Genomic DNA, 57,671 nt, shown 5'->3' on the forward strand with positions numbered 1-57,671 from the left:
CGGCACGCTCTCCGTCGAGCAGGGCACCCACCGGCTCGTCCGTATCTCGCCGTTCGACAACCAGGGCCGCCGTCAGACCTCCTTCGCCGGGGTCGAGGTGCTTCCGGTCGTCGAGTCCAGCGACCATGTCGAGATCGACGAGTCCGAGCTGCGCGTGGATGTCTACCGCGCCTCGGGACCGGGCGGACAGGGCGTCAACACCACGGACTCCGCGGTCCGTATCACGCACATCCCCACCGGCATCGTCGTCTCCTGCCAGAACGAGCGCTCGCAGATCCAGAACAAGGCGAGCGCCATGAACGTCCTCCAGGCGAAGCTGCTCGAACGCCGCCGCCAGGAGGAGCAGGCGAGGATGGACGCGCTCAAGGGCGACGGGGGCAACTCCTGGGGCAACCAGATGCGTTCGTACGTGCTGCACCCCTACCAGATGGTCAAGGACCTGCGGACCGACTTCGAGGTGGGCAATCCGCAGAGCGTGCTCGACGGCGAGATCGACGGTTTCCTGGAAGCGGGAATTCGCTGGCGCAAGCAGCAGGAGAAGTAAACTCACGCTTTGTCGACAAGGGAACTGCCGCCCACGGGGCGGCAGTTCCCTTTTTCGTCACAGTTGCCTCTCCCGCGCGGGACAACTGACGCGATAACGGTCATCGCGCTCGCAACCACCTTGACGCGTATATGAAAAGTGGGAAAGCTGGCGCGCGGCATGCGTAATTCCGAGGCGCGTGAGACCGGGGGCGGAGTACGACCGGACCCCCGTGGCCGCTGCGCCGGGCGCTGCACCGATGACGAATGAGCTACTGGGGGTAGCAAGCAGATGACCAAGAAGACGCGGATCCGCGTGGCACGCGTGGCGGCCGGTGCGGTGATCGCCGCCGGCGCCTCGCTGACCATCGCGGGCGCCGCTCAGGCCGCGGGTATCGGAGTCGACGTCGCGGGTGTCTCCGTCGATGTCGGCCTCACCGGTATCGGCGACGACCCGACCGACACTCCGACGGTGCCGCCGACCGAGATCCCGGACCCTCCCACGGAGGAGCCGCCCACGGAGGAGCCCCCGACCGAGGAGCCCCCCACCGAGGAGCCCCCGACGGAGGAGCCCCCGACCGAGGAGCCGCCGACGGAGGAGCCTCCCACCGAGGAGCCGCCGACGGAGGAGCCCACCGGGGACCCGACCGAGGAGCCCACCGAGGACCCGACCAAGCCCGGTGAGGGCGGCGCTACCGGCGGTAACGGTGGCGGTTCGGGCGACGGCGAGGGCGCGGGCACCTGCACCGTCGACCTCGACGGCGCCGAGTGCGTCGACAACACCGACACCGACAGCGCCGGCTCCCAGCCGGTCCAGCAGGGTTCGGCCAAGGAGGAGCTGGCGGAGACCGGCGCCGCCGAGACCTCGTTCCTGCTGATCGGCGCCGCGACCATGATCGCGGGCGGTATCGGTTTCCGGATGCTGCCGCGTCTGGTGGGCGGTGGCCGTACGGTCGCGTAAGCGCGTACGGACGGCCGGGCCCCCATCAGCGGGGGACCGGCCGGCAGCCAGTACAGGCACGAGGGGCCCGGAACGCCTCCATCGGCGTTCCGGGCCCCTCTGCGTGCCCTGTGAGGTGTGGCCCCGGGCCGGTGTACGCACCGCTCAGCCGGTACGTACCCCTCGCCCCGGGCGGACCGGGTGTCAGGCGGGCTGATGCGCGGCGACCAGCGCCACCGCCGCCACCAGCAGGAGAAGCAGCGTCAGCAGAGCCACCGGGCTCAGGCCTCCCAGGGGGCCCCGCTGCTGAAGTCGCTCCCTGTTGGCACGGCAGACGGGGCATCTGCCCTCGCTGACCGGCCCCGCGCAGTTGGCGCACACCAATCGGTCGTAGGTCATGCGCATTCCTCCTCACCGCGCGGCGGAGCCGCAGCCAGTGTTCACTCCGCTCAACGCTCAGGGAAACCCGACCGTTCCCCACCCCACTGTGCCAGTTTCCGAAGCTTTCGGCGCGGCCGACCGCATTCCGGTGGGCCCATTAACGCTGGCGGCTGCCCGGCATCCGTGATAAAGCGCCCAAGTCGGGACGTACCGCCGCTGTTGGCCCCGTCTCATCCCGGGATGCGGACTGCGCGGCCCTGTCCCGTTCGCGTAAGGTCTCGCTCACCTGGTCCCGTACTCGTAGTCCCGTACTCGACTCGCAGTCCCGTACTCACGAATCCCCCGTAGCCCTGCTTCCCCGCTCATTCCGTAGCTCCGTAACTCCCGGCCGACCGTGCGTGGTGCATCCCGTGATCCGATTCGACAATGTCTCCAAGACCTACCCGAAGCAGAACCGCCCGGCCCTGCGTGATGTCTCCCTCGAAATCGAGAAGGGGGAGTTCGTCTTCCTGGTCGGCTCGTCCGGTTCCGGCAAGTCGACCTTCCTGAGACTGCTCCTGCGTGAGGAGCGCACCAGCCACGGCATGGTGCATGTCCTCGGCAAGGACCTCGCGCGCCTGTCGAACTGGAAGGTGCCGCAGATGCGCCGCCAGCTCGGCACCGTGTTCCAGGACTTCCGGCTGCTGCCGAACAAGACCGTCGCCGAGAACGTGGCCTTCGCGCAGGAGGTCATCGGCAAGTCCCGCGGCGAGATCCGCAAGTCCGTCCCCCAGGTCCTCGACCTCGTCGGTCTCGGCGGCAAGGAGGACCGGATGCCCGGCGAGCTGTCCGGTGGTGAGCAGCAGCGCGTCGCGATCGCACGGGCCTTCGTCAACCGCCCGCTGCTGCTGATCGCGGACGAGCCGACCGGAAACCTCGACCCGCAGACCTCCGTCGGCATCATGAAGCTGCTGGACCGTATCAACCGCACCGGCACCACCGTCGTGATGGCGACCCACGACCAGAACATCGTCGACCAGATGCGCAAGCGCGTCATCGAGCTGGAAAAGGGCCGGCTGGTGCGCGACCAGGCACGCGGCGTCTACGGCTACCAGCACTGAGCGCTTCCCGGCGCTGGGTGTCTGCCGGCACCGGGCGCCCGCCGCATCTGAGCACCGAAAGCTGAAACGAAAGCTGAAAGGACGCCATGCGCGCCCAGTTCGTCCTGTCGGAGATCGGCGTCGGTCTCCGCCGCAATCTCACGATGACCTTCGCCGTCATCGTCTCCGTAGCCCTGTCGCTCGCCCTGTTCGGTGGCGCGCTGCTGATGCGTGACCAGGTCAGCGTGATGAAGGACTACTGGTACGACAAGGTCAATGTCTCCATCTTCCTGTGCAACAAGAACGATGCCGCGACCGCGCCGAAGTGCGTCAAGGGCGCGGTGACGGGCGAGCAGAAGAAGCAGATCGAGACCGATCTGAAGAAGATGGACATCGTCGAGAAGGTCCACTACGAGACGGCCGACGAGGCGTACAAGCACTACAAGGAGAAGTACGGCGACTCCCCGATCGCCAGCTCCATCACCCCGGACCAGATGCCGGAGTCCTTCCGCGTCAAGCTCAAGGACCCGGAGAAGTACAAGGTGGTGGCGACGGCCTTCGCGGGCCGGGACGGGGTCGAGTCCGTCCAGGACCAGCGGGACATCCTGCAGAATCTCTTCGACCTGATGACCGGTATGAATGTGGCGGCGCTCTGTGTGATGGCGCTGATGCTGGTCATCGCGCTGATGCTGATCGTCAACACCGTACGGGTGTCGGCGTTCAGCCGCCGCAGGGAGACCGGGATCATGCGGCTGGTGGGCGCGTCCAGCTTCTACATCCAGATGCCGTTCATCATGGAGGCGGCGTTCGCCGGGCTGATCGGCGGCGCGGTCGCGTGCGTCATGCTGCTGGTGGGCCGTTACTTCCTGATCGACAACGGTCTCGCTCTCGCCGACAAGATGCAGCTCGTCAACTTCATCGGCTGGGACGCCGTGCTCGCCAAGCTTCCACTGGTGATCGCGATCGGTCTGCTGATGCCCGCGGTTGCCGCTTTCCTCGCGCTGCGCAAGTACCTCAGGGTGTGACAAGTGCCCCTGGCCGCGTCGGGGCAAGCGCCGTTCGGTCGTTCCGTGTTGTCCTAGACTCAACGCCATGTCGGGTTCCGAGTCGCACCATAGATCCTGCGCTGTCCGCCGCGGGGCGGCCCTGACATTGCTGTTCGCGAGTGTCCTCGCCACGGCCGCGGCCACGGACTCGCTGCCGCGCGCGGAGGAGGAGACGTCCCGCGTTCCGACCAGGAACGTGGCTGCGACGGCCGACCGCGACGAGGTCGCGCGGGCCGCCGCCGAGGCCATGGCGGACGGGAAGTCCGCGACGGAGGCGGCCGAGGAGGTCGTCAGCCGCAGCGGCGACCGCTGGGGCGCGGTGTACGACAAGAGCCAGTACGAGGAGTTCGAGCAGGCTCTCGACGGCGAGTACACCGGGGTCGGGCTCGGCGCGAGGCGTACGGGCGAGGGCCTGATCGAGGTGACCCGGGTCCAGCAGGGCGGCCCGGCGGCCCGGGCCGGGATCACACCCGGCGACACGATCAGGACCATCGACGGCGCGGCGGTCGCGCGGCGGCCCGTGACGGAGGTCATGGCGCTGCTGCGGGGCTCGGGATCCGGTTCGGGACCGGACTCCGGGGCGGAGGGTACGACCGTGGTACTGGGGCTGGAACGGGACGGGCGCACCTGGACGCGGAGTCTGCGCCGGGCGCGGCTGGCCACGGAGTCGGTGACGGTGGAGCGGATCGGGACCACGGACGGTACTGGCGGGACCGGGGGCAGCGGTGGCGGCCTGTCCGGTGATGAGACGGCCGCCGGGACCGCTGACGGGTCCGGTGCCGAGACGGGTGACGGGTCCGGCGCCGACGCCGATGCGCTGCGGATCACCGTCGAGGCGTTCACCAAGGGCTCGGGGCAGCGGGTACGGGACGCCGTCCTGGGCGCCCCCGAAGGTGTCGGCATCCTCCTCGACCTGCGAGGGAACGCGGGAGGGCTGGTCACCGAGGCCGTCACGGCCGCCTCCGCCTTCCTGGACGGCGGTCTCGTCGCCACGTACGACATACGGGGTGAACAGCGCGCCCTCTACGCGACACCCGGCGGCGACACAGCCCGGCCGGTGGTGGTGCTGGTCGACGGCGGCACGATGAGCGCCGCCGAACTGGTCACCGGAGCGCTCAAGGACCGGGGCCGGTCGGTCACGGTCGGTTCGCGCACCTTCGGCAAGGGCTCGGTCCAGATGCCCAGCCGGCTGCCCGACGGCTCGGTCGCCGAGCTGACCGTGGGCCACTACCGCACTCCGGCCGGCCATGGTGTGGACGGCCGGGGCGTGACTCCCGATCTGCTGGTGAGCGAGGACGCCCAGGAGCGGGCCACGACGGTACTGAGCGGACTCGGCGGCGGTGCCGCCGGTGGCGGTTCCGGCGGCGAGCGTAGCGGCGGGTCCGGCGGCACTCGGTAAAGAAGTTGCGCCGGGGTGCGAAAATGGCGGGACTATGGCTAAGGAAACAGGGCGCAAACTGATCGCGCAGAACAAGAAGGCGCGGCACGATTACCACATTCTCGACACCTATGAGTGCGGTCTCGTGCTGACCGGCACCGAGGTGAAGTCCCTGCGCCAGGGGCGGGCCTCGCTGGTGGACGGCTTCGTCCAGATCGACGGGCACGAGGCCTGGCTGCACAACGTGCATGTGCCCGAGTACAGCCAGGGAACGTGGACGAACCACAGCGCCCGGCGCAAGCGGAAGCTGCTGATGCACCGGGTCGAGATCGACAAGCTGGAGTCCAAGTCCCAGGAGACCGGGCACACGATCGTGCCGCTGGCCCTGTACTTCAAGGACGGGCGGGCGAAGGTCGAGATCGCGCTGGCGAAGGGCAAGAAGGAGTACGACAAGCGCCAGACGCTCCGGGAGAAGCAGGACCGCCGCGAGACGGACCGCGCGATCTCGGCGGTGAAGCGCCGCCAGCGGGCCTGAGCGCGCGGGGCCGGGACCCCTTCGGCGGAATAGGCTGGCACGGTCTGCCGTTGATCACGTACGATGGGTTGCGCACCTCGAAGCTGGTGCATGGTCGTGATTGCGTTGATCGTGATTGCGTTGATCGTAACGGCGACCGCGGTTGAAAAATAAACATGGGGATGATCGGTTTCGACAGCGGATGTCGAAGCAGGGGAAGCGAGCCGAGGAAGCGGCAATGATCTCGCTAACCATATGTCGCAAACAATAATCGCCACTTCTAAGCGCGATTCCTCCGCCTTCGCTCTTGCTGCCTAATTAGCAGCTAGCGAAGACTCCGCGGAGTGTCAGCCCGGGGCTGTTCCCGACCCGGATCCTGGCATCAGCTAGGGAACTAAACCGCTGAGCCCGGTCACGGGGAGCAGCGGGAAACCAAACAGTGACTGAGCCCGTCGGAGACTTGTCCGCGTGATCTCCGGGGCCGAGAAAAGCGAAGCGGACTGCGCTCGGAGAAGCCCTGATTCCGCACCGTTGGACGCGGGTTCGATTCCCGCCATCTCCACAATTCCCATGTAGCACCAACCTGAGGCCCCACTGCCCCGGCAGCGGGGCCTCAGTCATGCCGTGGGTGCGTACGGCTGATCCGGCGGATTTCCTCCAGCGGGTACGGAGTCTCCCTGCTCCGGTGCTGGAGTTCGCGAAAGAAGTCCGCCATCACCGCGGTGAGCGGCGCGTATCGGGTGAGGATGGCCGCGGCCTGCTCCGGGATTCCCGTGGGCCGCTCGCCTTGGGCGAATGCCCGCACCTGCGCCTCGCGGTCGTCTCTCCCGTACGCGTACAGGGCGGTGACCAGCCAGTTCACCAGGTATGTGACCGAGTAGCAACGGTCGTAGGTCTGATGCCGGTCGAAGAAACCGGCCTCCTCCTGCGACAGTTCGAACGCGGAGGAGAGCGCAAGCCCGTAGTCCGCGAAGAAAAGGCGCCGGCCGTCGGTCAGGATGTTCTCGAAGTGGGCGTCGAAGTGCAGGAGGCCGCGGCTGTTCATGAACGAGGTTCCGGCTTCCAGTTCCCTCTCCACCATGGCGCAGGCCCGGTCGGCGGCCTCGCCACCGGCGTCCATCCGCTCGCCCAGCCACTGGTGCAGGTTCTGCGGGATGTACTCCAGGAACAGCGCGACGCTCGCCGAGGACCGCTGAAGAGCCTCGATCCGGCGGCGCACCTGCGATCCGCCGCCCCAGTAGGCGACGGCCCGTTCGATGTCGGCCAGTTCCTTGGGCAGCGGGGTGGAGTCCGGCAGCACCCGCCAGTGGTACATCAGCGGGAAGCCCTCGTACTCCTCCGCGAGCACCCAGTTCGTCGTCATGGTGTGCACGGCGAGCTCTCTCCAGGCCCCGAAGCCCGGCCCGCCGATGCCGTACTGGCAGAAGACCGGCAGCCCGAACAGGTTCGCCGTGGACCGGACGTTCTCCGGTTCCCTCTCCAGACCGGTGAGGGGAACCCGCTTCACGAAGACCGGTGTTCCGGCGACGTCCAGCAGGGCCGACTTCCCGCCGATGCCGGAACCGAGCGGCGCGGCCGTGTCCACGAGCTCGCGCAGTGCGCGATCACTGCACAAGGCCAGGGATGTGGAGACGGCGCTATGAGCGGTGAGACGCGCACCGCGCGACATGTCAGGGCGCTTCACTGCCGCCTTCACCCGGGCACCGACCTCGATCCTGTGATGGCGCCGCGCACTCCTGCCGAGAGCGACCGCGCTCGATCGTAGCTCCGCGGTCCGCCCTCCGGAGCGGGCGCAGGACGTCCAGCGCGGCGATCAGGACCCCGGCGCTCAGGCTGAGCACGGTTGCCCAACCCCCGGTTCCGCGTCGCTTTCCGCCGGGGTGCGGGTCCGGGGGTTGGGTGTGGGCCAGGACCAGGGTGTGGCCCGTTACTGTCATCAGCGGGGGGTGCGGTGTGGGTGGCATGGGTTCAGCTTGGGGGGATTCGGGCCGGGGGGTCCAACACCTGGTCAGGGGGCATTCACGCATGTGTGTTGTGGATCGCCGCCCGGCCTCTGTTGAATGCAGGCGTGCCCCGAGACATCGAGCCGCGGCTCCTGCGTGCTTTTGTTGCCGCCGCTGAAGAGCTGCACTTCACTCGTGCCGCCGCCCGGCTCTATGTCGCGCAGCAGGCGCTCAGCCGGGATGTCCGGCGGCTGGAGCGGGAGTTGGGGGTTGAGCTGTTCGTACGGACCACTCGGCACGTGGTGTTGACGGGGGACGGGGAGCGGTTGCTGCCGTATGCGCGGCGGGTGCTGGACGCGCAGGACGAGCTGCTCGCCGCTCGTGCCGGTGAGGCGCGGCCGTTGCTTGTCGATCTCAACACCGCGGGCATGGTCTCCGGCCGTGTGCTGGAGCGGGCTCGGGAGCTGGCGCCCGGGTGGGAGCTGATGGCCCGGTTCGAGAGCGGGCTCACCCGGGCCGCGGGGGAGATCCTCGGCGGGCGGCTCGATGTGTCGTTCGGCCATGTCGGCGGGCTGGCGCCCGTGTTGCGGTCCGGGCTGGAGCACCAGCTCGTACGGTACGAGCCGTTGGCCGTGCTGCTGCCGTACGACCATCCCCTGGCCGGCCGCGCCGAAGTGACGCTCGACGCGCTCGCCGGGGAGAGCGTCTACGCCGGGGCGGGGAATCCGGGGACCGTGGAGTGGACCGAGTTGGCGCGGCAGCTCTTCGCGGGGCGGGACATCACGATCGCGCCGCCGGCGCCGATGGCCGTGGGGACCGAGGAGTTCCGGCGGGTGATGGCGAAGCGCCGTACGCCCGTGCTCGCCGTGGTGGACTTCCCCGAGATGCCGGGGGCGGTACTGCGGCCGCTGGTCGGATCCGTACCGGGGTCACCCCCCGTGGCGCCGCTCGCGATGGTGTGGCGCAAGGGGATCAAACACCCTGGAGTCGACGCGCTGCGTGCCGCCGCGACCGAACTCGCGCACGAGGGGGGTTGGCTGGATCTCGCCCCTGGGAGCTGGGTGCCCGGCACTGTCACCGGACTGATGCACGGCAACCCCCGAAGCTGAACTCCCGTGCCATCTCTGTGCGCTACATTCGTGGCTCGGGTGCGGTGTGGTAGGGGGGTACTCGGTTCGAGTGGGGACTCGGCCGCGTTGATATCCAGCCAGCCGCGTGGGACGCCCGTATACCTTCAGTGGTGGGGGATGTGCGCACCGTAGTGGACAAATGGCGTGAAGATGCCCGGACAGGGCATGTGCATGAGCCGAGTGACGTGACCGTCGAACTCGACGGAGTGGGCCGTCAGCTCTCCGAACTGCCCACGGGCAGCCATCCCGCGCAGGAGCCGGGCCCCGTGCCCGAAGCGGGTCCTGAGATGTCCGACCGTCCGGTGTTCGTGGACGAGACCGGCCGTCGCGGCAAGACCTTCCGCCGGGCGGGCTGGATCGTCGCCATCGGCTGCGCCTCCTACGCGGTGACCCTGGCGGTCTCCATGATCGGCGGCAACTCCACCGCGCCATGGCTCCAGATACCCGGGCTCGCCGACGACCGGCAGCCCGAAACCGTGGAGATACAGCCGGCCCCGACGGTCAGCGGGTCCGCCGGCGAATCGCCCGCCACTCCCGGTGCCGACCCCTCGCCGACCGGCTCGAACGGCGGGACCGTACCGCGGCCTTCGGGGACCGCCGGCACGGACGCCTCGGGCGAACCGGTGCCGACCATGTCGCTTTCGGCGAAGCCGCCGGCCGACCCCGCGGGCGGTACGGGCGACGACACCGAGCCGGACCCCGGGACCTCGCCCGGCACCGGCGGCAATCCGGGCGCCGGCACCGGCGGGACCGGCGCCGAGCCGGATCCCGGGACCTCGCCCGTCGACGAGAGTCCGCCGGCCACCGACCCCGCCTCGCCACCGCCCGTCGACCCCCCGCCGCCGGACGGCGGGCAGCCCGAGGGAAGCCGGCCCATGGCCGCGGGAGGCGCGTTCTAGATGACTTCCTCCGGCAGACAGCCCCGGCACACCGGTCACGACGGGCCGCGGCACACCCGTCACGACGAGCCGCAGCACACTGGTCACGGCGAGCCCCCGCACACCGGTCACACCGGGCCCCGGCACACTCGTCACGGCGAGTCCCGCCGTACCGGCGCCGGCGAACCGCGCCGTACGAGCCCCGGCGAGCCCGGTCGTACCGGCGGCATCGAGCCCCCGCGCACCGCTCGTCGTAGCAAGCAGGCCAGGAAGGCCAAGGACGCCCGGGCCAAGCGGCGCAGACTGCCCATGCGCTATCTGCTGCCCTCGCTCGTCCTCGTCGCGCTCTTCGCGATGCTGATGCTGCGCGGCTACGTGCACAGCGAGATCCTCGCCGACCACCGCGTCCGCGAATCCGTCGACGCCGAGCAGGTGCCCAAGCGGATCCTCAAGGGCGGCCCGGTCATCGACGCGCGCGGCGCCGCCTCCGCCCGGGCGCTGAACATCCCGGACCACAAGCTCGTCCTCACCTTCGACGACGGCCCCGACCCGGTGTGGACCCCCAAGGTCCTCGACCGGCTGAAGGAGTACGACGCCCACGGCGTGTTCTTCGTCACCGGCACCATGGCCTCGCGCTATCCGGCGCTGGTCAAGCGGATGGTGGACGAGGGCCACGAGGTCGGTCTGCACACCTTCAACCACCCCGATCTCTCCTTCCAGTCCAAGTCCCGCATCGACTGGGAGCTTTCGCAGAACCAGCTCGCGCTCGCGGGCGCGGCCGACATCCGTACCTCGCTCTTCCGTCCGCCGTACTCCTCGTTCTCGTCGGCCATGGACAACAAGTCCTGGCCGGTCGCCGAGTACATCGGCAGCCTCGGCTACATCACCGTGCTCGACACCACGGACAGCGAGGACTGGAAGCGCCCCGGCGCTGGGGTGATCAGCCGCAACGCCACCCCGAAGGACGGCAAGGGCGCGATCGTGCTGATGCACGACTCCGGCGGCGACCGCTCGCAGACCGTCGCCGCGCTGGGGCACTTCCTGCCGGAGATGCAGGAGAAGGGATACGAGTTCACCACCGTCACCGAGGCCCTCGGCGCCCCCAGCGCCCATACCCCGGTGACCGGCGCGGCCCTCTGGAAGGGCAAGGCCTGGGTCGGTGCCGTCGCCCTCTCGGAGAACATCACCGGCGTCCTGGTGGCCGGGCTCTCCGTGATCGGCGCGCTGGTCATCGCGCGGTTCGGGCTGATGCTGGTGCTGTCCTTCGCGCATACGCGCAGGGTGCGGCGGCGCGGCTTCGCCTGGGGCGCGCCCGTCACCGAACCGGTGACGGTGCTCGTACCCGCGTACAACGAACGCGAATGCATAGCCAATACGGTGCGTTCGCTGAGCGAGAGCGACCATCCCATCGAGGTCGTCGTCATCGACGACGGCTCGACCGACGGGACCGCCGACATCGTCGAGGCGCTCCGGCTGCCGAACGTCCGTGTCGTACGCCAGCTCAACTCCGGCAAGCCGGCCGCCCTCAACAACGGCATCGCGCACGCCCGTCACGATCTGATCGTGATGATGGACGGCGACACGGTCTTCGAGCCGTCCACGGTCCGCGAACTGGTGCAGCCCTTCGGCGATCCGCGCGTCGGCGCGGTCGCGGGCAACGCCAAGGTCGGCAACCGCGACAGTCTCATCGGCGCCTGGCAGCACATCGAGTACGTGATGGGCTTCAACCTGGACCGCCGGATGTACGACATGCTTCGCTGCATGCCCACCATCCCGGGCGCGGTCGGGGCCTTCCGGCGCGAGGCGCTGGAGCGCGTCGGCGGGATGAGCGAGGACACGCTCGCCGAGGACACCGACATCACCATGGCCATGCACCGGGACGGCTGGCGGGTCGTGTACGCCGAGCGCGCGCGGGCGTGGACCGAGGCGCCGGAATCGGTGCAGCAGCTCTGGTCGCAGCGGTACCGCTGGAGTTACGGCACGATGCAGGCGATCTGGAAGCACCGGCGGGCCCTGATCGAGCGCGGTCCCTCCGGCCGGTTCGGGCGGGTCGGGCTGCCGCTGGTCTCGCTCTTCATGGTGCTGGCGCCGCTGCTGGCCCCGCTGATCGATGTGTTCCTGCTGTACGGCCTGGTCTTCGGCCCCACCGAGAAGACCGTGGTGGCCTGGCTCGGCGTTCTGCTGATACAGGCGGTGTGCGCCGCGTACGCCTTCCGTCTCGACGGGGAGCGCATGACCCATCTGATCTCGCTGCCCCTCCAGCAGATCCTCTACCGGCAGCTCATGTACGTGGTGCTGCTCCAGTCCTGGATCACCGCGCTCACCGGTGGCCGGCTGCGGTGGCAGAAGCTGCGCCGTACCGGAGTGGTGGAGGCGCCGGGCTCGATTCCGAGTCCGCGCGGGCGCGAGGCCGATCGGAGGCCGGTGGCGTGACAGCTCAACCTGTGCGGCCTGTTCAGTCTGTTCCGGCGGATACGGGGGCCATGGGTACGGGAGCCATGGGCACGGGGGCCGTGGGTACGGGGTCGCCGCCCAAGCACAAGGCGACGTCTTCGGGGGACGGCACGGCCTCCTCGGGCGGGCGCGACCGCTATCTCGATCTGCTGCGGGCGGTCGCGCTGGTCAGGGTCGTCGTCTTCCATATCTTCGGCTGGGCCTGGCTGACGATCCTCTTCCCCTCCATGGGCGTGATGTTCGCGCTGGCAGGGTCGCTGATGGCCCGGTCCCTGTCCAAGCGGCCGCCGTGGAGCGTCATCCGCGGCCGGCTGAGGCGGCTGGTGCCGCCGATGTGGGCGTTCGCGCTGGTCGTCGTGCCCCTGATGTTCGTCCTGGGGTGGTGGGCGGACCGCGAGGAGGGGTTCTGGTGGTTCCTGCGGCTTGCCAACTACATCGTGCCGTTCGGGGCGCCTCCGTACCCGTACGAGAGCGGCTCCCCGAGCGGGCTGCTGGAGGAGACGTGGGCGGAGCAGGCGGCGGGGCCGCTCTGGTACATACGGGCCTACCTCTGGTTCGTGATCGCCTCGCCGCTGCTGCTGTGGGCGTTCCGCAGGGTGCCGTGGCTGACGCTGGTCTTCCCGGTCGCCCTCACCGCCGTCCTCGGCAGCGGGCTGGTGGAGATCCCGGGCGAGACCGGGGAGGCACTCACCGACTTCGCGGTGTACGGCGCGTGCTGGGTGCTCGGCTTCGCCCACAACGACGGCGTGTTCCGCAAGGTCCCGCGCTACATCACGGTCTCACTGGCCGCTTTCACCATGGCCTTCGCGCTGTGGTGGGCCTCGGGGCATCTCACCGAGGAGGGCTGGAACCTGGACGAGATCCCGCTCGCCCAGGCGATGTGGTCGCTGGGCTTCTGCGCGATCCTGCTTCAGTACGCGCCGTCGTGGCGCACTCTCCCGGGGAAGCTGGCCCAGTTCGACTCGACGATCACCCTTGCCAATAACCGCGCGGTGACGATCTATCTCTGGCACAACCTGGTCATCTTGGCGACGTTCCCGATCATCGACCAGCTCTGGCTGATCCCGGGCATCGACGCGTACTCCACCCAACTGGACGCGTCGTACGAGGCGTTGAGCCTGGTCCTGGTCTGGCCGCTGCTCGGCCTGCTGATCCTCGCGATCGGCTGGGTGGAGGACGTGGCGGCGAAACGCAGGCCACGCCTGTGGCCGAACGGCACACGGGAGGCGTGAGAGACGGGTACGTCCCGGGTCGGCGGTCCAGCCGACCCGGAGGTCAGCCGGGCAGCGGACGGGGGCCGGTCGGCAGCAGCGGGAACAGCCGGGCCACCGCGGCGACCGGCTTCGCCCCGGCGGGCGCTTTCCGCCGCTGCTGGTAGGGGGCCAGAAGGGCGTGGACCGACGCGGCCAGGTCGGTCATCTCGCCCGGAGTGAGCTGGACGACCGCGCTGAACGCCTCGTCGCGCTGCCACGCGGCCGGTGCCTCGGGCCAGTGGGACAGCCAGTGGCGGTAGCTCTCGTCCTCCAGCCCTCGCGCCAAGGCGTCGAACCGCTCCGGCGCCGTCTGCTCGTCCTCACCGGAGCCCTCCCAGCGCAGCCGCCAGGGGCGCACCCGGCCGCCACCGTGCGGGGCTTCTTCGATGAGGCCGTGCCGGGCGAGCTGGCGCAGATGGAACGAACAGAGCCCCGAGCTGTGCCCCAGACGCCGCGCGGCCTCGGTGGAGGTGACGGTGCCGACCTCGGCGAGCAGATCCAGCAGGGCGATACGGACCGGATGATCGGGCAGGGGCGTCGCCGGACGGCCGGGCGACACCCCTGCCGTCGGGCGGTCCGGCGATGCGGACGAGGCGGGCGGGCGGTTCGTGTGGCTCTGGCTTTCGGCGTTCTCACTGGTGGTCACTTTGCAAAGGATGCTACTTTGCAAAGCGCTTGGCAACCGTGATGGGTACTGGCAAACCGTGGTGAAGGGCGTTGATGGGCATGGCCGTGCGGTTCGGTGAACTCGGTGAGGAAGTGCCGCGGGACCTCCGGGTGCGGGTCCAAGGTCGGCCGGTCGACTCCTTTCCGCGTACCGTGCCGGAGGCCGAGCGGGGTTCGGTACGCCGTATCACCGTCATCGGCGAGGAGATTCTGAGCCGGCCGTGCCGCGAGGTCACGGAGTTCGGCACGCCGGAGCTGTCCCGGCTCGTCGACGACATGTTCGCCACCCTGCATGTCGCGGAGGGAGCGGGGCTCGCCGCCAATCAGATCGATGTCGGGCTGCGGCTCTTCGTATGGGACTGCACGGACGAGTGGGGCGTACGCCATGTCGGGCACATCGCCAATCCCGTCCTGGACGAGTCACCGGCCGCCGATCGCAGGCTCCTTGAGGAGGCGGAAGGCTGTCTCTCCGTCCCCGGCCCGTATCGGACCGTCCCCCGCCCCGGGCACGCCGTCGCGCGGGGATACGACAAGGACGGAAAGCCCCTGGTGATCGAGGGGGCCGGCTACTTCGCGCGGTGCCTGGAGCATGAGACCGATCACCTGCACGGGCGGTTGTACGTGGACCGCCTCGGCAAGCGGGAACGGAAGGCGGCCCTGCGGGAGATGGCCGGGGCCATGGACGGTGTCTTCGCGCGGAGAGCCGCTCGCGCCGTGGAACTGGGCAAGCAGGCGCAGGCGCGGGACACACGCCGGCCATAGGGCGGCGGGGCGGCGGGGCGCTCACAGGTGGGTGTCGCGGTGGGTGAGGGCAAGGTTGCGCGGTGGTCACCTTGGGGTACGGGGGTGAAACGCGGCGTCCGTACGGTCTGGGGTATTCAATCGGATCCCGCTCGTGGAGGCGTGATGACTGCCCCGACCACCACCACCGCCGTACGCAAGGGACGCCGCTGGATCGAGCGGTGGGATCCGGAGGACGAGGCCTTCTGGGCCGCCACGGGCGAGCGGATCGCGCGGCGCAATCTGCTCTGCTCGGTGTTCTGCGAGCACATCGGGTTCTCGGTCTGGACCCTGTGGTCGGTCATGGTGCTGTTCATGGGGCCGGAGTACGGGGTCGATCCCGCCGGGAAGTTCGCCCTGATCGCGGTGGCCACCCTGGTCGGCTCGGTCGTACGGGTGCCGTACACCTTCGCCGTCGCCCGCTTCGGCGGCCGGAACTGGACGGTTTTCAGCGCGCTGCTCCTGCTCCTGCCGGCCGGGGCCGCGTTCGCGGTGATGGAGCCCGGGACCTCGTACACCACGTTCCTGGCCGTGTCGGCGCTCACCGGGGTCGGCGGCGGGAACTTCGCCTCCTCGATGACGAACATCAACTCCTTCTTCCCGCTGCGCCGCAAGGGCTGGGCGCTCGGCCTCAACGCCGGGGGCGGGAACATCGGGGTGCCGGTCGTGCAGGTGGCCGGGCTGCTGGTGATCGCGGCGGCGGGCGCGGACCGGCCGCGGATCCTGCTCGGCATCTACATCCCGCTGATCCTGGCCGCCGCGCTCTGCGCCGCGCTGTTCATGGACAACCTCGCGCCCGTACGCAATGACACCGGCGCGGCACGGGAAGCCGTACGGGACCGGCACACCTGGATCATGTCCGCGCTGTACATAGGGACCTTCGGGTCGTTCATCGGATACAGCTTCGCCTTCGGTCTGGTGCTCCAGACCCAGTTCGGACGCACTCCGCTCCAGGCCGCCTCGCTGACCTTTGCCGGGCCGCTGCTCGGATCGCTGGCGCGGCCTGCCGGGGGCGCGCTCGCCGACCGGTACGGGGGCGCCCGCGTCACCCTCTGCAACTTCGTGGCGATGGCTCTCGCGACCGGAGTCGTCGTCCTCGCCTCGCTGATCGAGTCGCTGTCGCTCTTCCTCACCGGATTCGGTGCGCTCTTCCTGCTCACCGGGGTCGGCAACGGCTCCACATACACGATGATCCCCGGCATCTTCCGTGCGAAGGCGCTGGCCAAGGGGATGACGGGCGAGGCGGCCGCGGCGTACGGGCGCAGGCTGTCCGGGGCCTCGATGGGGCTGATCGGCGCGGTCGGGGCGCTCGGCGGGCTGGTGATCAACCTCGCTTTCCGGCAGTCGTTCCAGACCTCGGGCACCGGGACCTCGGCCTATGTCGCGTTCCTGGTCTGCTATGCGGCCTGCTCGGCCCTGACCTGGGCGGTATACCTTCGCCGGTCGGGCGCCCCGGCCGTACCGGCGGAGAAGGAGCCCATGGAGGCGGAGAAGGAGCCCATGGAGAAGGAGGCCGGGCTCCGCTACGCACGGATGTGAGAGATACGTCCCGGGGTGGTCGTTACAGGGGAGAAATGCCTGCGATCCGGGCCTGTCACGCACCGTTGGCAGGCTCGGTAGCTCCAGCGACGAGGTACGGGACGTGCGGGACGTGCGGGACGTGCGTGCGGGACGTACGGGATGTGTGCGCAACGGACGTGCGGGGCGTGTGAGAGCGGACGCGCGGGATGTGCGTGCGGGACGTACGACCACACCACCGCGACGCGAGGAGAGGCAGAGGAGAGCGATGGACAGCGAGCGGCACGGCCCCCTCGCGGGCTTCACCATCGGGGTCACGGCCGCCCGGCGCGCCGATGAGCTGGGCGCGCTGCTCCAGCGGCGCGGCGGCTCCGTCGTGCACGCCCCCGCGCTGCGGATCGTGCCGCTCGCCGACGACACCGAACTCCTCACCGCCACCAAGGAATTGATCGACACCGTGCCCGATGTGGTGGTGGCGACCACGGCCATCGGGTTCCGCGGCTGGATCGCGGCCGCCGACGGCTGGGGCCACGGCGAGGAACTGCTCGCCTGTCTGCGCGGGGTCGAACTCCTCGCCCGCGGCCCCAAGGTGCGGGGCGCCATCCGCGCCGCCGGGCTCGTCGAGGACTGGTCGCCCGGCTCCGAGTCCATGGCCGAGGTGCTCGACCGGCTTCTCGTCGAGGGCGTCGAGGGCCGCCGGGTCGCGCTGCAACTGCACGGCGAACCCCTGCCCGGATTCGTGGAGTCGCTGCGGGCCGGGGGCGCCGAGGTCGTCGTCGTACCGGTCTACCGCTGGATGCCCCCGGAGGACCTCGCGCCGGTGGACCGGCTCATCGACGCGGTCGTCTCGCGCGCCGTCGACGCCGTCACCTTCACCAGCGCGCCGGCCGCCGCCTCGCTGCTCGCGCGCGCCGAGGAACGCGGCCGGCTGCCCGCGCTGCTCGACGCCCTGCACCACGATGTGCTGGCGGCCTGCGTCGGGCCCGTCACCGCGCTGCCGCTCCAGGCGCGCGGGATCGATACGGTCCAGCCGGAGCGCTACCGGCTCGGGCCGCTCGTCCAGGTGCTCTGTACGGAACTGCCGGGCCGGGTCCGGGCGCTGCCGGTCGCCGGCCACCGCGTCGAGATCCGCGGCCACGCGGTGCTGGTCGACGGCGAGCTGCGGCCGGTGCCGCCCGCGGGGATGGCACTGCTGCACGCGCTGACCCGCAGGCCGGGATGGGTGGTCTCGCGGGCGGAGCTGCTGCGCGCGCTGCCGGGCTCGGGCCGCGACGAGCACGCCGTGGAGACCGCGATGGCCCGGCTGCGGACCGCGCTGGGCGCGCCCAGGCTGATCCACACCGTGGTCAAGCGAGGCTACCGGCTGGCGCTGGACCCGGCGGCGGACTCCAAGTACGCGGACGCGTAAGGACGTACGGGGAGGTACGACGAGGTACGGCGTACGAGCCCGCGTACGCGGGGGTGCTCGCGCTTCCTCCGGCGCGCCCGGACGCTTCCCGGTCCCCTTGAGGCCCTCTGGTGCTTCCCGGCCCCGTCGGTACCGTACGAGGAATGGCCAACGACTCCTCCGGCTCCTCCCTCCGCATCAGGCCCGCGACCCCGGACGACGCCACGAACGTCGCCGAGGCACTGGTCCGCAACCGCGACCACATGCGTCCCTGGGAGCCGTACCGCCCCGACGAGTTCTTCACCCCGCAGACCCAGGCCCGCTGGCTCGCCGATCCGTCCGTACGGCGCTGGTTCGCCGCCGACGGCACCCGGATCGTCGGCGAGGCGAATCTGTCGAGCGTCTCCCTCGGCGCCTTCCGCAGCGCCGTCCTCGGCTACTGGATCGACGCCGAGTACACCGGGCGCGGCCTGGCGACCCGCGCCGTCCAGGAGGTCTGCCGCGCGGCCCGCGACGAACTGGGCCTGCACCGTATAGAGGCGGGCACCATGCTCGCCAACACCGCCTCGCAACGGGTGCTGCGCAAATGCGGGTTCGAGCTGATCGGGACCGCGCCGCGCTATCTGCACATCGACGGCGAATGGCGGGACCACCACCTCTTCCAGCGCATCCTGCACAACAGCCCGCCGGGTGTCGCGCCGTAGTCGCGTGACAGGTGTCGTGACGGAGGCCGTGACAGGGGTTACGGGCGCGTCCGGGGGCAGGCACTCTGAGAGGGAATCCCCCGAGAGAAGCACGCGAGAAGCACGCGAAAAGTACGCGAGAAGCACCCAGCCGGTGAACCCGAGGCGGTGACAGGAACATGGCGGCGGGCATGGGCTCGTACGAGTGGCGGTTCGACTCCGGGCGTGTCTGCCTGGATCTGGTGGCCACGGCGGAGCCGGGCTCCAGAGGGCGCGAACAACTCGACGGCGCCGTGACGCTCCGCCACTGGCTGGTCGGCGCGGGTCTGGTGCCCGAGGGGACCCCGCTGCGCGCCGTGGACGCGGGCTGGGTACGGTCGTTCGCCGAACTCCGGGACGGCGTGGGCCAGTTGGTACGGGCCCAGATCGACGGCCGGGACGCGTCGCGCGCCCTGGACCGGGTCAACGCGCTGGCCGCGGGGGCGCCGCCGGGGATCAGGGCCGTACGGGACGAGGACGGCGCGCTCGTACGGGCGCTCAGTACCGAGCCCGAGTGCGACGCGCTGCTGGCGGCCGTGGCCAGGGACGCGGTCGACCTGCTCACCGACCCGGCGGCGCGGGCACGGCTGCGGCAGTGCGAGGGCGACACCTGCCGGCGGGTGTATCTGGACACCTCACGGGGGCGGCGGCGCCGCTGGTGTTCCAGCGAGGTCTGCGGCAATCGCGAGCGGGTGGCGAGGCACCGCCGCAGAGCGGCCCTGTCCCGCGCCTGACAAGCCCCCGCGCCTGACAAGCCCCCGCGCGTGACAAGCCCCCGCGCCTGACAAGCACTCGGGCCTGACTGGCGCCCGCGCCCGGCAAGCGGCGGAACCCGGCCGCGCCCGCCGGGCCCGACGAGCACGGACCATACGACGCGCTCGGACCGTACGACACGCCCGCCCCATGCGATGCGCCCGCGCCGTACGACTCGCCCGTGCCGTACGACTCGCCCGGACCGTACCGTCCGTACCTCTCGTGCCCCCTGCACCTCACCTGCACCGCGGCTGCGGCGACTTCCGGTCCCTCCCGCTATTTCCGGCCAACTCGCGCACGCTGTCTTCGCAGGTTGCATGCATTCCCCACACGATTTCTACGCGTGTTCTTCATCATTCCTGCCTGGATCCAGCCCGGGTCCCGTTCCGGGGCGAACCCGCCCCAGCCGCCCGCCCCACCCCGCAAACCTCCACCGAAAAGATCTTGAAACTTTTTCCGGCCGCGTTGAGTGACCTCCCCCGGCCGTCCGTAGTGATGAGGGAGAAGCAGCCATCGAGGTCTCGACCGGGAGGTTCAGGTGCGCAAGGATGCGGCCGTGGCCGAAGACCGACCTCACCGGGCCCGGCACCGGAACGAGGCACCGCGCACCAATGTCTCCGTCCCCGACGAGGAGTTGATGCGAGCCCTCTACCGGGAGCATGCCGGACCCCTGCTCGCCTATGTGCTCCGTCTCGTCGCGGGTGATCGCCAGCGCGCCGAGGACGTGGTGCAGGAGACGCTCATCCGTGCCTGGAAGAACGCCGGTCAGCTCAACCGGGCGACCGGCTCTGTCCGACCCTGGCTGGTGACGGTCGCCCGGCGCATCGTCATCGACGGTCACCGCAGCCGGCAGGCCCGGCCGCAGGAGGTCGACCCGTCGCCGCTGGAGGTCATGCCCGCGGAGGACGAGATCGACAAGGCGCTGTGGCTGATGACGCTCTCCGACGCGCTCGATGATTTGACGCCCGCTCACCGGGAAGTCCTGGTGGAGACGTATTTCAAGGGGCGTACGGTCAACGAGGCGGCCGAGACGCTCGGCATACCCAGCGGGACGGTGCGTTCACGGGTGTTCTACGCGCTGCGTTCCATGAAGCTCGCGCTGGAGGAGAGGGGGGTCTCGGCATGACCACGCACGAGCGGTACGGACACGGACCGGGCGACGAGAATTCTGTGCACGAGGCCGTCGGCGCGTATGTCCTCGGCATTCTGGACGACGCCGAGGCGACCGCTTTCGAGGAGCACCTGGCCGGCTGCCGCATCTGCGCCGTCAACCTGGAGGAGTTCTCCGGGATGGAGCCGATGCTGGCCATGCTGGCGGACGCTCCGGGACCCTTCGCGGCGGCGCCCGGCGCGCAGGCCCCGCCCGGCCCGCTCGCCTCCGTGACGCCGCTGGCGCCGGTGGCTCCCGTCGTACCGCTGGCGCAGCTCCCCACACCGTCCGTCTCCGTACAGCCGAGTCCGCAGCTCCTCGGCCGGCTGGTCGACGAGGTCGCGGCCAAGCGCGCCCAGCGCAGGCGGCGCGGGCTGTATCTGGTCGCGGCCGCCGCGGCGCTGATCATCGGCGGTCCCGTGGTGGCCGTCACGGCCGCGGGCGACGGCGGAACCAGCAACCAGGCCGGGGACCCGCACCCCACCAGCCCGGCCGAGGACGCGTTCTTCAACCACATGCCGGACAAGGTCTGGGCGACGGACGCCACCACCAAGGTCACCGCCACCATCGGCATGGAGCCCAAGGGCTGGGGTACGCACACGGTCCTGGAGCTGAAGAATGTCAAGGGCCCCCTCAAGTGCAGCCTGGTCGCGGTCTCCAAGACCGGCGAGGAGGAGACCGTCACCTCCTGGTCGGTGCCCAAGTGGGGGTACGGCATCGCCGACAGTCCGAACAAGATCTCCAAGAGCCCGCTGTACGTCCACGGCGGCACGGCCATGGACAGCAATGACATCGATCACTTCGAGGTCCGTACCTTCGGCGGCGAGCGACTGGTGGAGGTCGACGCCTGACATTCCGGCTCCCCTTCGCGTACGGTTGACGGCTGCCCGACGCACGTCATGAAGGGGGCCCCGGTGGCCGCGCAGGATGCCGCTGTTCAATCCGCTGGACCGGCCGTCGATCCCGTACGCGACACGGGGCAGGACTCCGTACGCGCGCGCGAGATCGACGGTGAGCAGCGCCATCTCGACCAGGTGTACCGCCGCCTGGAGGAGAAGATCCACGAGGCGGAGTTCCTGATGGACGACGCCGCCAAACGGGGACAGGTCGGTACGCCGGGGGCGCTCGCCGAGCGGGACGCCCAGGTCTTCCGGGCCGGGATCCACCTCAACCGGCTCAACAACGAGTTCGAGGACTTCCTCTTCGGGCGGATCGACCTGCTGCCCGGCAAGGACGGGCAGAAGGGTCCTGACGGCGCGTACACCTCGGTCGAGCCCGCCGACGACGCCATCAGGTCGGACCGTACGGCCGATATCGCCGAGACCCTGCACATCGGCCGGATCGGGGTCCTGGACTCCGACTACGCGCCGCTGGTGATCGACTGGCGCGCACCGGCCGCCGCTCCCTTCTACCGCTCGACCCCGGTCGATCCGGGCCGGGTGGTACGGCGCCGGGTCATCCGCTCCAAGGGCCGCAGGGTCCTCGGGGTCGAGGACGATCTGATGCGCCCGGAGCTGACCGCGTCGCTGGACGGCGCGGCGCTGCCGGTGATCGGGGACGGTGCGCTGATGGCCGCGCTCGGGCAGGCGCGCAGCCACACCATGCGCGACATCGTGTCGTCGATCCAGGCGGAGCAGGACCTTGTGATCCGGGCCCCGGCCGCCTCGGTGACCGAGGTGTCGGGCGGGCCGGGGACCGGCAAGACCGCGGTGGCGCTGCACCGGGCCGCGTATCTGCTGTACCAGGACCGGCGGCGGTACGCGGGCGGCATCCTGGTCGTCTCGCCGACGCCACTGCTCGTCGCGTACACGGAGGGCGTGCTGCCCTCGCTGGGCGAGGAGGGGCAGGTGGCGATCCGCGCCGTCGGGTCGCTGGTGGACGGCGCGGAGGCCACGGCGTACGACGAACCGGCCGTGGCCCGGGTCAAGGGCTCGGCGCGGATGCTGAAGGTGCTGCGCAAGGCGGCCAGGGGAGCGCTGGAGGGTGCCACGGCGGCTCCGGCGGTGCCTTCGGCCGCGACCCGGGCCGGGCAGCCCGCCTTCGGTGAAGCAGGTGAAGCAAGCGAGGCAGGTGAGGTGGGCGAGGCAGGTCAGGCCGGTGGCGCCGGCGGATACGGCGAGTCCGGTGACGACGTCCGTGCCGCTGCCCCGGCCCCCGCGCCCACCCGGCTGCGCGTCGTCGCCTTCGGGCGGCGGCTGGAGCTCGAAGCCGACGAGCTGCGCCGTATCCGCGAGTCCGTGCTCGGCGGGACCGCCCCGGTCAATCTGCTGCGCCCGCGCGCCCGCAGGCTGCTGCTCGACGCCCTCTGGACGAAGTCCGGCTCCGCGGGCCGCCACACCGACCCCGAGCTCGCCGCCGAACTGCGCGGATCCTTCGACGAGGACGTCACCTCGGAGGACAGTTTCATCGAGTTCCTGAACGGCTGGTGGCCCGAGCTGACCCCGCGCGCGGTGCTCACCGCGATGGCCGACGAGCGCCGGCTCGGCCGCTGGGCCCGCCGGATCCTCAACCCGGGCGAGGTCCGCCGGCTGGCGCGCTCGCTGAAGCGGCTGGGCGAGGACGGCAGGGGGCCGCTGTCGGTGCACGACGTGGCGCTGCTGGACGAGCTGGAGACGCTGCTCGGCTCGCCGCCGCGCCCCAGGAAGCGCCGCGAACTCGACCCGCTGGACCAGCTCACCGGTCTGGAGGAGCTGATGCCGCAGCGCGAGGAGTCGCAGCGGGAGCGGGCCGAGCGGCTGGCGGCGGAACGTACCGAGTACGCGCATGTCATCGTCGACGAGGCGCAGGACCTGACCCCCATGCAGTGGCGGATGGTCGGCCGCCGCGGCCGGCACGCCACCTGGACGGTCGTCGGCGACCCGGCCCAGTCGTCCTGGCCGGACGCGGACGAGGCGGCCGAGGCCCGTGACGAGGCGCTCGGCACCCGTCCGCGCCGCCGCTTCACCCTGACCGTGAACTACCGCAACCCGGCCGAGATCGCGGCGCTCGCGGCCAAGGTCCTGGCCCTGGCCATGCCCGGCATGCGCTCCCCGAGGGCGGTGCGCTCCACCGGCGTACGCCCCTGCTTCACGGTCGTACGCGACGGCGACCTCGCGGCCGCCGTACGGGCGGAGGCACGGCGGCTGCTGGACACCGTCGACGGCACGGTCGGCGTGGTCGTCGCCATGAACCGGCGCGAGCAGGCGGCCCGCTGGCTGGCCGGGCTCGGCGGGCGGGCGGTGGCGCTGGGCAGCCTGGAGGCCAAGGGCCTGGAGTACGACGCGACGGTCGTGGTCTCGCCCGCCGAGATCGCGGACGAGTCGCCCGCCGGACTGCGGGTGCTGTACGTGGCACTCACCCGGGCGACGCAGCGGCTCACGGTGGTCTCGATGTCCCGCGACGAGCCGGACGCGGCGGGAGTGCCTGACCTGCTGCGGGACTGACGCGCGTCGGGCCCCGGCCGGCTCCGGTACTGATTCACAGTCAACTCGCGATGAGGGAATCACTTACCGGGGTGGTTTGTTAGCCTGGGTACGGCACCGGTTCGATCCAAGCCCCCGGGCCCAACCTTCGTCGCTTCGAGCGACCACTTGCCGCGAGGCGAGCATGGCGGGCCGGTGCCACCTTTCTGTCAGCGGGCCTTCACCAGCCATTGGTGGGGGCCTGCTTTCCTTGGACAGGCCGCTGTTAGGGTCTCCCGCATCCCGGAAAACACATTCCGGAGGTGTCGGTCTTTACCTGCTACCCACTGGTAGGTGCGACCATCGGTAGGCGCCGCCGGGACATGGGTCGGGCGGGGTGGCACAGCGGCTAGGGAAAGCAGAGGAACTCGGTCATGGCAACGGCGCCCAGCGTCTCGTACTCGATGACGGTCAGGCTGGAGGTGCCCGCGAGCGGTACCGCGGTCTCCCAGCTCACCACAGCCGTGGAGTCCTCCGGTGGCTCCGTGACCGGCCTCGACGTGACCGCCTCGGGCCATGAGAAGCTGCGGATCGACGTCACGATCGCCGCCACCTCCACGGCGCACGCGGACCAGATCGTCGGACAGCTCCGCGGGATCGAGGGCGTCGTCCTCGGCAAGGTCTCCGACCGTACGTTCCTGATGCACCTCGGCGGCAAGATCGAGATGCAGTCGAAGCACCCCATCCGCAACCGAGATGATCTCTCGATGGTCTACACCCCGGGTGTGGCGAGGGTCTGCATGGCGATCGCGGAGAACCCCGAGGACGCCCGCAGGCTGACCATCAAGCGCAACTCGGTGGCCGTCGTGACCGACGGCTCGGCCGTGCTCGGCCTCGGCAACATCGGCCCCAAGGCCGCGCTGCCGGTCATGGAGGGCAAGGCGGCCCTCTTCAAACGCTTCGCGGGCATCGACGCCTGGCCCCTCTGCCTGGACACCCAGGACACGGACGCGATCGTCGAGATCGTCAAGGCGATCGCCCCCGGCTTCGCGGGCATCAATCTGGAGGACATCTCCGCGCCCCGCTGCTTCGAGATCGAGGCACGGCTGCGCGAGGCCCTGGACATCCCGGTCTTCCACGACGACCAGCACGGCACCGCGATCGTGGTGCTCGCGGCCCTCACCAACGCGCTGCGGGTGGTGGGCAAGTCCATCGAGGACGTACGGGTGGTGATGTCCGGCGCGGGCGCCGCCGGTACGGCCATCCTCAAGCTGCTGATCGCGGCGGGCGTCAAGCACGCGGTGGTCGCGGACATCCACGGGGTGGTGCACGCGGGCCGCGAGGACCTCGTCGGCACGGGCGCCGGCCAGTCCGGCGGCACCGCGCTGCGCTGGATCGCCGACAACACCAACCCCGAGGGCGTCACCGGCACCCTCAAGGAGGCCGTGGCCGGCGCGGACGTCTTCATCGGGGTCTCGGCCCCGAACGTGCTGGACGGCGACGATGTCGCGGCCATGGCCGACGGCGCGATCGTCTTCGCGCTGGCCAACCCGGACCCCGAGGTCGACCCGGCGATCGCGCGCGAGACGGCGGCCGTGGTGGCCACCGGCCGCTCGGACTTCCCCAACCAGATCAACAACGTGCTGGTCTTCCCCGGTGTCTTCCGCGGCCTGCTGGACGCCCAGTCGCGCACGGTCAACACGGAGATGATGCTGGCCGCGGCGACCGCGCTGGCCGATGTGGTGACCGAGGACGAGCTGAACCCCAACTACATCGTGCCGTCGGTCTTCAACGACAAGGTCGCCGGAGCGGTCGCGGGAGCGGTGCGCGACGCGGCCAGGGCCGCCGCGGGCGCGGTGCCGGCCCCCACGGCTGTCTGACCCGACAACCGCCCGGCAAGCCTCTGCGAAGCCTCCTCCAGTCCGGCAAGCCTCCGACAACCCTCCGGTCGCACCTTCGACGGGTCTCGGGGACACCCGGTCGTCACCCGGCGACACCCTGCCGACCTGCGGTCCTGCCCCAGGTGCCGCACGCTTGTGGCACGCCCCACGTCTGTCCCGTGCCCGGCGCGTCGCGATTCGCCGGGCCCTCGGGGCCCCTCTAGGGTGGCGGACCATGAGCCCCGCCGCTCCAGGGAGGTTTCAGGGCCTTCGGGGGGTTCAGGGCTCCAGGCTCCAAGGAGTCTCCACAGGGTCCACGGAACGTCACGACGACGAGGCAGTGGCGCTTTTCGTGTGACTCCGGAGGGTGCCGGATTGGCTTTCCCGCCGCTGGTGGGGGCAGGATGCGTATTCGGGCGCGAGGGTCTGTCAGCAGACCCGGGTCCGGGGACTGTCCGAGGGCCCTGGCAGCATCGGCTTCGATCTCACGCCTCACAGGCAAGAAGAACACGGGAGTAACAACATGAACCGCAGTGAGCTGGTGGCCGCCCTGGCCGACCGCGCCGAGGTGACCCGCAAGGACGCCGACGCTGTGCTGGCCGCTCTCGCCGAGACCATCGGTGAAGTCGTCGCCAAGGGCGACGAGAAGGTCACCATCCCCGGCTTTCTGACCTTCGAGCGCACCCACCGTGCCGCTCGGACCGCTCGTAACCCGCAGACCGGCGACCCGATCCAGATCCCGGCCGGCTACAGCGTGAAGGTCTCCGCGGGCTCCAAGCTCAAGGAAGCCGCCAAGGGCAAGTAGGACGCCAAGGGCGAGCAGTACGCCCTGGACATCGGCAGACAACGCGCAGGGGCGGCCACCCGGACCGGGTGGCCGCCCCTGTGTGTACGGGGCAGTGAAGGGCCCTCTGGGTACGCTGAGCGGGCCCCTGGGGGTAACGGAGCAGGTCAGACGAGCGCGCCGCCCGGCAGCTCGACCTTCGCGCCCAGCTCGACGAGCTTCTCCATGAAGTTCTCGTAGCCGCGGTTGATCAGGTCGATGCCGTGCACCTTGGAGGTGCCCTGGGCCGCCAGCGCCGCGATCAGATACGAGAAGCCGCCGCGCAGGTCGGGAATGACCAGGTCGGCGCCCTGGAGCCGGGTGGGGCCCGAGACGACCGCCGAGTGCAGGAAGTTGCGCTGGCCGAAGCGGCAGTCCGAGCCGCCCAGGCACTCCCGGTAGAGCTGGATGTGCGCGCCCATCTGGTTGAGCGCGGAGGTGAAGCCGAGCCTCGACTCGTACACCGTCTCGTGCACGATGGAGAGGCCGGACGCCTGCGTCAGGGCCACCACCAGCGGCTGCTGCCAGTCGGTCTGGAAGCCGGGATGCACATCCGTCTCCAGCGCGATCGCGTTGAGCGAGCCGCCCGGGTGCCAGAAGCGGATGCCCTCGTCGTCGATCTCGAAAGCGCCGCCGACCTTGCGATAGGTGTTGAGGAAGGTCATCATCGACCGCTGCTGGGCGCCGCGTACGAAGATGTTGCCCTCGGTGGCCAGCGCGGCGGACGCCCAGGAGGCGGCTTCGAGACGGTCCGGGATCGCCCGGTGCGTATAGCCGTCGAGCCGGTCGACACCGGTGATCCGGATCGTTCGGTCGGTGTCCATCGAGATGATCGCGCCCATCTTCTGGAGCACGCAGATCAGGTCCTCGATCTCCGGTTCCACCGCGGCGTTCGACAGCTCGGTGACACCCTCGGCGAGCACGGCCGTCAGCAGCACCTGCTCGGTCGAGCCGACCGACGGGTACGGCAGCCGGATCTTGGTGCCGCGCAGCCGCTGCGGGGCCTCCAGATACTGCCCGTCCGCGCGTTTCTCGATCGTCGCGCCGAACCGGCGCAGCACGTCGAAGTGGAAGTCGATCGGCCGGCCGCCGATGTCACAGCCGCCGAGACCCGGGATGAAGGCGTGGCCGAGCCGGTGCAGCAGCGGGCCGCAGAAGAGGATCGGAATGCGCGAGGAGCCCGCGTGGGCATCGATGTCGGCGACATTGGCGCTCTCGACATGCGTCGGGTCGAGGACCAGCTCGCCCGGCTCGTCACCGGGGCGCACGGTCACTCCATGGAGCTGGAGCAGCCCCCGTACGACCCGTACGTCACGGATGTCCGGCACATTGCGCAACCGGCTCGGGCCACTGCCGAGGAGCGCGGCCACCATGGCCTTCGGCACCAGGTTCTTCGCGCCTCTGACGCGGATCTCGCCCTCCAGCGGGGTTCCACCGTGGACAAGCATTACATCGTCTGTGCCGGTCATGAATCTCGCGTTCCGGAGTGGGCGGGCAGGTGGCCAAGGAAAAGGGTAAGGGGCCGGGACCCCTGTGCCGTAAGGCCCGGGAAGGCCATGGACCGTAAAAGAACACGGCAGGTCACAGGCTGTTTTCGGGTCGTCGCGGAGGGTTACGTGACATGGTTTTCGGGGGTGTGCGCTCCCCCTGCCGCGGTGCGCCCTGAGCTGCGCGCACGCGCACTGCGCAGCGCACGCCCCGCGGAACGCGAAGATGCGGGATCATGTTGCGCATGACCGAGGTGTCCTCGCTCACAGGGCGGCTGCTCGTCGCGACACCCGCCCTCGCCGACCCGAATTTCGACCGCGCGGTGGTCCTGCTGCTCGATCACGACGACGAGGGCTCCCTCGGCGTGGTCCTCAACAGACCGACGCCGGTGGATGTCGGGGACATCCTGGAGTCCTGGGGGGATCTGGCGGGGGAGCCCGGGGTGGTATTCCAGGGCGGCCCCGTCTCGCTCGACTCGGCGCTCGGACTCGCCGTGATACCGGGCGACGAGGGGCCGCTGGGCTGGCGCAGGGTGTACGGGGCGATCGGCCTGGTCGATCTGGAGACGCCGCCCGAACTGCTGGCGCGGGCGCTCGGCTCGCTGCGGATCTTCGCCGGCTACGCGGGCTGGGGGCCGGGCCAGTTGGAGGCCGAACTGCGCGAAGGGGCCTGGTACGTCGTCGAGTCGGAGCCGGGCGATGTGTCGTCGCCGCGGCCCGAGCGGCTCTGGCGCGCGGTGCTGCGACGGCAGCGCAGCGAGCTGGCCATGGTCGCGACATACCCGGACGATCCCTCGCTCAACTGACCTTCCGGCTCGCGACGCAGGGCTTCCGCGGTCCGTTTCGCGAGGTGTGTCCGGCGTGTCGGCGCGATGTGTGAGCGACCGGATGCGGAGTGCACGGACCCGGAGCCTCCGGAAGGGGCCCGGCGTGGGTACCCTTGGCTCCCATGAGCACTCTTGAGCCCGAGCGCGGGGCAGGTACGGGCACCCTCGTGGAGCCGACACCACAGGTGTCGCACGGCGACGGCGACCACGAGCGCTTCGCCCACTACGTCCAGAAGGACAAGATCATGGCGAGTGCCCTCGACGGCACTCCCGTGGTGGCACTGTGCGGAAAGGTCTGGGTACCGGGGCGCGACCCCAAGAAGTACCCGGTCTGTCCGATGTGCAAGGAGATCTACGAGTCCATGGGCCCCGGCGGGGACAAGGACAAGGGCAAGGGCGGTAAGGACAAGGGCAGCAGGAAGTAGCGGCTGGTCCTTCTCCGTCGGCACGGCCCCCGGGACGCACGCATGTGCGTCCCGGGGGCCGTGCGCGTTTCGGGCGGCCGCCGCCCTGTTTCGCTGTCGTGTCCGCTGCAACGAAATGGTTGAGACCACTTGTCGGCGTGTTCCAGCGGTGTTTAGTCTCCTGCGAGTTGTGCAGCACGAAACGTACGTTGCGGATGCTGCAACGCCGACCCGTAGGGATGCCGGATGAAGCTTTCTGCCCGTATAGCCGCCCGTACCGTGGCCCCGATCGCGGCACTCGCGCTCGTCGGCCTCACCGCCACCGCCTGCGCCCCGGGAACGTCCGGCACCGGCGCGACGAAGGACGAGAAGAGCGGCACCCTGCGCGTCTGGCTCTTCCAGGAGGTCAGCAACAAGCCCAAGGAGCAGGTGGTCGACGCGGCCGTCGCCGCCTTCACCAAGGAGCACAAGGACGCCAAGGTCGAGATCGAGTACATCCCGGTCGAGACCCGTGCCCAGCGCGTCAAGGCCGCCTTCAACGACCCGAAGAGCGCCCCGGATCTGATCGAGTACGGCAACACCGACACGGCCGGCTATGTGAAGGACGGCGGACTGGCCGACATCACCACGGAGTTCAACGCCTGGGACGAGGCCAAGGACACCGACCCGACGGCCCGGCAGTCCGTCACCGTGGACGGCAAGGTCTATGGCGCGCCGCTGTTCGTGGGCGTGCGCGCGCTGTACTACCGCACCGATGTGTTCAAGGAGTTGGGGATCGCGGTTCCCAAGTCCCAGGCGGAACTGATCTCCACGGCCAAGAAGATCCACAAGGCCAAGCCGGAGCTGTACGGGCTCGCGGTCGGCGGCGCGTACACCTATGGCGCGATGCCGTTCCTCTGGGCGAACGGCGGCGAACTCGCCGAGCAGAGCGGCGGTACGTACAAGGCCGCCGTCAACAGCCCGGCCGCCCGCAAGGGCATCGAGGCGTACACCTCCCTGTTCGGCGACGACAACTGTCCGGCGGCCAAGTGCGCCTCGATGGGCGGCAACGCGACGGTGACCGCCTTCGCCTCGGGCAAGGCAGCGATGGCGATCGGAGGTGACTTCAGTCACTCCGCCGTCGAGGAGGGCTCGGTGAAGGGCACGTACGCGGTCGTACCGCTGCCCGGTGTCACGGCGGGCTCGATCGCTCCGGCGTTCGCGGGCGGCAACAACATCGGGGTCCTCAAGAGCACCGCGCACCGCACGCTCGCGGTGGACCTGATGAAGTCGTTCACGGGCAAGGAGACCCAGGCGAAGCTGTTCGACGCGATGGGGTTCCTGCCGACGTACAAGGACGTGCTGGCGGACGCGGCGAAGAAGGAGCCGTTCGTCGAGCCGTTCGTGGAGACCCTGGCCGCGGGCGCCAAGTTCGTTCCCGCGTCGCCGGGCTGGGCGCAGATCGACGCCTCGCTCGTCCTGCCGACGATGTTCCAGGAGATCGTCAGCGGCCGTAAGGACGTCGCCACGGCGTCGGACGAGGCGGCGCGGAAGATGGACGCGGCGTTCACGGCCGCGGGCTGAGCGCGATGACGAACCGTACGCAGGGCCTCGCCGCGGACACGGCCGGGGCCGGCGGCGGGGCCGGGTCCGGGGGCGGCGGCAGGGGCGAGAACACGCCACTTCCCGCCGCCGGTTCCGCCCCCGCGGGCGCCCGCCGGCGGGGGCCCCGGCGGGCCGGGGAGGGCGGCTGGACGCCCTGGCTGTATCTCGCGCCCGCGCTTGCCGTCCTCGGCGGGCTGCTCGTCTACCCGATCTACCAGCTCGGTCTGATCTCCTTTCTGGAGTACACCCAGGCGCAGGTCAGCGGGGGTGAGCCCACCACCTTCCAGGGCTTCGGCAACTACACCGCGCTCTTCGGCGACCCCCAGTTCTGGCAGGTGCTGCTCGCGACGGTGGTGTTCGCCGCCGCGTGCGTCGTCACCACCCTCGCGGTCGGCTGCGCGCTGGCCGTCCTGCTGACGCGTGTCCGGGCCGTGCCCCGGCTCGCGCTGATGCTGGCCGCCCTCGGCGCCTGGGCCACCCCGGCGATCACCGGATCCACGGTCTGGGTGTTCCTCTTCGACCCCGACTACGGTCCGGTCAACCGGCTGCTGGGGCTCGGTGACTTCTCCTGGACGTACGGGCGTTACAGCGCCTTCACCCTGGTGCTGCTCGAAGTGGTGTGGTGCTCCTTCCCGTTCGTGATGGTGACGGTGTACGCGGGCATCAGGGCGGTGCCCGGCGAGGTACTGGAGGCGGCCGCCCTGGACGGCGCGTCGCAGTGGCGGATCTGGCGGTCCGTCACCGCGCCGATACTGCGGCCGATCCTGGTGGTCGTCACCATTCAGTCGATCATCTGGGACTTCAAGGTCTTCACCCAGATCTATGTGATGACCAACGGCGGCGGAATCGCCGGCCAGAATCTCGTGCTCAATGTGTACGCCTATCAGAAGGCCTTCGCCTCCTCGCAGTACAGCCTCGGCTCGGCGATCGGCGTGGTCATGCTGGTGATTCTGCTGGCGGTCACTCTCGTCTATCTGCGACTGGTCCGACGCCGGGGAGAAGACCTGTGAACCTGCTCGGTATACGCCGTCCCTGGCGGCTGGTGGCCGAGGCATCCGCCCTCGTCATCGCGGTGATCGTGGCCTTTCCGCTGTACTGGATGGTCCTCTCCGCGCTCAAACCCGCGGGCGAGATCCAGTCCACCGAGGCCCGTCCCTGGACCCTCTCCCCCTCCCTCGACTCCTTCCGCCGGGTCTTCGAACAGCAGGAATTCGGGCGGTACTTCCTCAACAGCCTGATGGTCGCGGGCACGGTCGTGATCGCCTCCGCGCTGATCGCGTTTCTGGCGGCCACGGCGGTCACCCGCTTCCGGTTCCGATTCCGTACGACCCTGCTGATCATGTTCCTGATCGCGCAGATGGTGCCGGTGGAGGCGCTGACCATCCCGCTGTTCTTCCTGATGAGGGATGCCGGGCTGCTCAATACGCTCGGCTCGCTCGTGCTTCCGCATCTCGCCTTCTCGCTGCCGTTCGCGGTCTGGATGCTGCGGGGATTCGTACGGGCGGTCCCCGAGGCGCTGGAGGAGGCCGCGTACATCGACGGCGCGAGCCGCACCCGGTTCCTGTGGCAGATCCTTTTCCCGCTGGTCCTGCCCGGGCTTGTCGCGACGAGTGTTTTTTCCTTCATCTCGACCTGGAACGACTTCCTTTTCGCCAAGTCCTTCATCATCAGCGACACCTCCCAGTCGACGCTTCCCATGGCCCTGCTGGTCTTCTTCAAACCGGACGAGAACGACTGGGGCGGCATCATGGCCGCGTCCACCGTCATGACCATTCCGGTGCTGGTTTTCTTCGTACTCGTACAGCGGCGCCTGGTCTCCGGACTCGGCGGCGCGGTCAAGGACTGAGGAATGAGGACATACGAGATGAGGGCGCACGAGATGGATCCGACCCCGCACCTGATCCCACGCCCCGTACGCACCGGTCCCGTACCGTCAGGAGCCGGGTCCTGCCGGCTCGACGGCGAAACGGTCGTCGAGGCGGGCCCCGGCACGGAGGGCGTGGCCCGCTGGCTCCGTACGGCCGTCGGCGCCGCCACCGGACTGCCGCTCGCCGACAGCGCGTCCGGCACCTCCGGCTCCGGCAGCCGGATCGTCCTCGCCATCGACCCCGGTACCGTCCCGGAGGCGGGCCCCGAGGCCTACCGGATCGCCGTCGACGCGCGGACCGTCCGTATCGACGGCGGCGGCCCGGCCGGGGTCTTCTGGGGCGCGCAGACGCTCCGTCAGCTCCTCGGCCCCGACGCGTACCGCGCCGCGCCCGTCGCCCCCGGGCGCGAGTGGACCGTGCCCCTCGGCGTCATCGAGGACGCGCCGCGCTTCACCTGGCGGGGCCTGATGCTCGACGTGTCACGGCACTTCATGCCCAAGGACGGCGTCCTGCGCTATCTCGATCTGCTCGCCGCCCACAAGCTGAATGTCTTCCACTTCCATCTCACCGACGACCAGGGCTGGCGCGTCGAGATCAAGCGCCATCCCCGGCTCACCGAGGCCGGCGCCTGGCGCTCACGCACCAAATGGGGGCACCGCGCCTCGGAGTTGTGGGACGAGAAGCCGCACGGCGGCTACTACACCCAGGACGACATCCGCGAGATCGTCGCCTACGCCGCCGAGCGGCATATCGGCGTGGTGCCCGAGATCGATATCCCGGGCCATTCGCAGGCGGCCATCGCCGCGTATCCGGAACTCGGCAACACCGACGTCATCGACACGACCTCCCTCTCCGTCTGGGACACCTGGGGCATTACCGCAAACGTACTCGCCCCCACTGACAACACCCTCCGCTTCTACGAGGGGGTCTTCGAGGAACTCCTCGGCCTCTTCCCCGCGGCCACCTCGCCGTTCATCCATATCGGCGGCGACGAGTGCCTCAAGGACCAGTGGAGGCAGTCGCCGGCCGCGCAGGCCCGGATGCGGGATCTGGGCCTGACGGACGAGGACCAGCTCCAGTCCTGGTTCATCCGCCACTTCGACCGCTGGCTCACCGCCCGGGGCCGCCGTCTGATCGGCTGGGACGAGATCCTCGAAGGCGGGACGATGGAATCGGGCCTGACGGCCGGGGCCGCGGTGTCGTCGTGGCGGGGGTACGCGGGCGGGATCGCCGCCGCTCGGGCCGGTCACGACGTCGTCATGTGTCCTGAACAGCATGTGTATCTGGACCACCGTCAGGCGGCGGGCGAGGACGAGCCGATGCCCATCGGCTATGTCCGCACCCTGGAGGACGTCTACCGGTTCGAGCCCGTACCGGCCCAGCTCACCGAGGAGGAGGCCGCCCATGTCCTCGGCACCCAGGCCAATGTCTGGACCGAGGTGATGCAGGACGCCGCCCGCGTCGACTACCAGGTCTTCCCCCGGCTCGCCGCCTTCGCCGAGGTCGCCTGGTCGTCCCTGCCCGCCCCCGCCGAGCGGGATTTCGCCGATTTCGAACGGCGGATGGCCGAGCACTACCTGCGCCTCGACGCACTCGGTGTCGCCTACCGCCCGCCCGGCGGCCCCCTTCCGTGGCAGCGCCGCCCGGGCGTGCCCGGACGCCCGATCGAGGGGTCGCCGCCAAACGTGTGAGCGTACGCGCGGGTCCACGGGGGCCCGGTGCCCCGGAACCGCGCCCCCGGCCCCGTCCCCGGCAACGGTGTCATCCGTGGGGATAAGTCGTACAAGGAACGCCGAAGAGTGGCATTCCGTATGTGCTGGCGAAGAGGTGTGAAACGGGACCTTCCCCCTGGTGGGGGACGGATCCGCCCTTCGTGGACCCTCGCGTCGGCGGGCCCGGAAGATGTGCCAGAGTTGCCACGTCCGGCCTGTGAGCACGTACGGTACGGCAACACAGGCGGGACACCGGGACACCGGAAAGGGGCAGCCGGGTTGACCACGCACGCACCGCAGACCGCGCAGTCCGTGACGCTGCCGGCCACGCTCGACGAGGCCGTGGCGGCGCTCACGGAGATGCCCGCCGCCGTGCCCGTCGCGGGCGGCACCGATCTGATGGCGGCCGTCAACAAGGGCCAGCTCCGGCCCGCGGGACTCGTCGGCCTGGGCCGGATCAGCGAGCTGCGCGGCTGGCACTACCAGGACGGGCACGCCCTGCTCGGCGCGGGTCTCACCCACGCGCGCATGGGCAGGCCCGACTTCGCGGCACTCATCCCCGCGCTCGCCGCGTCCGCGCGCGCGGCGGGACCGCCGCAGATCCGCAACGCGGGCACGCTCGGCGGCAACATCGCCACCGCGGCCCCGACCGGGGACTCGCTGCCGGTGCTGGCCGCCCTGGAGGCCGACCTCGTGGTCGCGGGCCCCGGCGGCGCGCGCCGTGAGATCCCCATCTCCCATCTGCTCGCGGGCCGGGAGATGCTGGAGCCCGCCGAGCTGATCGGTTTCGTACGGGTGCCCCTGCTGCACGCGCCCCAGGTCTTCCTCAAGGCGACCGGACGCACCGGCCCGGGCCGGGCCACCGCGTCCGTCACCGTCGTACTCGACCCGGCGCGGCGCGGCGTGCGCTGCGCGGTCGGCGCGATCGCGCCGATGCCGCTGCGGCCCCTGGAGGCCGAGCGCTGGATCGGCTCGCTGATCGACTGGGACGGCGCGCGGGGGCTCGCGCAGGAGGCGCTCGCCGCCTTCGGCGAGTACGTCGCCGCCGCGTGCATCCCGGACCCGGCGCCGCCGGCCGACGGGGGAGAGGCCCCGCCGGTGTCGCCCGCCGTACAGCATCTGCGGCGTACGGTCGCCGCGCTGGCCCGACGAGCACTGGGGAGGGCGCTGTCGTGACCACCAACGAGAACTCCGGGCACTCCGGTTCCGGTTCGGCTTCGGGCACCGGTACGGGGGTTCCGCGGGTGCAGGGCGGCTGGCAGCCGGTGCCGCAGGGGGGCGAGTACGACGGCGAGTCCACGGCGTTCGTGCAGCTTCCGCCCGAGGACGGGCAGGACGCGCCGCTGGCCGCGCCCGGGCACGGTTACGTACCGCCGCACATCGCGCCCCTGCCGCCCGTGGAGGGCGCGGAGGGCGCCATGCGGTGGCCGGACCCGGGGACGGACGGCTCGGGGCAGTACCCGGGCGCGTACGGCCAGGGAGGGTACGGCGAGGGATCGGCCGGATCGACCGGGCTGACCGGGCAGTGGAGCTTCGGCGAGAGCGGAGCCGGTGCCGGCGAGACCGGTGGCGGCGAGGCTCCCGGTCCCTCGGAGCTGACCGGGCAGTGGACGATTCCGGTCGCCAAGGGTGATCTAGCGGACGAATCGGGCGAGTTCAGTACATCGATGCTCGCCTCCCAGTGGGGTGGCGCCAGCCCTCCGGCGACCCTGCCGGGCGGCGCGGCGGCCCCCTGGGCCGAGCAGGCCGACGCCACTCGGAACGGCGGCCACGGACTCCACGACCCCGCCGACGCGCCCGGCGCGCCGCTCCCGGACACGGAGCCCGAGCCCGCCGCCGTACCCGAGCAGCCCGTACCGGAAGCCGCCGAGCCGCCCGTACACGACCACGGCACTCCCGTGCCCGGACCGGAGGCCGGGACCGCTCCGGAGCCCGAGCCGCTCACCAGCAGCAGCGACAGCGCCGAACACCCCTCCGGCGCCTATGTCCTGCGCGTCAACGGCGCCGACCGCCCCGTCACCGACGCCTGGATCGGCGAGTCGCTGCTGTACGTGCTGCGCGAGCGCCTCGGCCTCGCGGGCGCCAAGGACGGCTGCTCCCAGGGCGAGTGCGGCGCGTGCAACGTCCAGGTCGACGGACGGCTCGTCGCCTCCTGCCTCGTACCCGCCGCCACCGCGGCCGGTTCCGAGGTCCGAACGGTCGAGGGCCTCGCAGTCGACGGCGAACCCTCCGACGTCCAGCGGGCCCTGGCCAAGTGCGGCGCGGTGCAGTGCGGTTTCTGCATCCCCGGCATGGCCATGACCGTCCACGACCTCCTGGAGGGCAACCACGCCCCCAGCGAGCTGGAGACCCGTCAGGCGCTCTGCGGCAACCTCTGCCGCTGCTCCGGCTACCGCGGCGTGCTCGACGCGGTGAACGAAGTCGTCGCCGAACGTACCGCGAGCGCGGAGGCCGCCGCCGTGGCCTCCGAGGAAGCCCGCATCCCGCACCAGGCACCCCCAGGGGCCGGCAGCGCCCAGCCCCCGCACTCGCCCGACGGAGGCATGGCGTGAGCAACGACGCGGCCACCGGGACCCCGGCGCTCGACGCTCCTCAGCAGGAGCCCCCCGCGCACGGCCTCGGAGCATCCCTCGCCCCGGCCGACGCGCGCGCGAAGACCGAGGGCACCTTCCCGTACGCCGCCGACCTGTGGGCCGAGGGCCTGCTGTGGGCGGCGATCCTGCGCTCCCCGCACCCGCACGCGCGCATCGTCTCGGTCGACACCGCCGCCGCGGCCGAGATGCCGGGCGTACGGGCCGTCATCACGCACGAGGACGTCCCCGGCGACTCCGCGTACGGGCGCAGGGTCGTCGACCGGCCCGTGTTCGCCTCGGACGTCGTACGCCACCACGGCGAGGCGATCGCCGCGGTCGCCGCCGACCACCCCGACACGGCCCGGCTCGCCGCGGCCGCCATCGCCGTCGAGTACGAGGTGCTCGAACCGGTCACGGACCCCGAGAAGGCCTTCGCCGCCGAGCCGCTGCACCCCGACGGCAATCTGATCCGCCACATCCCGCTCAGCTACGGCGACCCGGAGATCACCGGCGAGGTGGTCGTCGAGGGGCTCTACCGCATCGGCCGCCAGGACCCGGCGCCCATCGGCGCCGAGGCGGGCCTCGCCGTACCGAGACCCGACGGCGGCGTCGAGATCTACACCGCCTCCACCGACCCGCACACCGACCGCGATCTGGCCGCCGCCTGCTTCGGCCTGGACCCGGAGCGCGTGAAGGTCGTCGTCACCGGAGTGCCCGGCGCCACCGGCGACCGCGAGGACCCCGGCTTCCAGATCCCGCTCGGCCTGCTCGCGCTGCGCACCGGCTGCCCGGTCAAACTGGCCGCGACCCGCGAGGAGTCCTTCCTCGGCCACGCCCACCGCCACCCCACTCTGCTGCGCTACCGCCACCACGCGGACACCGAGGGCCGGCTGGTCAAGGTCGAGGCGCAGATCCTGCTCGACGCGGGCGCGTACGCGGACGCCTCGTCCGAGTCCCTCGCGGCGGCCGTCGCCTTCGCGTGCGGCCCGTACGTCGTCCCGCACGCCTTCATCGAGGGCTGGGCCGTACGCACCAACAACCCGCCGTCCGGCCATGTCCGCGGCGAGGGCGCCATGCAGGTCTGCGCCGCGTACGAGGGCCAGATGGACAAGCTGGCCGCCAAACTCGGCCTGGAACCGGCCGAGGTGCGCGTCCGCAACATCCTCGCCACCGGCGACATCCTGCCCACCGGACAGACCGTGACCTGCCCGGCCCCGGTCGCCGAACTGCTCGGCGCCGTACGGGACTTCCCGCTGCCCGCGCTCCCCAAGGACACCCCGGAGGCGGCCTGGCTGCTGCCCGGAGGACCGGAGGGCGCGGGCGAACCGGGAGCGGTACGGCGCGGGGTGGGCTACGCCCTGGGCATGGTCCATATGCTCGGCGCCGAGGGAGCGGACGAGGTCTCCACGGCCACCGTCAAGGTCCAGGACGGTGTGGCCACGGTGATCTGCGCGGCCGTCGAGACCGGCCAGGGATTCACCACCCTGGCCCGCCAGATCGTGCAGGAGACGCTCGGTATCGAAGAGGTCCATGTCGCCTCGGTCGACACCGACCAGCCCCCGGCGGGCCCCGCCGCGCACGGCCGGCACACCTGGGTCTCGGGCGGCGCGGTCGAGCGGGCCGCGAAGATGGTCCGTACGCAGCTTCTCCAGCCGCTGGCCCACAAGTTCGGGATGTCCACCGAACTGCTCCAGATCACCGACGGCAAGATCACCTCGTACGACGGTGTGCTGTCCACCACCGTGACCGAGGCGATGGACGGCAAGGAGCTGTGGGCGACGGCGCAGTGCCGCCCCCACCCCACCGAGCCGCTGGACGCGTCGGGCCAGGGCGACGCCTTCGTGGGTCTCGCCTTCTGCGCGATCCGCGCGGTCGTGGACGTCGACATCGAGCTGGGCTCGATCCGGGTGGTCGAGATGGCGGTGGCGCAGGACGTCGGCCGGATCCTCAACCCGGCGCAGCTCGCGACCCGTATCGAGGCGGGCGTCACCCAGGGCATCGGCACGGCCCTGACCGAGAACCTCCGTACCAACAAGGGCCTGGTCCGCCGCCCCGACCTCACCGGCTACGCCCTTCCGACCTCCCTGGACGCACCGGACATTCGCATCGTGAAACTTGTGGAAGAACGCGATGTGGTCGCCCCCTTCGGCGCCAAGCCCGCCAGCGCCGCACCGGTCGTGACCTCCCCGGCGGCGGTCGCCTCGGCGGTGCGCGCGGCGACGGGCCGCCCCATCAGCCGCCTTCCGATCCGGCCGCAGGCGGCGGTGGCGGTCCCCAACGCGTAACGGCGGTCCTCAACTCGCGGTGAGGTAATACGCGTTGCACCTGCAAGCCCGGGATGCGTACTGTCGTGGGCTCTCGCTACAGTGATCTCCGTACCTGTGGTGAACGGGGTAACGGGTAGACGGATCAACGGGGGAGACGTCGATGGCGGAGGACGACGGGACGGGGCGGCCGGTGTATCAGGCGCTGCCCACGAACGGTCCGGCGAGCGGAGGCGGCGGCGGAGGCGGGTCCGCGGACCTGAACGTCGACGCCTCGGAGCTGATCAAGTTCAAGAACCGGGTGGACGGGCTGCTGACCAAGCTCGACGAGTCACGCGCGGCGCCGACGCAGATGGAGGGCGGCCAGGTCGCCCGGGGCGACCTCGGTACGGGATTCAGCGAGGCCGACGAACTGTACGTGGTGTACAGGAAGGTTCACACTGAACTCCAGAACCTGTCCCAGGGACTGGCGGGCCAGATCGAGGCCCTGGGCATCGCCGTCGACGGCTCCCGCAGGGGGTACGAGAACATCGACGACGACATCAGGCGGCGTATGCAGCGCATCAGCCAGAGCGCGCAGGAGGAGTACGACCGCCGCCAGGAGGAACGGCGCAGGGAGCAGGAGCGTGCGGCGGGCGGGGCGCCCGCCGAGGAGAGCGGTACGGACGCGGGCAGCGCATTCTGAGGCCGGCCGGGTCGGCACGGGGACTTGGGAAAACGGGGGTACGGGGATATGAGGGGCCGAAGCCATGCTTGACAACGGCGGGGGCGGCGGATGGTACGCGGCGACCACCGACTTCGAGGCGCACACGCATCAGGAACTGCGGAACATGATCGAGGCCGCGAACCCTGACACGCTCAAGAGCCACGCCGAGTTGCTGGCCGAGGCGGCTCAGGCCATAGACACCATCGGCCAGGACCTCAAGACGTACATCACCTCGGTGGACTGGCGGGGTGAGGCGGGCGAGGCGTTCGAGGCATGGGGCGACCAGACCTGGAAGGCCACGCTGCTGCTGGCGGACTACACCGACGTCGGCGCCGTGTGGATGGGTGACGCGGCCCAGACGCTCAGGGAGGTCAAGGCGGCGTTGCCGCCGGTGGACGCCTCGGCGCAGGGGAACCTCGAAGCGGCCAGGGAGTTCCACAACGACCCCGATTCGCAGATGATCGCGTCGCAGGCGCGGGCCAAGCTCAACGAGGACCACGCGGAAGCCGTCCAGCAGATGACCAAGCTGGCGCAGTCGTACTCGCTGTCGTCGTCGGTGATCGGGGCGCAGGACCCGCCGGTGTTTCCGCCGCCGCCGCAGGCGTTCGTGCCCGCCGGAGGGCGCGACGACTTCAATGAGAACGTCGCCTGGTCCAGCGGCTCCTCGGTCGGTGGCGGGGGCAGTTCGGACGGATACCGGGCGGCCTCGCAGACCTCGGCGGACACCCGGAACGTGCCGCCGGTTACGGGGCTTCCCACGCAGGTCCAGACGACGTCGCCCGCTGTGGAACGTCCTGTGGCCATGGAGATCGACAGCGTGGCCACGCTGCCCCCGACCCAGGTTCCACCGACCGGGACACCGAACGTGGTTCCTCCGGTGGCCCGTCCCGACGGCGGGATGCCCCCGGTCGGGCTGATTCCGCCCGCGTTCGGCGGCAACCCCGGCTCGCCACCCGGTGGAGGCCGGGTCGGCGGTGTCCGTCCGCCCTCGCTCTCCGGGCAGTCGCCACTCGCCAGTTCCCCGGGCGCGCGGATGCCGCGGGACACCGGCATCGTCGGCGGCCGTCCCGTACCGCCGCAGGCTTCGGGCCGTCCCTCGGGAGGGATCCCGCGCGGCACGGTCGTGGGCGGCGAGGCGATGCACGGCCGTCCGCCGATGGGCGGTGCGACCGGCGGTGGCGTGACGGGCGGTGGCGCGGGCGCTTCCGGCGGTACGGCCGGCGGGCGCCGTCTGGCGGGCGAGACCGGCGGCATGGTGGCCGGCCGGCCGCAGCAGGCCGGGACGACCGGTGCGCGTCCGTTCACCCCCGGCGGTTCCGGCCTGGTCCGTGGCGCCGGTACGGACGGCGCCAACCGCCCGGGACAGACGGGACGTCCAGGTGTGACGCCGCACGGTTCTCCGCGCCCCGGCCGACGCCCCGAGGACGAGGACGGACAGCGTCCCGACTACCTGACAGAAGACGAAGAGACCTGGCAGCAGGGCGGTCGCCGTATCGTGCCGCCGGTCATCGACTGAACCGTCCACGCCCCTGCCCGAATCCGGTGAGAAGGACCGTACATGCGCGCCAGCAGCACCCGAGCCACCCGGTGGAACGTGCTCATATCCGGCTCCCTGGGGCTGCTGCTGGCGGGCGTGGCGGCCACCCCCGCCCACGCCGAGACGGTCAGGTCGAGACAGTGGCATCTCGACGTCATGAAGGCCGAGGAGATGTGGCGTACCAGCACGGGTGAGGGGGTGACGGTCGCGGTCATCGACTCGGGCGTGGATCCGGAGCCCGACCTCGAAGGCCAGGTGCTGCCCGGCAAGGACTTCTCGGTGAAGCCCGGTGACGAGCGCGATGACTTCGGCAATCACGGTACGGGCATGGCGGCGCTGATCGCGGCGACGGGCAAGAGTCATGGCGGCGACGGGGCTTTCGGTCTCGCTCCCGGGGCGAAGATCCTTCCCATCAGAATGGACCTCAGCGCTGGTAGGCCGGGGGACGAGAAACAAGCCGAGGCCATTCGGTACGCGGCTGATTCAGCGGCGAAGGTCGTCAATATCTCGCTCGGTAGTCCGTACGACGGTGCTGCCACCCGCGATGCGGTGAAGTACGCGCTCGGCAAGGGGAAACTCATCTTCGCTGCCGCGGGCAACAGTGGAAATCTCGGCCTTGACGTCGAATTTCCCGCCGCGACACCGGGCGTTGTGGGTATCGGCGCGGTCGGCAAGGATGCCAAAGCCACCCGCGAATCGCAGCGCGGCCCCGAAGTGGATCTGGTCGCGCCAGGCACCGACATCATCACCGCCTGCGCCGGTGAGACCGGCCTTTGCAACACCAGCGGCACCAGTGACGCCACCGCCTTGGCCTCCGCCTCCGCCGCCCTCATCTGGTCCAAATACCCGGACTGGACGAACAACCAGGTGCTGCGGGTCATGCTCAACACGGCAGGCGGCCCGACCGACGGTGCCGAGCGGAACGATTCCGTCGGGTACGGGATGGTCCGCCCCCGCATAGCCCTCACCGACCCCGGCGACCCCGGCCCCGCCGACGAGTACCCGTTGCCGGATCTCGCGGCAGCCGCTTCCGCGTCGCCGTCCGCCGAGGCTTCGAAGGACGCGGACAGCAAGGGTGACGGGGGTGACGAGGCTCAGCAGCCCGCCCCCGCCCCGGCTGCCTCCTCCGACGACGGCGGCGGTGGTGACGGCGGCAACACCGGCCTCTGGATCGGACTGGGCATCGGCGCGGCCGTGCTCATCGGCGCCGCCGTCGCCGTACCTCTCGTACGCTCCCGCCGCCGCGCGGCCGCACCTCCGCAGCAGCCCCCCGCCCCGGCCCCCGGATTCGCCCCGCATCAGCAGCCGTACCAGCAGCCCTCGTACCCGCCGGCGCAGCCCACACAGCAGCAGCCCGCGCAGCCGCCCCAGTACCCGCCGTACCAGCAGCAGTACCCGCAGCAGCCGCCGCCCGGGCCGGTGGGGCCCGGACAGCCGAGATGACCCGCGAGGAACCGGGTCCTGGCTGCGATCAACACTCACTCACGGGGAATCCATGTCGTTCGACGATGAATGGTCACAACTGAAGAGCGCCGCTGCCGACCGCTCGTCCGCCTCTCAAATGCAGCTCAATACGTTGGACGGCGGTGGCGGCGGTCCGATACCCGAGGGGGATCTGGCGGTCTCTCAGGACGATCTCGCGCGCATCGGGGACGAGGCGTTCAAGCTCTACAGAAGACTCGACACGGACGGCGATCACGCCAAGGCGAGCAGTTATGAGGCGGCGACCTCGCTGAAGGACGACTTCGCCATCGGGGGCGCGCTCTCGACCGTGACCGACAAATGGAATTCCCAGGTCGACACCCTCCTCGCGGCCTGTGCCCATATATCCAATCACCTGGACTACTCCTCGAACGCGCACGCCGGTGACGAGTACTACATCGCCACCCAGTTCCGCTATGTGGACCTGAACGAGGGCTTCGACGAGAGGACCCAGGGCTGATGGATCTCGAAGCGCTCAGGTTCGCCAATTTCGGCAAGCTCGGTACGGCCATCGACGACTGGTCAGCGATGATCACCAAGCTGGAGGAGCTGAAGGAGGACGCGCGGACCCAACTCGACCAGCGGTCCAGAAACGCCAATTGGCGCGGCGTCAATGCCACGGTGACACGTGAGTTCATCACCAAGACCACCGGGGAATTCGGCGACGCGGTCACCGAGGCCACCAGTATCCGCAATATTCTGCGTGACACCCGTAATGAGCTGATCGGCTATCAGAGCGACCTCAACGGGGCGATCGAGCGAGGCCTGGCCAAGAATCTCACGGTGGTGAGCACGGGCGGCGGCGGATTCACGGTATCCATGAACATCCACCCCGACCGTGCCGCCGCAGGCCATCAGGTCCCCGAGCACACGGAGGCGGATGTCACCGCCCTCAGGGACGAGGTCCAGGGAATTCTCGACCGGGCCACCGAGAGCGATTCCAGCGCCGCCGCGGTGCTGGTCGCGCTGGTCGAGCAGTCCCCGCACGGCTTCGCCGACGCCTCGTACAGCGACCGGGACACCGCCGCCGACGCGCTCAGGGCGGCCGACGACATGGCCAGGCTGGCCAGGAATCCCAAGGACCTCAGTCCGGAGGAATTCGACCGGCTCAACCGCAATCTGGAGCGGTACGCGGACGACGACCTCTTTGCCGAGCGCTTCGCCACCCAACTCGGGGCCAGGGGCACCCTGGAATTCTGGGCGGGCCTCAACGACCTCACCGAGAATCCGGAGCTGAGCCGGTCCCGTATCGAGCAGTTCGGCTCTCTCCAGGAGCACCTCGGTCTCACCCTTGCTCACGCCACGCAGTCCGACAGTGGCGCCATGGCACGCTGGGAACAGGACATGGTGGGTCTCGGGGACGAGCGCATCCAGCGGCGCGCCTCCCAGAACTACGGCTTCCAGGTGATGAGCAATCTGATGCGCTGGGGCGATTTCGACGACAAGTTCCTGACCAATTACGGGAACGAACTCATCGCGAACGAGAAGCAGCGCAGCCACAACGGGCGGGCCGCCGACATCGCCTGGCACAGTCCCATGAGTTCGATGCTGAACAGGACCGGCTCGGACGGTGGGCACGACCCGATGACCGGCTTCATGCGGGCCCTCTCCAACAGCCCCCAGGCCGCCACCGATTTCTTCAGCGGCACCTTCGTCACCGCTGACGAGGACCACGACTTCAAGTACGAGGACGGCGAACACGAGGGCGAGCGCAGGTCGCTGACCAATTTCGAGTACCTCTTCGAGGAGCGCGACTGGCTGCCGGAGCGCAACAGCGACGGCGATGAAAGCGTCACCGGCCAGAACAACCTCGGTCTCGCCCTGGAGGCCGCGACGACGGGCCACCCGGCCGGTACCGCGCCGACCATCGACAACATCCCGCACAGCAGGGAACAGGCCGATCTCTACGAGAGCATCGTCCAGTCGGTGTCTGAGAATCCCGAACGGCTGACCGAACGCGGCTATCTGTCCGACAGCTTCGGCAAGATAACCGCCGAATACATGCCGGACATCAACCGGGCGCTGAACGCCGACGTCGCCAATAGAGCCAATCTCTTCCCGGTCTCCGGTGAAGTGGCTGAATTCGGGCAGCGGGACGTTACCCGTTTTCTTCATACAGTGGGCCGGAACCCGGAGGGATACGCGGCGGTCAACCTGGGGCAGCACAACTACACCACCGCCCTGCTGGAGCATCACTTCAGGAACCCCGGCGCCTACGTTACCGATCCCAACTTCTCGGACATGGACAACCTGAAGTCGGCGATCGGTGCCATCTCCAGGAACGCCGGTGAGATCGAGGGAACCATCGGGGCCGGCCGGACCTATGAGCTCGAAGTCGAAGGAGTCGAAAAGGACGCGGAGTTCAACGCCGCCCTGGACAACGCCTCCACCTGGGCCGGCAGTATCGCGGGCGTGGGCGTCGGCATGGCCACCGCGCCCTTCACCGGCCCCGGCGGCGTGGTTGCCGGAGGACTCGCCGGGACGGCCGTCGACGAGGTTCTCGGGATGATCTTCGAAGGCCAGAAGAAGGACAGTTCCGATGAGGTGATCTACCGGAACGGTGAACACTGGGACAGCATGCAGGAATCGACCTCCGTGCTGGTCCAGGAAGGCGCGCGGCGAGCCGGCGAGGCGGCGGGCAACCGCTCACCGCACATCGAGTCCTTCGCGGGCGGCGAGACCGAGATCGGATTCGACAACGCCGCGACCAATGTGCGGAACTACGTCGACGGTCAAGGTGTTTCGTCGGAAGGCGGTTGAGGATCTGTCATGGCTGCACCCAAGAAGATCACCCTGGTCGCGGGGGTTTCCCTGGTCGCGCTCGTTGTGCTCGGCGCGGTGGCCTACGCCACCGGCCTGCCGCCGTTCGAGAAGCGCGGGGAGATCAGCGCCGACCGGGTCTGCGGTTCGCTGGGCGACGGCGAGGCGGCAGCGGCGGCGCTGCCCGACGCGCTGCCGGAGAAGTCCGAGTACCGGTTCTCGGGCAAGGACGATCTGCGGAACGACGAGTCGCGCGACTACTTCGCGTCCAACTGCTTTGTCTGGGCCGACGGCAAACCGGTCCTCAGCGTCGTCGCCGAGATGGCCACCTCGCCCTCGCCGGACGCATGGGGCGAACAAGTGATCAAGGACGAGTCGGTTCCGGGGGAGGAGGGCGGTCGGCGGGCGGACTTTCCCGCCGGAGACAAGGCCCTGGCCACTGGTCGGCTGGCCGCGGTGTATGTCCCCTGCCTCTCCGAGGGGCGTGTTCCCGGCGGCCCGCGTCACCTCAGCGTGATCGCGCGCGCCATCGCGGCCCCCGCCGCGTCCGAAGAGGCCGCCCGCCAGAGCCTCGCGGACCTGGCCGTCATCATGGCCCGTCACGCCCACACCCGGGCGAAGTGCGACCTCCCGCCCCGCCTCCCCGCCACCGCACCGACGCTTTGACCCGTCCCCGGCCCCACGGAAAAGCGGCCGCCCCGGGAATCCCGGAGCGGCCGCTTTCCGCGCCCTCGGAGGCCGTGGCGGGAATCGAACCCGCGTAACTCGCTTTGCAGGCGAGTCCCTGAACCACTCGGGCACACGGCCGTGGCGTTCGGTCGTTCGGCGCTTCCTTGTCGCTGGTTCGACCGTAGGGCGGCGGGGGGCGGGGCTCAAGGCGAGGGGCGGGCGTGCAATGCGACTGCCATACGCCGTTCACGATGGTCGGAATGGTCGTACGACCAAGGGACCAGTGCCGGTACGGCTCGCGACATGGGTCAACCTGGGATTTGCCCCTTACGCTGTGCCTATGACCCCCCTGGAACCACGCGACGCCGACGTCGCACCCGCCGACAGCTCCGCCGTGCGTCCGTCGTTGGCCAAAGGTCCCGTCGCCAAGGACCCCGGTCAGGGGGGTGTCCTGGGCCCCGAGCACCGGGCGCTCAGTATCGGGATCGTCTCCGTCGTCCTGCTGATCGCCTTCGAGGCGACCGCCGTCGGTACGGCGATGCCGGTGGCCGCGCGGGAGCTGCACGGCATTCCGCTGTACGCCTTCGCCTTCTCCTCGTACTTCACCACCAGCCTCTTCGCCATGGTGCTCTCCGGGCAGTGGGCCGACCGCAGCGGGCCGCTGGCGCCGCTGACCGCCGGGATCAGCGCGTTCGGCGCCGGGCTGCTGCTGTCCGGCACGGCGGGCACGATGTGGCTGTTCATCATCGGCCGCGCCGTCCAGGGGCTGGGCGGCGGCCTGGTCATCGTCGCGCTGTACGTGGTCGTCAGCCGGGCCTACCCGGAGCGGCTGAGGCCCGCGATCATGGCCGCCTTCGCCGCGAGCTGGGTGATCCCCTCCGTCGTCGGACCGCTCGCCGCCGGGACCGTCACCGAGCAGCTCGGCTGGCGCTGGGTGTTCATCGGCATCCCGGCTCTGATAGTGCTGCCGCTGGCGCTCGCGCTGCCCGCGATACGGCGGATGGCGTCCGGACCCGCCGACCCCTCCGCGCCGGTCGTGGCCATGGACCGGCGCCGGATCCTGCTCGCGCTCGGGATCTCGCTGGGTGCCGGGCTGCTCCAGTACGCGGGCCAGGATCTGCGCCTGCTGTCCCTGCTGCCCGCCGTGGCCGGCGCGGCGCTGCTCGTACCGGCCGTTCTCGGGCTGCTGCCCGGCGGCACCTGGCGGGCGGCCCGCGGACTGCCCTCCGTCGTGCTGCTGCGCGGGCTGTCCGCGGGATCCTTCATCGCCGCCGAGAGCTTCGTGCCGCTGATGCTCGTCACCGAGCGCGGGCTGTCACCGACCCTGGCCGGGCTCTCGCTCGCGGCCGGCGGCGCGACCTGGGCGTTCGGTTCGTACGTCCAGTCCCGGCCGCGCATGGAGCCGTACCGCGAGCGGCTGATGGCGGGCGGGATGGTGCTGACCGCCGCCGCCATCGCGACCGCGCCGAGTGTGCTGATCGAATCCGTACCGGTGTGGATCGTGGGGGTCGCCTGGGGCGTCGGCTGTCTCGGCATGGGCGCGGTGATCTCCTCGACGAGCGTGCTGCTGCTCAAGCTCTCGGCACCCGAGGAGGCGGGCGCCAACTCCGCCTCCCTCCAGATCTCCGACGGCCTGTCGAGCGTCCTGCTGCTCGCGGCGGGCGGCGCGGCCTTCGCGGCGCTGGGCGGCGGCACGCCGGGCGCCGCCGCGGCCCACTCCTCGTACGGGACGGTCGCCACCACGGCCTCCCACCCGGCGGCCTTCGCCGCGGTGTTCCTGCCGATGGCGGCGGTGGCACTGCTGGGAGTCTGGGTGGCGACCCGGGTACGGGTTCCGGCGCCGGATATGCGGCCTTAGCGCCGTGTGGTACCACGCGGGCCGAAGATCGCGGACGTGCTGCCGCGCTTCGCGGCGTGACGTAACCGGCGATGTGGTGAGCGTCGCACCTGAGGGGCATCCTGCCGGGCGCCCCTCACTCCACCGATAAGGTGGCCCGGTTGTCGTACGTAAGCCCACCGACCGCGTCCCGACCGGCGAACCGGAGACCGTGACTACTACCGCCTCCTCCCACCACCTCTCACCCGCCTTCCCCGGCCGGGCCCCCTGGGGTACCGCCAACAAGCTGCGTGCCTGGCAGGAGGGGGCCCTCGGCAGATATCTCCAGGAGCAGCCGCGCGACTTCCTCGCCGTCGCGACCCCCGGCGCCGGGAAGACGACCTTCGCGCTGACGCTCGCGTCCTGGCTGCTGCACCACCATGTCGTCCAGCAGGTGACCGTCGTCGCGCCGACCGAGCACCTCAAGAAGCAGTGGGCGGAGGCGGCGGCGCGGATCGGGATCAAGCTCGATCCCGACTACAGCGCGGGACCGTTGAGCAAGGAGTACGACGGAGTCGCGGTCACCTACGCGGGAGTCGGCGTACGGCCCATGCTGCACCGCAACCGGTGCGAGCAGCGCAAGACCCTGGTCATCCTCGACGAGATCCACCACGCCGGCGACTCCAAGTCCTGGGGCGAGGCCTGCCTGGAGGCGTTCGAGCCCGCGACGCGGCGGCTCGCGCTGACCGGTACGCCCTTCAGGTCCGACACCAACCCCATCCCCTTCGTCGCGTACGAGGAAGGCAACGACGGCATCCGCCGCTCGGCCGCCGACTACACGTACGGATACGGCAACGCCCTCGGCGACGGAGTCGTCCGGCCCGTCATCTTCCTGAGCTACAGCGGCAATATGCGCTGGCGCACCAAGGCCGGCGACGAGGTCGCGGCCAAGCTCGGCGAGCCCATGACCAAGGACGCCATCTCCCAGGCCTGGCGCACCGCGCTCGACCCGCGCGGCGAATGGATGCCGAATGTGCTGCGCGCCGCGGACCAGCGTCTGACCGAGGTGCGCAAGGGCATCCCGGACGCGGGCGGCCTGGTCATCGCGAGCGACCAGGACTCGGCGCGGGCGTACGCGAAGCTGATCCGTGAGATCAGCGGGACGAAGGCGACGGTCGTGCTCTCCGACGACACCGGCGCGTCGAAGCGGATCGACGAGTTCAGCGGGAGCGAGGACCGCTGGATGGTCGCGGTCCGCATGGTGTCGGAAGGCGTCGACGTACCGCGTCTCGCGGTGGGTGTGTACGCCACGACGATCTCGACGCCGCTGTTCTTCGCGCAGGCCGTCGGGCGTTTCGTACGGTCCAGACGCCGGGGCGAGACCGCGTCCGTGTTCCTGCCCACCATCCCCAATCTGCTCGGGTTCGCGAGCGAGATGGAGGTGGAACGGGACCACGTGCTCGACAAGCCGAAGAAGGCCGGCGAGGAGGACCCGTACGCCGAGTCCGAGAAGGAGATGGCGGAGGCCGAGAAGGAGCAGGACGAGGACACCGGCGAGCAGGACATGCTGCCCTTCGAGGCGCTGGAGTCCGACGCGGTCTTCGACCGGGTGCTGTACGACGGCGCCGAGTTCGGGATGCAGGCGCACCCGGGCAGCGAGGAGGAGCAGGACTACCTCGGCATCCCCGGGCTGCTGGAGCCCGACCAGGTGCAGCTTCTGCTCCAGAAGCGGCAGGCGCGGCAGATCGCGCACAGCCGCAAGAAGCCGGACGCCGAGGCGGATCTGCTGGAACTGCCGGCCGAGCGGCGGCCCGTGGTCTCCCACAAGGAGCTGCTGGAGCTGCGCAAACAGCTCAATACGTTGGTCGGCGCGTATGTCCACCAGAGCGGCAAGCCGCACGGGGTGATCCACACCGAGCTGCGCCGGGTGTGCGGCGGGCCGCCGAGCGCCGAGGCGACGGCGGGTCAGATCCGCGAGCGGATCGCGAAGGTGCGGGAGTGGGCTACGCGGATGCGGTGAGCCGCGCGGGTGCCGTCCCGGTTGGTGGTGCCGGTGTGGGTGGCGGTGCGGGTGCGGGTGCGGCTGTGGGTGCCGGTGGCGCCTGTGCGGCGGTCCGTACGGTCATCCGCGCCGGGTTCGCGCGAAGGGTTCCGGCGACAGGCTTCCGCGCCGGGTTCCGGCGACAGGCTCCCGCGCGGGCGCGGCCTTGTATCCGGGCTCTTCCGCTCGTACGCCCGCACGCCCCTTTGTGTCACCCGGCATAGTGGGAGCGATCACCCCAAGTCACCATTGTTTTCGCTTGATTCCCGAACGGGGATCAACTCCCCTTCCCTGCCCGGATTCTGGACGAGGTCTTCCGCTCAGCGGTGCCGGTCGCTACATTCCCCGCAATGTAAACGCCCCGTGGCAGCTCAGCCGCGGAGCGCAGCCGGTGCGCGGGGGCCGCCGGCGGTCTCTCCACGCTGCCGATGGGACCGGCGCCGCTGCCTCCATGTGACCGGCCGCCGCTACTCACTCCGAAGGAGGGGCGTCGTGACCGCGGAGACCTCTCAGACGCTCGACCGGGGACTGCGCGTCCTCAAGCTGCTCGCCGACACCGACCACGGCCTGACCGTCACCGAGTTGTCCAACAGACTCGGCGTCAACAGGACCGTCGTCTACCGCCTCCTCGCGACCCTCGAACAGCACGCGCTGGTCCGCCGTGACCTCGGCGGCCGGGCCAGAGTGGGGCTCGGTGTGCTGCGGCTGGGGCGCCAGGTGCATCCGCTGGTACGGGAAGCGGCGCTGCCCGCGCTGCGCTCGCTCGCCGAGGACATAGGGGCGACGGCGCATCTCACGCTGGTCGACGGGGCGGAGGCGCTGGCGGTCGCGGTCGTCGAGCCGACCTGGACCGACTACCACGTCGCCTACCGGGCCGGATTCCGCCATCCGCTGGAGCGGGGCGCGGCGGGCAAGGCGATCCTGGCCGCGCGGCAGACCGTACTCAGCGAACCGCGCTGCACCCTGACCCATGGCGAACTGGAGGCGGGCGCGAGCGGCGCGGCTGCCGCGCTGGTGGGTGTGACGGGGATCGAGGGCAGCGTCGGGGTCGTGATGCTGGCGGACGCGGTACCGGAACGGGTGGGCCCGCGCGTGGTCGACGCGGCGAAGGAAGTGGCGGACGCGCTGCGCTGAGGCGCGCGGGGGGGCACCGGAGGTGGGGCGCCCGGGCTGAGCCGCCTGCGACGGCGCGCCCGCGCGAACGCCTCGGCGCCGAAGCCCCGGTGCCGGGACACCCGAGGCAGGCGCATCGAGGCCTTCTGGGCGGCGCTTCCGTGACGGCGCTTCCCCCGCGGCGGTGCTTCCGCAGTGGCTCGCGCTCCGCGGAGCGCCCGAACGCCACCCGCGCGCCTTGTCAGACCTGTACGTACCAGGCGCCACCCGCACAAGCCTCGTCCGACCCGGCCGTACCCGGCGCCGCCCGCACGCGCCCCCGGACGGTCCCGCCGCACCTACCCGGCCAGTGTGCGACCGCCCCCCCGCATATGCCCCAGCCGCCGTCCCCGGCCGGGTCCCGTCGCCTGCGGCTACATTGACCTCGTGCTCTCTCGCCTCTTTCGTCTCTCCCGTACCGGTGTCCTCGCCGCCTGCGCCGTGCCGGTCGCCGCTCTCTTCGTCGTCGTCGGCGTGGCGCCGCTGCCGTACGCCGTGGCGCAGCCCGGGATGACCGTGGACGTCCTCGGTACCGACCGGGGGCAGCAGGTCATCACCGTGAGCGGGACGCCCACGCGCCCGACCAAGGGCCAGCTCCGGATGACGACCATCGAGGCGACGGGACCGTCCGCCGATGTCGATCTCGGCGATGTGATCGACGGCTGGTTCCGTACCGACCGGGCCGTGCTGCCGCGCGAGGCGGTGTATCCGTCGGGGGAGTCCGACAAGGAGATCGAGAAGCACAACGTCCAGGACATGGTCCAGTCGCAGGACTCCGCGACCGTCGCGGCGCTCGGCTATCTGCGCAGGAACCCGGACAGCGTCGACGTACGGCTCCATCTCGCCGACATCGGCGGCCCCAGCGCCGGGCTGCTCTTCGCCCTCGGCATTGTCGACAAGCTCGACGGCGACGGGGCCGGCGGCGATCTCACCGGTGGCCGCACCATCGCCGGTACGGGCACGATCACCGAGAACGGCGAGGTCGGCCCGGTCGGCGGGGTGTCCCTCAAGACCCGGGCGGCGGGCCGGGACGGCGCGACCGTCTTCCTCGTACCGAAGGCGGAGTGCGGCGACGCGAGCGCCGAGCTGCCGAAGGGCATGCGGCTGATCCCGGTCACCACCCTCAAGGGCGCGGTCTCGGCCCTGCGTGCACTGGCCACGGGCGGCGACGTCCCGGCATGCTGAGGGTCACCTCGCCGGTACCGGATTCACCCGGTACCGGCCCCGCCTGCTGAGGGTCCCCGGACCGGGCCTCGCCCCGGCTGGGGCCACCCGGTACCGGTCCCGCCCGCTGAAGGTCCCCTCGCCGCGACCGGATTCACCCGTACCGGCCCGGTCCGTACGTCGGCATCGAAGGCGCGCTCGAAGAAACCGTGACGCCTCACCGTCGAACGCCCGGTGTCACCGTGACCGGTGCGGCGGCCGGCCGGTGGCGGAGTCCGCCGCCGCCTGTTCCACCAGCGGGATGACCCGCAGCGGTACCGGGTTCTCCATCACGATCGCCGTACTGGCCCGTACGATCCCCTCGAAGCCGACCACCCGGTCGATCACCCGCTGAAGATCCGCGTTGGAGCGGGCGACCAGACGGCAGAGCATGTCGCCCTGGCCGGTGGTGGTGTGCAGTTCGAGCACCTCGGGGACGGTCGTGAGATGGGCCCGAACGTCCGAGCCCTGGCCCTGCTTGATCTCCAGCGTGGCGAAGGCCGTGACCGGATAGCCGAGGGCGGCCGGGTCGACGGCCGGGCCGAACCCCTTGATGACCCCGTTCGACTGGAGCCGGTCGAGCCGCGCCTGTACGGTCCCGCGGGCCACCCCGAGCCGGCGCGAGGCCTCCAGTACACCGATCCGCGGCTCGCGTGCCAGCAGCACGATGAGCCTGCCGTCGAGCTCGTCGATACCGGCCGCCGTACCCGTACCGGTGCCGGTACCCGTACCCGTGCCGGTGCCGGTACCCCTGTCGGCGCCCGCGCCGGTTCCCGTGCCCGTTCCCGCTGTCATCCTCGGCCCCCTCGTCACACGCACTGCCATGGTCATACTGTGCAGATGGCCTCGCCATTCTGGCCTTCCACTATGCACATTGCCCAGTGAAAATCGAAACTGTTGCGCACCTTGTGGAACGGCGAGACGCTGAGCCCATGGCTGACACCTCGATGAACATCGACAACGCCCCCGACACCGCGCGTGAGGCCGACCCCTTCCCGGTCAAGGGAATGGACGCCGTCGTCTTCGCCGTCGGCAACGCCAAGCAGGCCGCGCACTACTACTCCACGGCCTTCGGCATGAAGCTCGTCGCCTACGCGGGACCGGAGAACGGCAGCCGCGAGACCGCGAGTTATGTGCTGACCAACGGCGCGGCCCGCTTCGTGTTCACGTCCGTCATCAAACCGTCCACCGAGTGGGGCCGCTTCCTGGCCGGCCATGTCGCCGAGCACGGCGACGGTGTCGTCGACCTGGCGATCGAGGTGCCGGACGCGCGCGCCGCGTACGCGTACGCCACCGAGCACGGCGCCCGCGGCATCCAGGAGCCGTACGAGATCAAGGACGAGTACGGCACGGTCGTCCTGGCCGCCATCGCGACGTACGGCCAGACCCGCCACACCCTGGTCGAGCGCTCCGGCTACGACGGCCCGTACCTGCCGGGCTTCGAGACCGCCGACCCGATCGTCGAGCCCCCGGCCAAGCGCACCTTCCAGGCCGTCGACCACTGCGTGGGCAATGTCGAACTCGGCCGGATGAACGAGTGGGTCGGCTTCTACAACAAGGTCATGGGCTTCACGAACATGAAGGAGTTCGTGGGCGACGACATCGCCACCGAGTACTCCGCGCTGATGTCGAAGGTCGTCGCGGACGGCACCCTCAAGGTGAAGTTCCCGATCAACGAGCCCGCGATCGCCAAGAAGAAGTCGCAGATCGACGAGTACCTGGAGTTCTACGGCGGGGCCGGCGTCCAGCACATCGCGCTCGCCACGAACGACATCGTCGCGTCCGTACGGGCGATGAGGGCGGCGGGCGTCCGGTTCCTGGACACCCCCGACTCGTACTACGACACGCTCGGCGAGTGGGCGGGCGAGACGCGGGTGCCGGTCGAGACGCTGCGCGAGCTGAAGATCCTGGTCGACCGCGACGAGGACGGCTATCTGCTGCAGATCTTCACCAAGCCGGTCCAGGACCGGCCGACGGTCTTCTTCGAGATGATCGAGCGGCACGGCTCGATGGGCTTCGGCAAGGGCAACTTCAAGGCGCTCTTCGAGGCGATCGAGCGCGAGCAGGAGAAGCGCGGAAACCTCTGAGCCCCGGGCAGGACCCACACGCGACGCGTACACGACCCGGACGCGACACGTACCGACGCGTACGCGGAGACCGCGCGGCCCCACGGGGAATCCCCCTCATCCGTGGGGCCGCGCCCCCTTCGCTCGGGCCCGGCGCCCGCCTCAGATGCCGCCCCGGAAGACGGACGGCGAAGACCGCACCTCGGGCTGGGTCGGCACGGGCACCGGCGCCTGCGAGGGCACCGGGAGCTGGGAGGAGGCAGGCGGCGAGACGGGCGGGGTGACCGGCAGATCCCGCAGCTCGTCCAGCGCCTCCCGCGCTTTCGGTGCCAGCAGCGGTGAGAAGTACGGATTGATCCGCAGCGCCTCCTCGATATGGCGGCGGGCCGGACCGTACATCTGGAGCGACCGCTCGATCTCACCCTGGTGGTATGTGAACAGCGCGCTCCTGGGCCCCTGCCCCGTCGCCTTCCGCGCGTACTTCAGCGCCTCCTCGCTCCGGCCCGCCCGGTGCAGCGCCCAGGCCAGCGCGTCCGCGACGTACATGCTCCGGTGCGAGCGCGTCCACTCGGCCGTCAGCCGGGTCACCGCCGACTCCGGGTCCGCGTGGTCGGCCTCGTAGCGGCCGAGGACCAGTTCCTCGTTCACGCCATGGGCGCGCTCCTTCTCGACCCGCTCGCGGAGCGCCTCGTACTGGGTCTCCGCGTCCCCGTTCAGGCCCAGCGAGTCGTACAACTCGCCGAGTTCCAGGGAGTATTCGGGCTTCGGCAGCTTGGCGAGCGCGGTGGCGTACTGCTGGTACGCCTCGTCCGTCCTGCCCAGCGCGGCCAGTGCCCTCGCCCGTCCGGCCAGGGACGCGGGATGGTCGTGGGCCGCCGTCAGCGCCGAGTTGAAGTGCGCCAGCGCCTCGGTCGGCTCGCCCCGGTCCCAGGACACCATGCCCAGGGTGTGCAGCGCCTCGGCCTTCTCCTCCGGGGTGGTGGCGCGCGCCGCGGCCTCGGCCGCCTTGGCCGCCGCCTCGTCCTGCCGGCCGCGCTCGCGGTAGTTGGCCGCCGAGCGCTCCAGCACCGGCGCTCCCTGGCGCAGTTCCTGGAGCTTCTCCAGGGCGTCGCCCGCCGCCCGGTACTCGCCGAGACCGTTGTACGCGTCGATCAGCACCGGGTACGCCGACGCCTCGTCGGGCCGCTGGTTCCGTACCGTTTCGGCCCACTTCCTGGCGGTGGCGAAGTCGTGCCGGGCGTTGGCGAGGCGGGCGAGACCCACCAGGGCCGCGGGATTCCCGTACTCGGCGGACTCACCGGCCTTGCCGTCCTCACCGGGTCCGCCGGGCCCGTCGGCGCCGGAGAGCCCGTCGGTCGGGACCGTCGCGAGCGAGCGCTGGAGCGCCTGGTCGGCCTTCGGGAAGTACGTCGAGTCCGCGCGCCGCGCGCCGCGTTCCACATATGCCGCGCCGAGCACGGCCCAGGCTTCGCCGTCCTCCGGGTGCGAGCGCAGCCAGGCCTCCCGGTCGCGGATGAGCGCGGTCAGGTCGGCGAACGCGGCGGGTGCCCCGGAGCCCGCCGCCGCCATCGCACGTGCCTCGGGGCTCAACGGCGGCCGGTCACGCTCCGGTACGAACAGCAGGACGCCCCCGACCAGCGCCGCCCCCACCCCCGCGGCCAGCGCCGCCCGTTTGACCTGTCTGACCTGCTCTGTTTTCATGGGGTTCATGGTGATTACTGTGCGTCCATATGAAGAACATATCCGCGCTTGAGGTTGTGGATCGCAGACGGGTTCACACCGATGGCCCCGGATGCGACGCTGGGATCATGGATGATCTGGCTGACCTCCTCGTACGGCTGCGATCCGGACTTCCCGCCGAAGCAGTGATCACCGATCCGGACATCACGGCCTCCTACTCCCATGACATGGCCAGCTTCTGCGAGGCCGGCACCCCCGCGGTGGTCGTCCTGCCCCGTTCGGCGGAGCAGGTCCAGCACGTCATGCGGACCGCGACCGAGCTGCGTGTGCCGGTCGTCCCGCAGGGTGCCCGTACGGGGCTGTCGGGCGCGGCCAACGCCTCGGACGGCTGCATCGTCCTGTCCCTGACCAAGATGGACCGCATCCTGGAGATCAACCCGGTCGACCGCATCGCCGTCGTCGAGCCGGGCGTCATCAACGCCACCCTCTCCCGGGCGGTCGGCGAGCAGGGCCTCTACTACCCGCCGGACCCGTCGAGCTGGGAGATGTGCACCATCGGCGGGAACATCGGCACGGCCTCGGGCGGGCTGTGCTGCGTCAAGTACGGCGTCACCGCCGAGTATGTGCTCGGCCTCGAAGTCGTCCTCGCCGACGGCCGGCTGCTCACCACCGGCCGCCGTACGGCCAAGGGCGTCGCGGGCTACGACCTGACGCGGCTCTTCGTCGGCTCGGAGGGGAGCCTCGGCATCGTCGTCAAGGCCGTCCTCGCGCTCAAGCCCCAGCCGCCCCAACAGCTCGTGCTGGCCGCGGAGTTCGCCTCGGCCGCCGCCGCGTGCGACGCGGTCTGCCGCATCATGGAGCGCGGCCACACCCCGTCCCTCCTCGAATTGATGGACGGTACGACCGTCCGCGCCGTCAACGCGATGGCGAACATGGGCCTGCCCGACACCACCGAGGCCCTCCTCCTGGCGGCCTTCGACACCCCCGACCCCGCCGCCGAGCTGGCCGCGGTCGGCGAGCTGTGCGCGGCGGCCGGCGCCACCGAGGTCGTTCCCGCCGAGGACGCCGCCGAGTCGGAGATGCTGCTCCAGGCCCGCCGCCTCTCGCTCACCGCGCTGGAGGCCGTCAAGGCGGCGACGATGATCGACGACGTGTGCGTACCGCGCAGCCGGCTCGCCGCGCTGCTCGAAGGAACGGCCGCCATCGCCGAGAAGTACGACCTGACCATCGGCGTCTGCGCGCACGCGGGCGACGGCAACACCC

47 protein-coding genes, 1 tRNA gene and 1 other RNA gene (2 of these 49 cut by a window edge) are annotated in these 57,671 nt (G+C 70.6%); 42 read left to right on the top strand and 7 right to left on the bottom strand.

Annotation, left to right across the window (positions count from 1 at the left end; all coding sequences use genetic code 11):
- Together prfB and KQY30_RS22635 are read left to right on the top strand one after the other, a co-directional pair.
- Positions 1-544: the 3' portion of a peptide chain release factor 2 gene (gene prfB / locus KQY30_RS22630; protein WP_217308405.1), read on the top strand. 563 nt of this gene lie to the left of the window's left edge; 544 of the gene's 1,107 nt are visible here — the last part of the coding sequence; its start codon lies beyond the left edge, outside the window; the stop codon is at positions 542-544.
- Between the two features lie 270 nt (positions 545-814).
- Positions 815-1,483, top strand: coding sequence for an LPXTG cell wall anchor domain-containing protein (locus KQY30_RS22635; RefSeq protein WP_217308406.1), 669 nt, complete (start codon positions 815-817; stop codon positions 1,481-1,483).
- Positions 1,484-1,666: 183 nt separating this feature from the next.
- Here KQY30_RS22635 and KQY30_RS22640 read toward each other — a convergent pair whose 3' ends face one another.
- Positions 1,667-1,861 carry a hypothetical protein gene (locus KQY30_RS22640; RefSeq protein ID WP_046503743.1) on the bottom strand — a complete coding sequence of 65 codons (195 nt, stop codon included), beginning with the start codon at positions 1,859-1,861 and terminating at the stop codon, positions 1,667-1,669.
- 392 nt (positions 1,862-2,253) lie between these two features.
- Here KQY30_RS22640 and ftsE point away from each other — a divergent pair, with 392 nt between their 5' ends.
- The 5 genes from ftsE to ssrA all read left to right on the top strand — a co-directional run bounded on the left by ftsE (position 2,254) and on the right by ssrA (position 6,425).
- On the top strand, positions 2,254-2,943 hold the full coding sequence (gene ftsE / locus KQY30_RS22645) for a cell division ATP-binding protein FtsE (protein WP_046503740.1): 690 nt from the start codon (positions 2,254-2,256) through the stop codon (positions 2,941-2,943).
- Between the two features lie 86 nt (positions 2,944-3,029).
- On the top strand, positions 3,030-3,947 hold the full coding sequence (gene ftsX, locus KQY30_RS22650; protein WP_046503714.1) for a permease-like cell division protein FtsX: 918 nt from the start codon (positions 3,030-3,032) through the stop codon (positions 3,945-3,947).
- A gap of 67 nt (positions 3,948-4,014) precedes the next feature.
- Entirely contained in the window at positions 4,015-5,367 is a 1,353-nt protein-coding gene (locus KQY30_RS22655; protein ID WP_217308407.1) for a S41 family peptidase, read from the top strand.
- A 34-nt stretch (positions 5,368-5,401) separates the two neighbouring features.
- On the top strand, positions 5,402-5,881 hold the full coding sequence (gene smpB / locus KQY30_RS22660) for an SsrA-binding protein SmpB (RefSeq protein ID WP_217308408.1): 480 nt from the start codon (positions 5,402-5,404) through the stop codon (positions 5,879-5,881).
- A gap of 157 nt (positions 5,882-6,038) precedes the next feature.
- Positions 6,039-6,425, top strand: a transfer-messenger RNA (tmRNA) gene (gene ssrA, locus KQY30_RS22665).
- Between the two features lie 48 nt (positions 6,426-6,473).
- On the opposite strand, the gene KQY30_RS22670 is transcribed toward ssrA, so the two are convergent.
- Complete coding sequence (locus KQY30_RS22670; RefSeq protein WP_217311253.1) at positions 6,474-7,529, bottom strand: protein kinase family protein; 1,056 nt, start codon at positions 7,527-7,529, stop codon at positions 6,474-6,476.
- A gap of 399 nt (positions 7,530-7,928) precedes the next feature.
- Between KQY30_RS22670 and KQY30_RS22675 the strand changes: the two genes are divergently transcribed.
- From KQY30_RS22675 to KQY30_RS22690, 4 genes are all read left to right on the top strand, one after another.
- The gene (locus KQY30_RS22675) at positions 7,929-8,912 is read left to right on the top strand and encodes a LysR family transcriptional regulator (protein WP_302185331.1); all 984 of its coding nucleotides are present in this window, start codon (positions 7,929-7,931) and stop codon (positions 8,910-8,912) included.
- 206 nt (positions 8,913-9,118) lie between these two features.
- A complete protein-coding gene (locus KQY30_RS22680; protein WP_217308409.1) occupies positions 9,119-9,832 on the top strand; it encodes a hypothetical protein in 714 nt (237 codons plus the stop codon).
- Positions 9,833-10,120: 288 nt separating this feature from the next.
- On the top strand, positions 10,121-12,244 hold the full coding sequence (locus KQY30_RS22685; protein WP_217311255.1) for a bifunctional polysaccharide deacetylase/glycosyltransferase family 2 protein: 2,124 nt from the start codon (positions 10,121-10,123) through the stop codon (positions 12,242-12,244).
- A 50-nt stretch (positions 12,245-12,294) separates the two neighbouring features.
- The gene (locus tag KQY30_RS22690) at positions 12,295-13,497 is read left to right on the top strand and encodes an acyltransferase (RefSeq protein WP_217308410.1); all 1,203 of its coding nucleotides are present in this window, start codon (positions 12,295-12,297) and stop codon (positions 13,495-13,497) included.
- A 43-nt stretch (positions 13,498-13,540) separates the two neighbouring features.
- Here the strand turns inward: KQY30_RS22690 and KQY30_RS22695 are convergent, their stop codons facing one another.
- Positions 13,541-14,077, bottom strand: coding sequence for a helix-turn-helix domain-containing protein (locus KQY30_RS22695; protein WP_254407660.1), 537 nt, complete (start codon positions 14,075-14,077; stop codon positions 13,541-13,543).
- A 167-nt stretch (positions 14,078-14,244) separates the two neighbouring features.
- Between KQY30_RS22695 and def the strand changes: the two genes are divergently transcribed.
- The 10 genes from def (at position 14,245) to KQY30_RS22745 (ending at position 26,559) form a co-directional block, all read left to right on the top strand.
- The gene (def, locus tag KQY30_RS22700) at positions 14,245-14,946 is read left to right on the top strand and encodes a peptide deformylase (protein WP_217311257.1); all 702 of its coding nucleotides are present in this window, start codon (positions 14,245-14,247) and stop codon (positions 14,944-14,946) included.
- 144 nt (positions 14,947-15,090) lie between these two features.
- The gene (locus tag KQY30_RS22705; RefSeq protein WP_217308411.1) at positions 15,091-16,503 is read left to right on the top strand and encodes a NarK/NasA family nitrate transporter; all 1,413 of its coding nucleotides are present in this window, start codon (positions 15,091-15,093) and stop codon (positions 16,501-16,503) included.
- Positions 16,504-16,750: 247 nt separating this feature from the next.
- On the top strand, positions 16,751-17,890 hold the full coding sequence (locus KQY30_RS22710) for a uroporphyrinogen-III synthase (protein WP_217308412.1): 1,140 nt from the start codon (positions 16,751-16,753) through the stop codon (positions 17,888-17,890).
- Between the two features lie 143 nt (positions 17,891-18,033).
- Positions 18,034-18,573 (top strand): GNAT family N-acetyltransferase, encoded by a 540-nt coding sequence (locus KQY30_RS22715; RefSeq protein ID WP_217308413.1) that lies wholly within the window; start codon positions 18,034-18,036, stop codon positions 18,571-18,573.
- A gap of 158 nt (positions 18,574-18,731) precedes the next feature.
- Positions 18,732-19,325 carry an ABATE domain-containing protein gene (locus KQY30_RS22720; protein WP_217308414.1) on the top strand — a complete coding sequence of 198 codons (594 nt, stop codon included), beginning with the start codon at positions 18,732-18,734 and terminating at the stop codon, positions 19,323-19,325.
- A 557-nt stretch (positions 19,326-19,882) separates the two neighbouring features.
- Positions 19,883-20,470: a sigma-70 family RNA polymerase sigma factor gene (locus KQY30_RS22725; RefSeq protein WP_046504986.1), complete on the top strand. Its 588-nt coding sequence runs from the start codon at positions 19,883-19,885 to the stop codon at positions 20,468-20,470.
- On the top strand, positions 20,467-21,345 hold the full coding sequence (locus KQY30_RS22730; protein WP_217308415.1) for a zf-HC2 domain-containing protein: 879 nt from the start codon (positions 20,467-20,469) through the stop codon (positions 21,343-21,345). Before KQY30_RS22725 ends, KQY30_RS22730 begins: the two co-directional genes overlap by 4 nt.
- Positions 21,346-21,393: 48 nt before the next feature.
- The gene (locus tag KQY30_RS22735) at positions 21,394-23,916 is read left to right on the top strand and encodes a UvrD-helicase domain-containing protein (RefSeq protein ID WP_254407283.1); all 2,523 of its coding nucleotides are present in this window, start codon (positions 21,394-21,396) and stop codon (positions 23,914-23,916) included.
- A 392-nt stretch (positions 23,917-24,308) separates the two neighbouring features.
- Entirely contained in the window at positions 24,309-25,754 is a 1,446-nt protein-coding gene (locus KQY30_RS22740; RefSeq protein ID WP_217308416.1) for an NAD-dependent malic enzyme, read from the top strand.
- Positions 25,755-26,277: 523 nt separating this feature from the next.
- Complete coding sequence (locus KQY30_RS22745; RefSeq protein WP_103834809.1) at positions 26,278-26,559, top strand: HU family DNA-binding protein; 282 nt, start codon at positions 26,278-26,280, stop codon at positions 26,557-26,559.
- Between the two features lie 146 nt (positions 26,560-26,705).
- On the opposite strand, the gene murA is transcribed toward KQY30_RS22745, so the two are convergent.
- The gene (gene murA / locus KQY30_RS22750) at positions 26,706-28,046 is read right to left on the bottom strand and encodes a UDP-N-acetylglucosamine 1-carboxyvinyltransferase (protein WP_217308417.1); all 1,341 of its coding nucleotides are present in this window, start codon (positions 28,044-28,046) and stop codon (positions 26,706-26,708) included.
- Positions 28,047-28,309: 263 nt separating this feature from the next.
- Here murA and KQY30_RS22755 point away from each other — a divergent pair, with 263 nt between their 5' ends.
- The 15 genes from KQY30_RS22755 to KQY30_RS22825 all read left to right on the top strand — a co-directional run bounded on the left by KQY30_RS22755 (position 28,310) and on the right by KQY30_RS22825 (position 46,447).
- On the top strand, positions 28,310-28,870 hold the full coding sequence (locus KQY30_RS22755; RefSeq protein WP_046504972.1) for a YqgE/AlgH family protein: 561 nt from the start codon (positions 28,310-28,312) through the stop codon (positions 28,868-28,870).
- Positions 28,871-29,013: 143 nt separating this feature from the next.
- Entirely contained in the window at positions 29,014-29,316 is a 303-nt protein-coding gene (locus KQY30_RS22760) for a DUF3039 domain-containing protein (protein ID WP_217308418.1), read from the top strand.
- A gap of 225 nt (positions 29,317-29,541) precedes the next feature.
- Positions 29,542-30,858 (top strand): extracellular solute-binding protein, encoded by a 1,317-nt coding sequence (locus KQY30_RS22765; protein ID WP_217308419.1) that lies wholly within the window; start codon positions 29,542-29,544, stop codon positions 30,856-30,858.
- Positions 30,859-30,863: 5 nt separating this feature from the next.
- Positions 30,864-31,889 (top strand): carbohydrate ABC transporter permease, encoded by a 1,026-nt coding sequence (locus tag KQY30_RS22770; RefSeq protein ID WP_217308420.1) that lies wholly within the window; start codon positions 30,864-30,866, stop codon positions 31,887-31,889.
- Between the two features lie 2 nt (positions 31,890-31,891).
- Positions 31,892-32,725 carry a carbohydrate ABC transporter permease gene (locus KQY30_RS22775; RefSeq protein WP_217311259.1) on the top strand — a complete coding sequence of 278 codons (834 nt, stop codon included), beginning with the start codon at positions 31,892-31,894 and terminating at the stop codon, positions 32,723-32,725.
- A 3-nt stretch (positions 32,726-32,728) separates the two neighbouring features.
- Complete coding sequence (locus tag KQY30_RS22780) at positions 32,729-34,438, top strand: beta-N-acetylhexosaminidase (protein ID WP_254407284.1); 1,710 nt, start codon at positions 32,729-32,731, stop codon at positions 34,436-34,438.
- A 300-nt stretch (positions 34,439-34,738) separates the two neighbouring features.
- A complete protein-coding gene (locus KQY30_RS22785) occupies positions 34,739-35,635 on the top strand; it encodes a xanthine dehydrogenase family protein subunit M (protein WP_046502952.1) in 897 nt (298 codons plus the stop codon).
- Between the two features lie 68 nt (positions 35,636-35,703).
- The gene (locus KQY30_RS22790; RefSeq protein WP_254407661.1) at positions 35,704-37,011 is read left to right on the top strand and encodes a 2Fe-2S iron-sulfur cluster-binding protein; all 1,308 of its coding nucleotides are present in this window, start codon (positions 35,704-35,706) and stop codon (positions 37,009-37,011) included.
- The gene (locus KQY30_RS22795; protein ID WP_217308422.1) at positions 37,008-39,317 is read left to right on the top strand and encodes a xanthine dehydrogenase family protein molybdopterin-binding subunit; all 2,310 of its coding nucleotides are present in this window, start codon (positions 37,008-37,010) and stop codon (positions 39,315-39,317) included. Before KQY30_RS22790 ends, KQY30_RS22795 begins: the two co-directional genes overlap by 4 nt.
- 142 nt (positions 39,318-39,459) lie before the next feature.
- Complete coding sequence (locus KQY30_RS22800) at positions 39,460-39,981, top strand: hypothetical protein (RefSeq protein ID WP_217308423.1); 522 nt, start codon at positions 39,460-39,462, stop codon at positions 39,979-39,981.
- Positions 39,982-40,045: 64 nt separating this feature from the next.
- Complete coding sequence (locus KQY30_RS22805) at positions 40,046-41,518, top strand: hypothetical protein (RefSeq protein ID WP_217308424.1); 1,473 nt, start codon at positions 40,046-40,048, stop codon at positions 41,516-41,518.
- Positions 41,519-41,560: 42 nt separating this feature from the next.
- Entirely contained in the window at positions 41,561-42,982 is a 1,422-nt protein-coding gene (gene mycP / locus KQY30_RS22810; protein WP_217308425.1) for a type VII secretion-associated serine protease mycosin, read from the top strand.
- 52 nt (positions 42,983-43,034) lie between these two features.
- Positions 43,035-43,481 carry a hypothetical protein gene (locus KQY30_RS22815; RefSeq protein ID WP_217308426.1) on the top strand — a complete coding sequence of 149 codons (447 nt, stop codon included), beginning with the start codon at positions 43,035-43,037 and terminating at the stop codon, positions 43,479-43,481.
- A complete protein-coding gene (locus tag KQY30_RS22820) occupies positions 43,481-45,781 on the top strand; it encodes a DUF6571 family protein (protein ID WP_217308427.1) in 2,301 nt (766 codons plus the stop codon). The genes KQY30_RS22815 and KQY30_RS22820 overlap by 1 nt, the downstream gene beginning before the upstream one ends.
- A gap of 9 nt (positions 45,782-45,790) precedes the next feature.
- A complete protein-coding gene (locus tag KQY30_RS22825; RefSeq protein WP_217308428.1) occupies positions 45,791-46,447 on the top strand; it encodes a hypothetical protein in 657 nt (218 codons plus the stop codon).
- A 69-nt stretch (positions 46,448-46,516) separates the two neighbouring features.
- Here the strand turns inward: KQY30_RS22825 and KQY30_RS22830 are convergent.
- A tRNA-Cys gene (locus KQY30_RS22830) sits at positions 46,517-46,588 on the bottom strand.
- Between the two features lie 202 nt (positions 46,589-46,790).
- On the opposite strand from KQY30_RS22830, the gene KQY30_RS22835 reads away from it, so the two are divergent.
- The 4 genes from KQY30_RS22835 (at position 46,791) to KQY30_RS22850 (ending at position 52,644) form a co-directional block, all read left to right on the top strand.
- Complete coding sequence (locus tag KQY30_RS22835; RefSeq protein ID WP_217308429.1) at positions 46,791-48,308, top strand: MFS transporter; 1,518 nt, start codon at positions 46,791-46,793, stop codon at positions 48,306-48,308.
- A gap of 190 nt (positions 48,309-48,498) precedes the next feature.
- Complete coding sequence (locus KQY30_RS22840; RefSeq protein WP_217308430.1) at positions 48,499-50,286, top strand: DEAD/DEAH box helicase; 1,788 nt, start codon at positions 48,499-48,501, stop codon at positions 50,284-50,286.
- 513 nt (positions 50,287-50,799) lie between these two features.
- Positions 50,800-51,441: an IclR family transcriptional regulator gene (locus tag KQY30_RS22845; RefSeq protein WP_046500092.1), complete on the top strand. Its 642-nt coding sequence runs from the start codon at positions 50,800-50,802 to the stop codon at positions 51,439-51,441.
- Positions 51,442-51,846: 405 nt separating this feature from the next.
- Positions 51,847-52,644 (top strand): PDZ domain-containing protein, encoded by a 798-nt coding sequence (locus tag KQY30_RS22850; RefSeq protein ID WP_217308431.1) that lies wholly within the window; start codon positions 51,847-51,849, stop codon positions 52,642-52,644.
- 216 nt (positions 52,645-52,860) lie between these two features.
- Here KQY30_RS22850 and KQY30_RS22855 read toward each other — a convergent pair whose 3' ends face one another.
- The gene (locus KQY30_RS22855) at positions 52,861-53,457 is read right to left on the bottom strand and encodes an Lrp/AsnC family transcriptional regulator (protein ID WP_254407285.1); all 597 of its coding nucleotides are present in this window, start codon (positions 53,455-53,457) and stop codon (positions 52,861-52,863) included.
- A gap of 152 nt (positions 53,458-53,609) precedes the next feature.
- On the opposite strand from KQY30_RS22855, the gene hppD reads away from it, so the two are divergent.
- Entirely contained in the window at positions 53,610-54,749 is a 1,140-nt protein-coding gene (gene hppD / locus KQY30_RS22860; protein ID WP_217311261.1) for a 4-hydroxyphenylpyruvate dioxygenase, read from the top strand.
- Positions 54,750-54,890: 141 nt separating this feature from the next.
- Here the strand turns inward: hppD and KQY30_RS22865 are convergent, their stop codons facing one another.
- Positions 54,891-56,429, bottom strand: a complete 1,539-nt coding sequence (locus KQY30_RS22865) for a tetratricopeptide repeat protein (RefSeq protein ID WP_217308432.1) — start codon at positions 56,427-56,429, stop codon at positions 54,891-54,893.
- 116 nt (positions 56,430-56,545) lie between these two features.
- Here KQY30_RS22865 and KQY30_RS22870 point away from each other — a divergent pair, with 116 nt between their 5' ends.
- Positions 56,546-57,671: the 5' portion of an FAD-binding oxidoreductase gene (locus KQY30_RS22870; protein ID WP_217311262.1), read on the top strand. The gene runs 242 nt beyond the window's last position; 1,126 of the gene's 1,368 nt are visible here — the first part of the coding sequence; it begins with the start codon at positions 56,546-56,548; the stop codon falls past the right edge of the window.

Origin of the sequence: Streptomyces sp. GMY02 (genome assembly GCF_019056675.1) — a bacterium.
Lineage (GTDB): Bacteria > Actinomycetota > Actinomycetes > Streptomycetales > Streptomycetaceae > Streptomyces > Streptomyces odonnellii.

Bases quoted from the DNA above. Each gene is read 5' to 3' on its own strand.
- KQY30_RS22835 (WP_217308429.1), top strand. From the start codon at position 46,791: ATGACCCCCCTGGAACCACGCGACGCCGACGTCGCACCCGCCGACAGC.
- KQY30_RS22670 (WP_217311253.1), bottom strand. From the start codon at position 7,529: ATGTCGCGCGGTGCGCGTCTCACCGCTCATAGCGCCGTCTCCACATCC.
- KQY30_RS22715 (WP_217308413.1), top strand. From the start codon at position 18,034: ATGGCCAACGACTCCTCCGGCTCCTCCCTCCGCATCAGGCCCGCGACC.
- mycP (WP_217308425.1), top strand. From the start codon at position 41,561: ATGCGCGCCAGCAGCACCCGAGCCACCCGGTGGAACGTGCTCATATCC.
- def (WP_217311257.1), top strand. From the start codon at position 14,245: ATGGCCGTGCGGTTCGGTGAACTCGGTGAGGAAGTGCCGCGGGACCTC.
- KQY30_RS22770 (WP_217308420.1), top strand. From the start codon at position 30,864: ATGACGAACCGTACGCAGGGCCTCGCCGCGGACACGGCCGGGGCCGGC.
- KQY30_RS22755 (WP_046504972.1), top strand. From the start codon at position 28,310: ATGACCGAGGTGTCCTCGCTCACAGGGCGGCTGCTCGTCGCGACACCC.
- KQY30_RS22740 (WP_217308416.1), top strand. From the start codon at position 24,309: ATGGCAACGGCGCCCAGCGTCTCGTACTCGATGACGGTCAGGCTGGAG.
- KQY30_RS22865 (WP_217308432.1), bottom strand. From the start codon at position 56,429: ATGAAAACAGAGCAGGTCAGACAGGTCAAACGGGCGGCGCTGGCCGCG.
- murA (WP_217308417.1), bottom strand. From the start codon at position 28,046: ATGACCGGCACAGACGATGTAATGCTTGTCCACGGTGGAACCCCGCTG.
- KQY30_RS22760 (WP_217308418.1), top strand. From the start codon at position 29,014: ATGAGCACTCTTGAGCCCGAGCGCGGGGCAGGTACGGGCACCCTCGTG.
- KQY30_RS22820 (WP_217308427.1), top strand. From the start codon at position 43,481: ATGGATCTCGAAGCGCTCAGGTTCGCCAATTTCGGCAAGCTCGGTACG.
- KQY30_RS22730 (WP_217308415.1), top strand. From the start codon at position 20,467: ATGACCACGCACGAGCGGTACGGACACGGACCGGGCGACGAGAATTCT.
- KQY30_RS22720 (WP_217308414.1), top strand. From the start codon at position 18,732: ATGGCGGCGGGCATGGGCTCGTACGAGTGGCGGTTCGACTCCGGGCGT.
- KQY30_RS22805 (WP_217308424.1), top strand. From the start codon at position 40,046: ATGCTTGACAACGGCGGGGGCGGCGGATGGTACGCGGCGACCACCGAC.
- KQY30_RS22800 (WP_217308423.1), top strand. From the start codon at position 39,460: ATGGCGGAGGACGACGGGACGGGGCGGCCGGTGTATCAGGCGCTGCCC.
- KQY30_RS22765 (WP_217308419.1), top strand. From the start codon at position 29,542: ATGAAGCTTTCTGCCCGTATAGCCGCCCGTACCGTGGCCCCGATCGCG.
- KQY30_RS22825 (WP_217308428.1), top strand. From the start codon at position 45,791: ATGGCTGCACCCAAGAAGATCACCCTGGTCGCGGGGGTTTCCCTGGTC.
- KQY30_RS22655 (WP_217308407.1), top strand. From the start codon at position 4,015: ATGTCGGGTTCCGAGTCGCACCATAGATCCTGCGCTGTCCGCCGCGGG.
- KQY30_RS22735 (WP_254407283.1), top strand. From the start codon at position 21,394: ATGAAGGGGGCCCCGGTGGCCGCGCAGGATGCCGCTGTTCAATCCGCT.
- KQY30_RS22855 (WP_254407285.1), bottom strand. From the start codon at position 53,457: ATGACAGCGGGAACGGGCACGGGAACCGGCGCGGGCGCCGACAGGGGT.
- KQY30_RS22635 (WP_217308406.1), top strand. From the start codon at position 815: ATGACCAAGAAGACGCGGATCCGCGTGGCACGCGTGGCGGCCGGTGCG.
- KQY30_RS22815 (WP_217308426.1), top strand. From the start codon at position 43,035: ATGTCGTTCGACGATGAATGGTCACAACTGAAGAGCGCCGCTGCCGAC.
- KQY30_RS22780 (WP_254407284.1), top strand. From the start codon at position 32,729: ATGAGGACATACGAGATGAGGGCGCACGAGATGGATCCGACCCCGCAC.
- smpB (WP_217308408.1), top strand. From the start codon at position 5,402: ATGGCTAAGGAAACAGGGCGCAAACTGATCGCGCAGAACAAGAAGGCG.
- ftsX (WP_046503714.1), top strand. From the start codon at position 3,030: ATGCGCGCCCAGTTCGTCCTGTCGGAGATCGGCGTCGGTCTCCGCCGC.
- KQY30_RS22685 (WP_217311255.1), top strand. From the start codon at position 10,121: ATGCGCTATCTGCTGCCCTCGCTCGTCCTCGTCGCGCTCTTCGCGATG.
- KQY30_RS22710 (WP_217308412.1), top strand. From the start codon at position 16,751: ATGGACAGCGAGCGGCACGGCCCCCTCGCGGGCTTCACCATCGGGGTC.
- KQY30_RS22705 (WP_217308411.1), top strand. From the start codon at position 15,091: ATGACTGCCCCGACCACCACCACCGCCGTACGCAAGGGACGCCGCTGG.
- KQY30_RS22640 (WP_046503743.1), bottom strand. From the start codon at position 1,861: ATGACCTACGACCGATTGGTGTGCGCCAACTGCGCGGGGCCGGTCAGC.
- hppD (WP_217311261.1), top strand. From the start codon at position 53,610: ATGAACATCGACAACGCCCCCGACACCGCGCGTGAGGCCGACCCCTTC.
- KQY30_RS22690 (WP_217308410.1), top strand. From the start codon at position 12,295: ATGGGTACGGGAGCCATGGGCACGGGGGCCGTGGGTACGGGGTCGCCG.
- KQY30_RS22745 (WP_103834809.1), top strand. From the start codon at position 26,278: ATGAACCGCAGTGAGCTGGTGGCCGCCCTGGCCGACCGCGCCGAGGTG.